General features: G+C 68.1%; 48 protein-coding genes, 4 tRNA genes and 2 pseudogenes (1 of these 54 running past the window's edge). 30 read left to right on the top strand and 24 right to left on the bottom strand.

Annotation, left to right across the window (positions count from 1 at the left end; all coding sequences use genetic code 11):
* Positions 1-1,061: the 3' end of a S9 family peptidase gene (locus tag A5780_RS05045; protein ID WP_064907850.1), read on the top strand. It extends 1,117 nt beyond the left edge of the window; the window shows 1,061 of its 2,178 coding nt (coding positions 1,118-2,178); the start codon falls outside the window, past its left edge; it ends in the stop codon at positions 1,059-1,061.
* Between the two features lie 98 nt (positions 1,062-1,159).
* Positions 1,160-1,879: a DUF2334 domain-containing protein gene (locus tag A5780_RS05040; RefSeq protein WP_063009935.1), complete on the top strand. Its 720-nt coding sequence runs from the start codon at positions 1,160-1,162 to the stop codon at positions 1,877-1,879.
* Between the two features lie 12 nt (positions 1,880-1,891).
* Here A5780_RS05040 and A5780_RS05035 read toward each other — a convergent pair whose 3' ends face one another.
* Positions 1,892-3,337 (bottom strand): glutamate decarboxylase, encoded by a 1,446-nt coding sequence (locus tag A5780_RS05035; protein ID WP_082976289.1) that lies wholly within the window; start codon positions 3,335-3,337, stop codon positions 1,892-1,894.
* Positions 3,338-3,499: 162 nt separating this feature from the next.
* On the opposite strand from A5780_RS05035, the gene A5780_RS05030 reads away from it, so the two are divergent.
* On the top strand, positions 3,500-4,870 hold the full coding sequence (locus A5780_RS05030) for a dipeptidase (protein ID WP_064907835.1): 1,371 nt from the start codon (positions 3,500-3,502) through the stop codon (positions 4,868-4,870).
* 45 nt (positions 4,871-4,915) lie between these two features.
* Here A5780_RS05030 and A5780_RS05025 read toward each other — a convergent pair whose 3' ends face one another.
* Entirely contained in the window at positions 4,916-5,560 is a 645-nt protein-coding gene (locus A5780_RS05025; RefSeq protein WP_063009931.1) for an MBL fold metallo-hydrolase, read from the bottom strand.
* 191 nt (positions 5,561-5,751) lie between these two features.
* Here A5780_RS05025 and purS point away from each other — a divergent pair, with 191 nt between their 5' ends.
* Positions 5,752-5,988 (top strand): phosphoribosylformylglycinamidine synthase subunit PurS, encoded by a 237-nt coding sequence (gene purS, locus A5780_RS05020; protein WP_030517414.1) that lies wholly within the window; start codon positions 5,752-5,754, stop codon positions 5,986-5,988.
* Positions 5,985-6,671, top strand: coding sequence for a phosphoribosylformylglycinamidine synthase subunit PurQ (gene purQ, locus A5780_RS05015; protein WP_062961978.1), 687 nt, complete (start codon positions 5,985-5,987; stop codon positions 6,669-6,671). The genes purS and purQ overlap by 4 nt, the downstream gene beginning before the upstream one ends.
* A 33-nt stretch (positions 6,672-6,704) precedes the next feature.
* On the opposite strand, the gene A5780_RS05010 is transcribed toward purQ, so the two are convergent.
* Positions 6,705-7,949 carry a Glu/Leu/Phe/Val dehydrogenase dimerization domain-containing protein gene (locus tag A5780_RS05010; RefSeq protein WP_369829507.1) on the bottom strand — a complete coding sequence of 415 codons (1,245 nt, stop codon included), beginning with the start codon at positions 7,947-7,949 and terminating at the stop codon, positions 6,705-6,707.
* A gap of 243 nt (positions 7,950-8,192) precedes the next feature.
* On the opposite strand from A5780_RS05010, the gene A5780_RS05005 reads away from it, so the two are divergent.
* Positions 8,193-9,191: a LysR family transcriptional regulator gene (locus A5780_RS05005; protein WP_063009929.1), complete on the top strand. Its 999-nt coding sequence runs from the start codon at positions 8,193-8,195 to the stop codon at positions 9,189-9,191.
* 27 nt (positions 9,192-9,218) lie between these two features.
* Here A5780_RS05005 and A5780_RS05000 read toward each other — a convergent pair whose 3' ends face one another.
* Complete coding sequence (locus tag A5780_RS05000; RefSeq protein WP_064907834.1) at positions 9,219-10,286, bottom strand: substrate-binding domain-containing protein; 1,068 nt, start codon at positions 10,284-10,286, stop codon at positions 9,219-9,221.
* A 45-nt stretch (positions 10,287-10,331) separates the two neighbouring features.
* Here A5780_RS05000 and A5780_RS04995 point away from each other — a divergent pair, with 45 nt between their 5' ends.
* Together A5780_RS04995 and A5780_RS04990 are read left to right on the top strand one after the other, a co-directional pair.
* A complete protein-coding gene (locus tag A5780_RS04995) occupies positions 10,332-10,766 on the top strand; it encodes a MarR family winged helix-turn-helix transcriptional regulator (protein WP_030517419.1) in 435 nt (144 codons plus the stop codon).
* 69 nt (positions 10,767-10,835) lie between these two features.
* On the top strand, positions 10,836-12,140 hold the full coding sequence (locus A5780_RS04990) for a M18 family aminopeptidase (protein WP_064902303.1): 1,305 nt from the start codon (positions 10,836-10,838) through the stop codon (positions 12,138-12,140).
* On the opposite strand, the gene A5780_RS04985 is transcribed toward A5780_RS04990, so the two are convergent.
* Complete coding sequence (locus tag A5780_RS04985; RefSeq protein WP_227463204.1) at positions 12,095-13,405, bottom strand: glycosyltransferase 87 family protein; 1,311 nt, start codon at positions 13,403-13,405, stop codon at positions 12,095-12,097. The two genes, A5780_RS04990 and A5780_RS04985, sit on opposite strands and share 46 nt — an antisense overlap.
* A 160-nt stretch (positions 13,406-13,565) precedes the next feature.
* On the opposite strand from A5780_RS04985, the gene purL reads away from it, so the two are divergent.
* A complete protein-coding gene (gene purL, locus A5780_RS04980; RefSeq protein ID WP_064907832.1) occupies positions 13,566-15,860 on the top strand; it encodes a phosphoribosylformylglycinamidine synthase subunit PurL in 2,295 nt (764 codons plus the stop codon).
* A 42-nt stretch (positions 15,861-15,902) separates the two neighbouring features.
* Here the strand turns inward: purL and A5780_RS04975 are convergent, their stop codons facing one another.
* Positions 15,903-16,184 carry a YiaA/YiaB family inner membrane protein gene (locus A5780_RS04975; protein WP_063009921.1) on the bottom strand — a complete coding sequence of 94 codons (282 nt, stop codon included), beginning with the start codon at positions 16,182-16,184 and terminating at the stop codon, positions 15,903-15,905.
* Positions 16,185-16,323: 139 nt separating this feature from the next.
* Between A5780_RS04975 and A5780_RS04970 the strand changes: the two genes are divergently transcribed.
* The 3 genes and pseudogenes from A5780_RS04970 (at position 16,324) to A5780_RS04965 (ending at position 19,210) form a co-directional block, all read left to right on the top strand.
* Entirely contained in the window at positions 16,324-18,081 is a 1,758-nt protein-coding gene (locus A5780_RS04970) for an alpha/beta-hydrolase family protein (protein ID WP_064907829.1), read from the top strand.
* 109 nt (positions 18,082-18,190) lie between these two features.
* Positions 18,191-18,709 (top strand): annotated as a pseudogene (locus A5780_RS42960) (CPBP family intramembrane glutamic endopeptidase); the annotation flags it as partial.
* Positions 18,710-18,823: 114 nt separating this feature from the next.
* Positions 18,824-19,210 carry a sterol carrier family protein gene (locus A5780_RS04965; protein ID WP_030517426.1) on the top strand — a complete coding sequence of 129 codons (387 nt, stop codon included), beginning with the start codon at positions 18,824-18,826 and terminating at the stop codon, positions 19,208-19,210.
* A 1-nt stretch (position 19,211) separates the two neighbouring features.
* Here the strand turns inward: A5780_RS04965 and A5780_RS04960 are convergent, their stop codons facing one another.
* The gene (locus A5780_RS04960; RefSeq protein WP_064902308.1) at positions 19,212-20,489 is read right to left on the bottom strand and encodes a YhgE/Pip domain-containing protein; all 1,278 of its coding nucleotides are present in this window, start codon (positions 20,487-20,489) and stop codon (positions 19,212-19,214) included.
* A gap of 175 nt (positions 20,490-20,664) precedes the next feature.
* Here A5780_RS04960 and purF point away from each other — a divergent pair, with 175 nt between their 5' ends.
* Entirely contained in the window at positions 20,665-22,269 is a 1,605-nt protein-coding gene (purF, locus tag A5780_RS04955; RefSeq protein WP_064902309.1) for an amidophosphoribosyltransferase, read from the top strand.
* Between the two features lie 114 nt (positions 22,270-22,383).
* On the opposite strand, the gene A5780_RS04950 is transcribed toward purF, so the two are convergent.
* Both A5780_RS04950 and A5780_RS04945 read right to left on the bottom strand, forming a co-directional pair.
* Complete coding sequence (locus A5780_RS04950) at positions 22,384-23,007, bottom strand: TetR/AcrR family transcriptional regulator (protein ID WP_030517429.1); 624 nt, start codon at positions 23,005-23,007, stop codon at positions 22,384-22,386.
* Positions 22,994-23,860 carry an alpha/beta fold hydrolase gene (locus A5780_RS04945; RefSeq protein ID WP_063018076.1) on the bottom strand — a complete coding sequence of 289 codons (867 nt, stop codon included), beginning with the start codon at positions 23,858-23,860 and terminating at the stop codon, positions 22,994-22,996. The genes A5780_RS04950 and A5780_RS04945 overlap by 14 nt, the downstream gene beginning before the upstream one ends.
* Positions 23,861-24,047: 187 nt before the next feature.
* On the opposite strand from A5780_RS04945, the gene purM reads away from it, so the two are divergent.
* Entirely contained in the window at positions 24,048-25,166 is a 1,119-nt protein-coding gene (gene purM, locus A5780_RS04940) for a phosphoribosylformylglycinamidine cyclo-ligase (protein ID WP_051756841.1), read from the top strand.
* A 333-nt stretch (positions 25,167-25,499) separates the two neighbouring features.
* Here the strand turns inward: purM and A5780_RS04935 are convergent, their stop codons facing one another.
* The 4 genes and pseudogenes from A5780_RS04935 to A5780_RS04920 all read right to left on the bottom strand — a co-directional run bounded on the left by A5780_RS04935 (position 25,500) and on the right by A5780_RS04920 (position 28,820).
* Positions 25,500-25,706 carry a DUF3073 domain-containing protein gene (locus A5780_RS04935; protein WP_063018105.1) on the bottom strand — a complete coding sequence of 69 codons (207 nt, stop codon included), beginning with the start codon at positions 25,704-25,706 and terminating at the stop codon, positions 25,500-25,502.
* A 185-nt stretch (positions 25,707-25,891) separates the two neighbouring features.
* Positions 25,892-26,851, bottom strand: a complete 960-nt coding sequence (locus tag A5780_RS04930; protein ID WP_063018077.1) for an asparaginase — start codon at positions 26,849-26,851, stop codon at positions 25,892-25,894.
* Between the two features lie 185 nt (positions 26,852-27,036).
* Positions 27,037-27,681 (bottom strand): annotated as a pseudogene (locus A5780_RS04925) (MOSC domain-containing protein); the annotation flags it as partial.
* A gap of 23 nt (positions 27,682-27,704) precedes the next feature.
* On the bottom strand, positions 27,705-28,820 hold the full coding sequence (locus tag A5780_RS04920; RefSeq protein ID WP_369817487.1) for a folate-binding protein YgfZ: 1,116 nt from the start codon (positions 28,818-28,820) through the stop codon (positions 27,705-27,707).
* A gap of 165 nt (positions 28,821-28,985) precedes the next feature.
* Here A5780_RS04920 and A5780_RS04915 point away from each other — a divergent pair, with 165 nt between their 5' ends.
* The 5 genes from A5780_RS04915 to cydC all read left to right on the top strand — a co-directional run bounded on the left by A5780_RS04915 (position 28,986) and on the right by cydC (position 36,317).
* Positions 28,986-29,900 carry an aminodeoxychorismate lyase gene (locus A5780_RS04915; RefSeq protein WP_064907828.1) on the top strand — a complete coding sequence of 305 codons (915 nt, stop codon included), beginning with the start codon at positions 28,986-28,988 and terminating at the stop codon, positions 29,898-29,900.
* 167 nt (positions 29,901-30,067) lie between these two features.
* The gene (locus tag A5780_RS04910) at positions 30,068-31,516 is read left to right on the top strand and encodes a cytochrome ubiquinol oxidase subunit I (protein ID WP_063018081.1); all 1,449 of its coding nucleotides are present in this window, start codon (positions 30,068-30,070) and stop codon (positions 31,514-31,516) included.
* A gap of 10 nt (positions 31,517-31,526) precedes the next feature.
* Entirely contained in the window at positions 31,527-32,588 is a 1,062-nt protein-coding gene (cydB, locus tag A5780_RS04905) for a cytochrome d ubiquinol oxidase subunit II (RefSeq protein WP_063018083.1), read from the top strand.
* 7 nt (positions 32,589-32,595) lie between these two features.
* Positions 32,596-34,602: a thiol reductant ABC exporter subunit CydD gene (gene cydD, locus A5780_RS38850; protein ID WP_082857389.1), complete on the top strand. Its 2,007-nt coding sequence runs from the start codon at positions 32,596-32,598 to the stop codon at positions 34,600-34,602.
* Positions 34,603-34,607: 5 nt separating this feature from the next.
* A complete protein-coding gene (cydC, locus tag A5780_RS04895; RefSeq protein ID WP_064907848.1) occupies positions 34,608-36,317 on the top strand; it encodes a thiol reductant ABC exporter subunit CydC in 1,710 nt (569 codons plus the stop codon).
* A gap of 356 nt (positions 36,318-36,673) precedes the next feature.
* Here the strand turns inward: cydC and A5780_RS04890 are convergent, their stop codons facing one another.
* The 6 genes from A5780_RS04890 to A5780_RS04865 form a co-directional block, all read right to left on the bottom strand.
* On the bottom strand, positions 36,674-37,441 hold the full coding sequence (locus tag A5780_RS04890) for an FABP family protein (RefSeq protein ID WP_064907827.1): 768 nt from the start codon (positions 37,439-37,441) through the stop codon (positions 36,674-36,676).
* A 214-nt stretch (positions 37,442-37,655) separates the two neighbouring features.
* A complete protein-coding gene (locus A5780_RS04885) occupies positions 37,656-37,961 on the bottom strand; it encodes a DUF1416 domain-containing protein (protein WP_063018085.1) in 306 nt (101 codons plus the stop codon).
* Between the two features lie 6 nt (positions 37,962-37,967).
* Positions 37,968-38,801 carry a sulfurtransferase gene (locus A5780_RS04880; RefSeq protein ID WP_063018087.1) on the bottom strand — a complete coding sequence of 278 codons (834 nt, stop codon included), beginning with the start codon at positions 38,799-38,801 and terminating at the stop codon, positions 37,968-37,970.
* A 64-nt stretch (positions 38,802-38,865) separates the two neighbouring features.
* On the bottom strand, positions 38,866-39,351 hold the full coding sequence (locus tag A5780_RS04875) for a DUF4395 domain-containing protein (RefSeq protein WP_063018089.1): 486 nt from the start codon (positions 39,349-39,351) through the stop codon (positions 38,866-38,868).
* Positions 39,352-39,710: 359 nt separating this feature from the next.
* Positions 39,711-40,157: a thioredoxin family protein gene (locus A5780_RS04870; protein ID WP_063018091.1), complete on the bottom strand. Its 447-nt coding sequence runs from the start codon at positions 40,155-40,157 to the stop codon at positions 39,711-39,713.
* Positions 40,154-40,960 carry an LmeA family phospholipid-binding protein gene (locus tag A5780_RS04865; RefSeq protein WP_030517446.1) on the bottom strand — a complete coding sequence of 269 codons (807 nt, stop codon included), beginning with the start codon at positions 40,958-40,960 and terminating at the stop codon, positions 40,154-40,156. The genes A5780_RS04870 and A5780_RS04865 overlap by 4 nt, the downstream gene beginning before the upstream one ends.
* Before the next feature lie 310 nt (positions 40,961-41,270).
* Here A5780_RS04865 and A5780_RS04860 point away from each other — a divergent pair, with 310 nt between their 5' ends.
* The 7 genes from A5780_RS04860 to A5780_RS04830 all read left to right on the top strand — a co-directional run bounded on the left by A5780_RS04860 (position 41,271) and on the right by A5780_RS04830 (position 49,234).
* Positions 41,271-42,044: a response regulator transcription factor gene (locus A5780_RS04860; protein ID WP_063018093.1), complete on the top strand. Its 774-nt coding sequence runs from the start codon at positions 41,271-41,273 to the stop codon at positions 42,042-42,044.
* Between the two features lie 236 nt (positions 42,045-42,280).
* Complete coding sequence (gene mshD / locus A5780_RS04855) at positions 42,281-43,258, top strand: mycothiol synthase (protein WP_369829508.1); 978 nt, start codon at positions 42,281-42,283, stop codon at positions 43,256-43,258.
* Between the two features lie 228 nt (positions 43,259-43,486).
* A complete protein-coding gene (gene pstS / locus A5780_RS04850) occupies positions 43,487-44,599 on the top strand; it encodes a phosphate ABC transporter substrate-binding protein PstS (protein WP_063018098.1) in 1,113 nt (370 codons plus the stop codon).
* A gap of 106 nt (positions 44,600-44,705) precedes the next feature.
* The gene (gene pstC, locus A5780_RS04845; protein ID WP_030517450.1) at positions 44,706-45,677 is read left to right on the top strand and encodes a phosphate ABC transporter permease subunit PstC; all 972 of its coding nucleotides are present in this window, start codon (positions 44,706-44,708) and stop codon (positions 45,675-45,677) included.
* A complete protein-coding gene (pstA, locus tag A5780_RS04840) occupies positions 45,677-46,576 on the top strand; it encodes a phosphate ABC transporter permease PstA (protein ID WP_063018100.1) in 900 nt (299 codons plus the stop codon). Before pstC ends, pstA begins: the two co-directional genes overlap by 1 nt.
* Positions 46,577-46,595: 19 nt before the next feature.
* Complete coding sequence (gene pstB, locus A5780_RS04835) at positions 46,596-47,372, top strand: phosphate ABC transporter ATP-binding protein PstB (protein ID WP_063018102.1); 777 nt, start codon at positions 46,596-46,598, stop codon at positions 47,370-47,372.
* Positions 47,373-47,650: 278 nt separating this feature from the next.
* Entirely contained in the window at positions 47,651-49,234 is a 1,584-nt protein-coding gene (locus tag A5780_RS04830) for an MFS transporter (RefSeq protein ID WP_231982855.1), read from the top strand.
* A gap of 53 nt (positions 49,235-49,287) precedes the next feature.
* Here A5780_RS04830 and phoU read toward each other — a convergent pair whose 3' ends face one another.
* The 5 genes from phoU to A5780_RS04805 all read right to left on the bottom strand — a co-directional run bounded on the left by phoU (position 49,288) and on the right by A5780_RS04805 (position 55,434).
* Positions 49,288-49,959: a phosphate signaling complex protein PhoU gene (phoU, locus tag A5780_RS04825; protein ID WP_063018103.1), complete on the bottom strand. Its 672-nt coding sequence runs from the start codon at positions 49,957-49,959 to the stop codon at positions 49,288-49,290.
* Positions 49,960-50,057: 98 nt separating this feature from the next.
* Entirely contained in the window at positions 50,058-52,619 is a 2,562-nt protein-coding gene (locus tag A5780_RS04820; protein WP_064907823.1) for an LCP family protein, read from the bottom strand.
* 176 nt (positions 52,620-52,795) lie between these two features.
* Complete coding sequence (gene dusB, locus A5780_RS04815; RefSeq protein ID WP_197516698.1) at positions 52,796-53,917, bottom strand: tRNA dihydrouridine synthase DusB; 1,122 nt, start codon at positions 53,915-53,917, stop codon at positions 52,796-52,798.
* A gap of 142 nt (positions 53,918-54,059) precedes the next feature.
* Positions 54,060-55,025, bottom strand: coding sequence for an acyl-ACP desaturase (locus A5780_RS04810; protein ID WP_063017025.1), 966 nt, complete (start codon positions 55,023-55,025; stop codon positions 54,060-54,062).
* 336 nt (positions 55,026-55,361) lie between these two features.
* Positions 55,362-55,434: transfer RNA gene (locus tag A5780_RS04805), tRNA-Lys, on the bottom strand.
* A 920-nt stretch (positions 55,435-56,354) separates the two neighbouring features.
* Between A5780_RS04805 and A5780_RS04800 the strand changes: the two genes are divergently transcribed.
* The 4 genes from A5780_RS04800 (at position 56,355) to A5780_RS04785 (ending at position 57,392) form a co-directional block, all read left to right on the top strand.
* Entirely contained in the window at positions 56,355-57,020 is a 666-nt protein-coding gene (locus A5780_RS04800) for a TetR/AcrR family transcriptional regulator (RefSeq protein WP_063017027.1), read from the top strand.
* A gap of 91 nt (positions 57,021-57,111) precedes the next feature.
* Positions 57,112-57,184 (top strand) — tRNA-Glu (locus A5780_RS04795).
* A gap of 28 nt (positions 57,185-57,212) precedes the next feature.
* Positions 57,213-57,286 (top strand) — tRNA-Asp (locus A5780_RS04790).
* A gap of 32 nt (positions 57,287-57,318) precedes the next feature.
* A tRNA-Phe gene (locus A5780_RS04785) sits at positions 57,319-57,392 on the top strand.
* The last annotated feature ends 279 nt before the right edge of the window (positions 57,393-57,671 follow it).

Raw genomic sequence — 57,671 nt, 5'->3', positions numbered from 1 at the left:
AGGCCCTGCCGCGAGTCGCGGTGTGGCCGTTGACTTCCGACGGCTACGGCGAGCTGCGCGAATTGGAATTCGGCCTGGAACTGTTCTCCGCCGGCGTGGGCTCCAACCCGGAATGGGCGCAGCCGACGCTGCGGCTGGGCGTGACCTCGTTCATCACCCCGATGCAGGTCTTCGACTACGTGCCCGTCACCGGGGAACTGATGCTGCGCAAACAGCAGCAGGTGCTCGGCGGCTATGACCCGGACGACTATGTGCAGCACCGGGATTGGGCGACCGCGGCCGACGGCACCCGGATTCCGATCTCGGTGGTGCGCCGCCGCGACAGCGAGGGTGCGGACCCGAAGCCGTTGCTGCTCTACGGGTACGGCTCCTACGAGGCCAGTATCGATCCGGGTTTCTCGGTGTCGCGGCTGTCGTTGCTCGACCGCGGCATGGTGTTCGCGGTCGCGCATGTGCGCGGCGGTGGCGAGATGGGGCGGCTGTGGTACGAGAACGGCAAGACGCTCACCAAGCAGAACACCTTCACCGACTTCGTCTCCTGCGCACGGCATCTCGTCGATACCGGCGTCACCACGCCGCAGGTGCTGGTGGCCGACGGTGGCAGTGCGGGCGGGCTGCTCATGGGTGCGGTGGCCAATCTGGCGCCCGACCTGTTCGCGGGCATCCTCGCCAATGTGCCGTTCGTGGATCCGCTCACCTCGATTCTGGACCCGTCGCTGCCGCTGACGGTCATCGAATGGGACGAGTGGGGTAATCCGCTGGAAGATCCGGAGGTCTACGCCTATATGAAGTCCTATTCGCCGTACGAGAACGTGGCGGCCGTGGACTATCCGGCGATCCTGGCGATCACCAGCCTCAACGACACCCGCGTGCTCTACGTCGAGCCCGCGAAGTGGGTCGCCGCGCTGCGGGCCACGAAGACCGGTGATTCCCAGCTCCTGCTGAAGACCGAGATGAGCGCCGGGCACGGTGGCGTCAGCGGCCGCTACGAGAAGTGGAAGGAAGTCGCCTTCGAATACGCCTGGGTGCTCGATCGGGTCGGGCTCGGCGAGGTCGGCTGACGGTTGCCGGATCGTGCGGCCGGGTGTCACTCCGGGAATTCGTCGGGGCGTCACTTCGGCTGCACGGGGCCGACACCTGCCGCGCGCACAGTGGAGGCATGAGCGGCAACGACCGGGGGTTCGGGCAGCTGATCGTCTCGGTGTCGGGTATTCGCGACACCACACTGGAACAGGCGCGCGCCTTCGCCGCGGAGATGGACGGCCGCGGGGTACGGCTGTCGCTGCTGGTGGCGCCGCGGTTGAAGGGGAAATACCGGCTCACCGAGGATCGGCGCACCCAGCAGTGGCTGCGGGACCGCCGCGCCGCGGGTGACGCGATCGTGCTGCACGGCTACGACCAGGCCGCGACCAAACGCCGCCGCGCAGAATTCGCCGCGCTGCCCAAGCACGAGGCGCGCCTGCGCCTCACCGCCGCCGACCGGGTGATGGAGCAGATCGGCCTGCGCACCCGGCTGTTCGCCGCCCCGCGCTGGACGGCCTCCGAGGGCGCCGTCGCCGCCCTGCCCGAGGTCGGCTTCCGCCTGGCGCTGGGATTGACCGCCATCCACGACCTGGAACGGGACACGGCACAGCGCTGCTGGGTGCACGGCGTCGGTGAGGGTTTCCGGGCCGAACCGTGGTGGTGCCACGCACTGATCATGAGCGCGGCCCGCATCGCGCGACGCGGGGGAACGCTGCGACTGGCCGTCTCGGCGGCGCAACTGTCCCGGCCCGGTCCCCATCAGGCCATGCTCGACGCGGTCGATCTGGCGCTTTTCCACGAGGCGGTTCCGGACGTCTACCGGTGGGAACCGTACGCCATGCCGCATGCGGCATGAGCGCGCTCGACATCAGCGAATCTGCGCCGGGTCCTCTCCGGCCGCGCGCAGCATGTCCCGCACCTCGGTGACGATAGTCCGGTCCGATACCGCGGCCGTGGCGTCGTGGGTGAAGCCGCCCGCCTCCTTGCGGGTCAGCGAGGTGGACAGCGGATGCTTCTTCAGCTGATCGACGCAGCGGTCGATATCGGCCAGCAGCAGATCGGCCATATCGTGGGTGAAGCCGTGCCGGACGACCGCCCGCATGATCGTCTCGTCCTGCCGGTCGGCCGGTAGCGGATAGGCGGCGATCAGCCAGCCGCGCGAGCGCAGGCGTTCGGACAGGTCGTACAGATTGAAGCCGGGATCTTCGCGCAGCCGCCACGACACCGCGCTGATTCCCCGCGTGGGCGTGCCGTCGTGGATCATCTCGAACAATCCGGTCTCGGTGAGGCCGTGGGCCAGATGTTCGGCGACCCGGTAGATGGCCGATTGCAGCCGGGTATAGCCGGTACGGCCGAGCCGGATGAAGTCGTAGTACTGGGTGATGGCCTGGCCGCCGGGGCGGGAGAAATTCAGGTTGAAGGTGGCCATACTGCCGCCGAGGTAGTCGACGTTGAACACCAGCTCGTCCGGGAGGTCGGCGGCCGTGTGCCAGAGCGCCCAGCCGGCGCCGAGCGGAGCCAGGCCGGTTTTGTGCCCGGAGGCGTTGATCGACTTCACCCGCTCGAGCCGGAAGTCCCAGACCAGGTCCGGCGCCGTGAACGGGGCGAGGAATCCGCCGCTGGCGGCGTCGACGTGCAGGGGGATGTCCAGGCCGGTGCCGGCCTGCAGGTCGTCGAGGGCCGCGCTCATCGCGGCGACGTCCTCGAACAGTCCGGTGAAGGTCTGACCCATCGTCGCGACGACCATGATCGTATTCGAATCGCAGTGTGCGGCAATATCGTCCGGCTCGAGCGTATAGCGGTCCCCCCGCAGCGGCACCTGCCGGATCTCGACGTCGAAATAGCGCGCGAACTTCTCCCAGCACACCTGCACCGGACCGCAGACGAAATTGGGGACGCCCTGCCCGCCGTTCTTGCGCCAGCGCGTCTTCGCGGCCAGCCCGCCGAGCATCGCCGCCTCACTGGACCCGATGGTGGAGGTGCCGCGCGTCGAGCCGGGATCGGGACAGTGCCACAGGTCCGCGACCATGCGTACGCACCGGCGCTCGAGCTCGGCGGTCTGCGGATACTCGTCCTTGTCGACGATGTTCTTGGCCAGGCTCTGCGCCATCAGCCGGCGAGCGTGATCGTCGATCCAGGTGGTGCAGAAGGTGGCCAGATTCATCCGCGACACACCGTCGAGCATCAGCTCGTCGTGCACGATCTGATAGGCCTCCGGGGCCGGCATCTCGCGATGTGGGAAGTGGGTCTTGGGTGCGCCGCGATCCAGATCGGGCATCGCGAACAGGTCGTCGGATTCCGATGATGCAGACATCTCGTCCTCTCCGGTGGTCGGATCGCGGTCGAGCTCTCCTTCATCATGCCCGCTGCGGTGGCGGGTCGGCCATGAACCGCAGGGAGAAATCGGGCGAATTCCGTCCCGCGCCGCGCCCGACGCCGATGCGGCCGGTCCCGGAAAGAGGGTTAGGTTGGGTGAATGACCGACGATTCTCGGACGGCGGCCCTGCGCGAACAGGTGCGAACGCTGATGCCGCAGGCGAAAGCCGATCTGGCCCAGTTGGTTTCGTATCGGTCCGTGGCCGATGCGCGGCAGTTTCCGCCGGAAGAATGTCATCGGGCGGCGCGATGGGTCGCCGACGCCTTCGCCGACCTCGGTCTCACCGAAGTCGGCCTGCACGAGACGCCCGACGGCAGCGAGGCGGTCGTGGCCCGGTACCCGGCTCCGGCCGGAGCCCCCACGGTGCTGCTGTACAGCCATTACGACGTGCAGCCGCCGGTGGACGAGGCGGCCTGGGAGACTCCGGTGTGGGAGCTCACCGAACGCGACGGCCGGTGGTACGGGCGCGGCGCGGCCGACTGCAAGGGCAATATCGTCGTCCACCTGACCGCTCTGCGGGCACTGCGGAACACGCTGGGAGACAAGGGTTATCCGGTCGGCATCACGCTGGTCTGCGAGGGCTCGGAGGAACAGGGCACCGGCGGTCTGGAGGAGTTCGTTCCGCAGCACGCGGACCTGCTGCGCGCCGACGCGCTGCTGATCGGTGACTGCGGCAACTTCGCGGCGGGCCTGCCGACCTTCACCCAGACCCTGCGCGGAAACGTGAATGTGCTCGTCACGGTCGAAACCCTGTCCGGCCCATTGCATTCCGGCATGTTCGGCGGGGCGGCCCCGGATGCCGTCGCCGCGCTGATCCGGCTGCTCGCGACGCTGCGGGACGAACACGGGAACACGACGGTCGCCAGGTTGCCGGCCGATCAGGTCTGGGACGGCGCGCAATATCCGGTCGAGCAGTTCCGGGTCGATGCCGGCATCCTCGACGGCGTGCAGGTGCTGGGCAGCGGCACCATCTCGGACATGCTCTGGGCTCGGCCGGCGTTGACCGTGCTGGGTATCGATGTCCCGCCGGTGGTGGGGTCGGCGGCGGCCGTCCAGCCCAGCGCGCGGGCCCGGTTGAATCTGCGGATCCCGCCCGGGGTCGATCCGGCTCCGGCCCTGAAAGCCCTTACCGCACATATCGAATCGCATACGCCGTGGGGTGCGCGCGTCCGGGTCGAGACGGAGGGCACCGGGGCGCCGTTCCGATCCGGTACCGGCGGCCCGGCGCGGTTGGCGATGGAGGACGCCTTCGCCGCCGCGTACGGACGCACCGCCACCATGCAGGGACAGGGCGGCTCGATTCCGCTGTGCAACGTCTTCGCCGAGACCTATCCCGACGCCGAGATCATGCTGCTCGGCGTCGAGGAGCCGAAATGCCTGATCCACGCCCCGAACGAAAGTGTCGACCCCAGCGAGATCGAGCACGTGGCGCTGGCGGAGGCGTTGTTCTTGTCCTCATATTCGCGGTGAGGGCGCGCTCCTCGGTGAGGGGCGTGGCTTCGCGGTGCGCGCCCGCTAGAAGGTCTTGTTGTCCTCCGGCTCGATGAGCGCGAATTCGGTATCGGCCGGGCGCATTTCGGACAGGCGGCCGAAGTAGATGCCCTGCGCCTCCGGCGCGATGATGCCGTAGTGGATCGGGACGGCGGTGCGCGGCGCCACGGCGCGCAGATAGTCCACCGCTTCGCTGATCTTCATCCACGGCGCGACCGCGGGCACCGCCAGCACCCCGACCGATACCGGCGGCACCCACAGCGAATCGCCCGGGTGGACGAACTGCGCCGGATCGTCGGCGCTGCCGAGCTGGAAGACGGTGTTGTCGACGACCGGCAGCTCCGGATGGATCACCGCGTGCTTGCCGCCGCCACCGGTGATCTGCAGATCGCCGATGGTGACGATATTGCCCGCGTGCACGGCCTGCCACGGTTCACCGCGCTGCTGTGCGGTCTGCGGATCGCTGAGCAGGCGGGCGCTCGGATTCGCGTCGACCAGGGCCTCGATCCGGTTCGGATCGATGTGGTCGGGGTGCTGATGGGTGATCGCGATCGCGTCGAGTCCCGTGATGCCTTCGAATCCGTGCGAGAAAGTGCCCGGATCGAACAGGATCTTCGCGCCGTTCAATTCGACGAGGACGCAGGAATGACCGAAGTGGGCGATGCGCATGAGATCACGCTATCGCCTCCGGCCGCAGCGGGGACCCGGACGCGGCAGCCTGCGTAACCACGGAGGGCCACGCGGAGGCCGGCCGACAGGCGCTGTGACGTCTCTCGCAGGTGCCGCGGCCCGGCGGGGCGCCCGCGAGCAGCCCCGATTAAGCTGTTGTGGTAATCCCCCACCAGCTTGAGGAGCAACGCGTGGCACGAGTTGTGGTCGAGGTGATGCCGAAGGCCGAGATCCTGGATCCGCAGGGTCAGGCCATCGCCGGCGCGCTCGGACGCCTGGGTTTCCCGGGTGTGTCGGATGTGCGGCAGGGCAAGCGGTTCGAACTCGACATCGACGACAGCGTCAGCGATGCGGAGCTCGAGAAGATCGCCGAGGCCCTGCTCGCCAACACGGTGATCGAGGACTGGAAAGTGGTGCGGCTGCCGTGACCAGCTCTGCGCGAATCGGTGTCATCACCTTCCCCGGCACGCTCGACGACGTCGACGCGGCGCGCGCGGTCCGGTTGGCCGGCGCCGAAGCGGTGAGCCTGTGGCACGCCGACGCGGACCTCAAGGGTGTCGACGCGGTGGTGGTGCCGGGTGGATTCTCCTACGGCGACTATCTGCGCGCCGGTGCCATCGCCCGGTTCGCGCCCGTGATGGGCAAGGTCGTCGAGGCCGCCGGTAAGGGTATGCCGGTGCTGGGCATCTGCAACGGCTTCCAGGTGCTGTGCGAGGCCGGACTGCTGCCGGGTGCGCTGACCCGCAACGAGGGCCTGCACTTCGTCTGCCGCGATCAGTGGCTGCGGGTGGAGTCCACCGCGACCGCGTGGTCCTCGCGCTACGAAGCGGGTGCGCAGATCCTGGTCCCGGTGAAGAACGCCGAGGGCCGCTACCAGGCCTCACAGGCCGTGCTCGACGAACTCGAGGGTGAGGGCCGGGTGGTCTTCCGCTACGTGGGCGGCAATCCCAACGGTTCGCAGCGCGATATCGCCGGCATCGCCTCACCGAACGGCCGCGTCGTCGGTCTCATGCCGCACCCCGAACACGCCACCGAACCGCTGACCGGGCCGAGTGACGACGGGCTGGGGATCTTCCTGTCGGTACTCGACAGCCTCGTCACCACCGCCTGATCGGCCGTCGTCACGGCCTGAGCGGCCTGTCGCTCAGGGGATCACGACCGCGGCGATGATCGGCGCCGGGGCGTCGGCCCAGCGTCGGCCGGTGTCACGCGGTGTGATGCCGTGGTCGGTCCAGGCGGACAGCAACCGCGCGACCTTGGTGTGCATGGTGGTGCGCAGGCGATCGAAGGAGTTGTCCGGCACGTCGTCGACCTCCCCGAGCAGCAGCCACCACGCCCAGGCGACCGCACCGGCATTGGCGACGAAGTCCGGCAGTACCGGAACACCGCGGGCGGCGAGCATGGCCTCCGCCTCCGGTGTGGTGGCGGCGTTGGCCGCCTCGACGACGACGCGGGCGCGCACGTCGAAGGAATTGTCCGGCGTGATCGCGTACGAAATGGCCGCCGGTACCAGGATGTCGACATCGGCGGACAGCACCGCGGTGCGCGGCAGCTGCTCCACATCCGCCGGCAACCGGGAGCGGTCGATCTCGCCGTAGTCGTCGCGCAATTCCAGCAAAGCCGGGATATCGAGTCCGCCCGCCCGGTACAGGGCGCCGGCGGCATCGGCCACCATGGTCACGCGCATGCCCGCCTCGTGCAGGTAGTAGGCCGCCGCGCCGCCCATCGTGCCGACTCCCTGAATCGCGACCGCGGTCTCGGCCGGCATCCGGCCCCACGAGACGGCCGTGGCGAGGCACGCGTGCGCGACGCCGTAACCGCCGATCACATCGCCCAGCAGGAAACCGCCCTCGACCGCCGCGTTCAGTCCGTCGCGGACCCGTTCCAGGGTGGCGGCCGGATCCGCGGCGCGGCGGATCGCGGCGTGATAACTCTGCCCCAGGCCCAGCTTCTCGAAGACCTCGTCGATCAGATGCTGCGGGACCCCCAGGTCCTCCGCGGTCACCCAGTGCGCGTCGATCCACGGGCGCATGGCCTCGCAGAATCGCTCCAGCACCTCGATGGCACGCGGATCCTTCGGATCGAAGTCGATGCCGCCCTTCGCGCCGCCGATCGGCAGGTCGAAGGTGGCGGTCTTGGCGGCCATTCCGCGCGCCAGATCCTCCACCTCGCTCAGCGTGCAGCCGGCCCGCATGCGGGTGCCGCCGGTGGCCAGGCCGCCGCGCAGCGTGTGGACGACGAGATAGCCGACGGCGCCGGTATCCGAATCGGTCCACTGCAGCCGCATATACGGCTCGGGGCGGCGGATCGCGGGGGTGACCGGAACGGTCGCGGGCACCGGCGGGACGGTCGGTGCGGTGTCTTCGGCCGGGTTGTGGATCGTCGTCACGGCGAACTCTCCTTCGCGTTCGGATGGCCGACCACCATCCGCGGGGGAACGACGAGTCGCACGACGATCGGCGTCCGGACCTCGTCGTCCCGGCTGGTGATTCGCTGTCACCAGCCTGCGTCCTGCCCGGTCACACGTCTATTTACGGTTCGTTCACGGCTGTGTTCAGTGTTTCTGCACAGCGGTCCGCACAGCGTTGCCGGCCGCGCGTACGGTTTCCGCGCAGCGCTTACGCTCGATGCCATGGACTTGTCGCTGCCTCGCCTGCGCATGCTGCGCGAGCTGCATCGGCGCGGCACGATCACCGCGGCCGCGGGTGCGCTGCACTACACCGCCTCGGCGGTGTCGCAACAGCTGGCTCAGTTGGAGCGCGACGTGGGGCTGCGGCTGTTCGAGCGGCGCGGGCGCCGGCTGCAACTCACCGATCGCGGAGTTCTGCTCGCCGAGCACGCCGAGGAGATCCTCGCCTCGGTGGAGCGGGCGACCCAGGCGCTCGAGGAGTCCGGTGAGTCGGTGTCGGCGACACTCACCGCCGGAGTGTGGGCCTCGGTCGCCTCGGGGCTGCTGCCCGACGCGCTCACCGCGCTCGCCCGCGCCCATCCGGGCATTCTGGTGCGGACCAGGGAACTCGCACCGGAGGCGACGGCTGCCGCGGTTCGCGACGGGACCCTCGACCTGTCGTTCGTCCTCGACTACTCGAATTACCCGATGACCTGGGACCGCGGTCTGGAACGTGCCGTGATCGCGGTCGAGCGGCTCTACGCGGCGGTGCCGGCCGGAGCGGTGCCTGCGCCGACGGTGACGCTGGCCGATCTGACGGAACATCCGTGGATCCTCGCGCCCGCTCGCTCCCATTTCGGTCACGCGGTCCGGCTGGCCTTCCAGTCCGGCGGGGTCGAACCACGCATCGACCACGAAGTGGAGGAGCAGTCGACCGCGATGGCGCTGGTCGCGGCCGGACTGGGTGTCACGCTGGTCTCGGATCTGGGGCTGGCGCTGCGGCCGCCGGGCGTGGATATCGTCGGGCTCGGCGAGGGGCTCACCCGGACCGTCTCGCTGGCTTATCGCACCAATACGGCACGCCGGGCGGCGCTGCTGTTCGTCGTGAATGCGGTCCGGGCCGCCGCCGTCGACAAGGGGCTCGGTCCGGAGCGACCGTTGCTCGCCGCGCCGGGACCGGAAACCGTTGCGCCACCGAATGATTCGGCCGAAGTCACGCACAAGGGGCTCGGGCTAGACTGAGCCGCGCGAGGTGCCGGTACCGCGGCGTCAGTACAAGGTGTCCAGTATCCGCAGGTCCACGCCCTCTGCCCGGGCGATCAGGCTGGGCGGGCGGACCACGTGATTGTCGCGGTACATCCGCGCTCCCGACGGCGTCTCCAGCACCACGCCGTCCTCGAGCGCGGCCCGCATCCGCGGCACCTCGAGGGAGCCGACCGCATGGGCCATCGCCCGCAGCGTATGCAGCGCCTCGTAGGCGGTGTTGCCGAAGTAGGTGAGCTTCGGCGCGAAGCGGCCGTGCATGCGGTGATAGCGCGCCTGCCGGTCGGGATCGGCGTTCACATCGGGGAACAGACTGGAGGCGACATAGAGATCGGTGTTGGCGCCGGGGCCGGCGGCGAGCAGGAGTTGTTCGTCGACGACCGGGCTGACCCGCAGTTGCCTCCCGGCCCGGCCCATCGCGGTGAACTGCTGGTTGAACCGGACCGCGTCCATCCCGACCAGCAACATCACGATGCCGTCGACCCGGTCCAGGCACGGATCGGTGAGGATCGAGCCGAAGTCCCGGGTCCCCAGCGGCACATAGCGCTCGTACTGGACGGCGTCGCGGTACGCGGCACGGACGTCGCGGCCGGTGGCCACCGGCCAGATGTAGTCGTTGCCGATGATCGCCCAGTGGCGGGTGCCGAATTCCCGGGACAACCACCGCATGGCCGGCAGGATGTGGCCGCTGGGCGCCTCGCCGATCATCACCACCTCGGCCGGTTCGTTCGGCAGCTCCTCGTAGACGTTGGCGAACAGGTACGGAACCCGCCCGCCCGTGACCCGGGCAACCGCCTGGCGGACCGCCGAGATGTGCCAGCCGGTGATGGCGTCGACCATTCCGGTGGCCAGCAGCGCCGAGACCTCGTCGGCCACTTCGGCCGGACTGCGGCCGCCGTCGATGGTCGTCACCCGTACCTGCCGGCCCAGAATTCCTGTGCCGCTGTTGATTTCTTTCGCAGCCAAGGAAATCGCCGCTTCACAGGACGGCGCGACAATTCCGACGGGGCCCTGCAGGGGGACGATATTCAGGACCTCGACCACTTCGTCCGGGCTCTCGCCGAAGGAGAACATTCGGTACCCTTCTTCGTATCCGAGCGAAATGATGGGGCGGAAAATATGTCGACCATTGTAAGTGGCGTCGCCACGCTGCACGGGGCGCTGCGAGCTGCGGAACGCGGTTGGCTCCGCCACCTCGACGCGGCACTGTGTGCCAGGCAGCTGACCGCCGACCAGTGGGCCATGCTGTCGAATCTGTCCGACCGCTCCGGCATCACCATGAGCGAGCTGGCGGTTCGTGCCCAGCTACCGCCCTCGTCGGCCACCCGCCACGCCGACGCCCTGGCCGAACGCGGCCTGATCTTTCGAATTGCGGCCGAGGACGACCGCCGCCGCATTCTCATCGGTTTGACCCATCGCGGCAAGGATCTCGTGGATTCGGTGCGCGAGCAGGAGTCGCTCGCCGAAGAGGAATTGCGTAAACGAATCGGCGCGCGAAATCACGCGGAATTGCTGCGGCTGCTCGAGTTGATGGTCGAGACCCAGTCGGATTGATCCGGTTCGGAACGCGGCCGCCGACTCGGCGATAATCCGGCAATTCCGGCAGCCGATAGGATCGCCGGTATGTCGGTCTCCACCACCGCGACGGCCTCCGGGCTGTGCGCCTTCGTCGATGCCTCGCCGTCCCCGTTTCACGTATGCCGCACGGTGGCAGCCGAATTGACGGCCCACGGATTCACCGAACTGCCCGAGGCCCGGCCGTGGGCCGAGGCGGCGGAGACGAACGGGGGCGTGGGCCGCTACTTCGTGATCCGCGGCGGATCGCTGGTCGCCTGGGCCGCGACGACCACCGATCCGGCGGGTGCGTTCCGGGTGGTCGGCGCGCACACCGACAGCCCGAATCTGCGTGTCAAACAGCATCCCGATCTGGCCGTCGCGGGCTGGCAGTTGATCGGCCTGGAACCCTACGGCGGCGCCTGGCTCAATTCCTGGCTGGACCGTGATCTCGGCATCTCGGGCCGGCTCACCGTGCGCGAGGGCGACGCACTGGGCCAGCGGCTGGTCCGCATCGACGATCCGCTGGTCCGGGTGCCGCAACTGGCCATCCACCTGTCCGAGGATCGGCGCGGGGTGACGCTGGATCCGCAACGCCACGTCAACGGCATCTGGGGATTGGGGGAGCGGCCGCGCTCGTTCATCGCCTACGTCGCCGCGCAGGCCGGCGTCCGCGCCGACGACGTGCTCGGGTGGGAACTGATGACCCACGACCTGGAACCGAGCCGGGTGGTCGGTCGCGACCAGGATCTGGTGAGTGCGCCGCGGCTGGACAACCAGGCCACCTGCTATGCCGGATTGCAGGCGTTCCTGACCGCCGCGGACCGGGCCGGCGGCATCACCCCGGTGCTGGCGATGTTCGATCACGAGGAGGTCGGCAGCCAATCCGACCGCGGCGCCCAATCGGATCTGCTGCCCGCGATCCTGGAGCGAATCGTGCTCGCCCGCGGCGGTGGCCGCGCGGATTACCTTGCGGCACTGGCAGGTTCGATCTGTGCCTCCGGTGATATGGCCCATGCCACCCACCCCAACTATCCGGACCGGCACGAGCCCTCGCATCGCATCGAGGTCGGCGGCGGCCCGGTGCTGAAGGTGAATCAGAATCTGCGCTACGCCACCGATGCGGTCGGTGCCGGAGCCTTCGCCTTGGCATGTTCGCAGGCCGGGGTGCCACTGCAGCGGTACGTGCATCGCGCGGATCTGCCGTGCGGTTCCACCATCGGCCCGATGACCGCGGCGCGCACCGGCATGCCGACCGTCGACGTGGGCGCACCACAGCTGGCGATGCATTCGGCGCGCGAACTGATGGGCGCCGCGGACGTGGCCTCCTATTCGGCGGCGCTCGCGGCGTTCCTCACACCGCTCGGGCGGTAGGCGATCGCCGCGATCACCAGAGCGGCGAAGGTCACCAGCACATAGCTGCTGCCGATGATCTGCTGCCACCACGCCCAGCGGAGTTCGCGGTCGGCGTTGTGTGGCAGCACCCACTGCGGCCCGACCATGAACAGCACGGTGATCGCGGCGGTGATCGCGATCCACATCCGCCGCCGCCGAGCCGCGCGTCCCGGCGTATCCGGTGCGTCCGCGGCCGGCATCCGGGCGATCAGGTCGCCCGCGACCAGCAGGGCGGGGGCGACCCACACCCAGTGGTGCGACCACGAGACCGGCGAGACCAGCAGGACCGCCGCCGAGTTCACCAGCAGCGCCGACACCTGGTGACCGGCGTCGAGCAGCCGTTTCATCCACAGGGCGGCGAGTCCGATCGCGATGAGCGACAGCCCGATCCAGACAGCCGTCGCGGCGCCGTCGGAGACGCCCAGGCGGAATGCGAACCCCTTGAGCGACTGGTTGCCCGCGTACTGCGGCGGCCCGATGCGACCGGTATCGATCAGCGTGTGGAACCAGTATTCGGTGGAATCGTGCGGGAACAGCAGGTATGCCAGCGCGATCGCGCCGATCGCCGAGCCGATGAGGGTGAGGCACGCGCGCCAGTCCCGGCGCAGCAGGAAGTAGAGCAGGTAGCCGGCCGGAATCAGCTTCACCGCCACCGTGATTCCGATCAGCATGCCGCGGGGCCAGAACGGCTTGCGGACCAGTGCGTCCAGCGCGACGGCCGCCATCAGGATCAGATTGATCTGGCCGAAGTTGTAGGTCTGGCGCACCGGCTCGGACAGGCCGAGCACGGCCAGCGCCCCGATCAGCAGGATCACCCGGGTGGACCGGTCCATCTCCGGCCGGATCCGGACCAGCACCAGCCACAACGTGACCGCGAGACTCGCCATCGAGGTGAGCAGCACCAGCCATTGGGCGACGGCGAGCGGCATCAGCGCGAGCGGCGCGAAGAACAGTGCGGCCAGCGGCGGATAGGTGAACGGCAGCCCGATGCCGTAGACCTTGGGCATCGGCCCGTACAGGTCGCCGCCGTCGAGCCACGTGCGGGCGCCGTTGCGGTAGACCTGGAGATCGATGTAGCCGGTCCAGATGTGGGCGGCCCAGGAGACGATCGCCGAGACGACGAACAGGGCGATCGCGATCAGGAGTAGCCGTCGCTGCCGAGTCGTCAGCCCCCCGGTGGACCGCGCGGACGACGTGGTCGCGGGCAGTTCGTCCGGATCTGCGACCCTGGATCGATCGTTCACCGGCTCAGCGTACCGGTGAACAGGTGCTGCCTGGTCGGGCTGGGTTTGCCCTCCATTAGACTGGCCTGGATTCCCCATCCGCGTGCATTCCGTCTCTCACTCCAGCGCCGGAGCTCGTAGCTGCACGTTTGCCCGGCCGAAAGGACCTAGGTAGCCCACCGTGACTGTCCACGTCGACACCGTCAGCGCCGCCGCAGCCACCCCGGATACCCCGCAGCCGTACAAGGAGCTGGGTCTCAAGGACGACGAATACGCGCGCATCCGCGACATTCTGGGCCGCCGCCCCACCGATGCCGAGCTGGCGATGTACTCGGTGATGTGGAGCGAACACTGCTCCTACAAATCCTCGAAGGTGCACCTGCGCTACTTCGGCCAGACCACCACCGACGAGATGCGCGCATCCATGCTGGCCGGTATCGGCGAGAACGCGGGCGTGGTGGACATCGGCGACGGCTGGGCGGTCACCTTCAAGGTGGAAAGCCACAACCATCCCTCCTACGTCGAGCCGTACCAGGGCGCGGCCACCGGCGTCGGCGGCATCGTGCGCGACATCATGGCGATGGGCGCGCGGCCGATCGCGGTGATGGACCAGTTGCGCTTCGGCGCGGCCGACCATCCCGACACCCGGCGAGTGGTCGACGGCGTGGTGCGCGGTGTCGGCGGCTACGGCAACTCCCTCGGCCTGCCCAACGTCGGCGGCGAAACCGTCTTCGACGCCTCCTATCAGGGCAATCCGCTGGTGAACGCGCTGTGCGCGGGTGTGATGCGGGTGGAGGACCTGCACCTGGCCTTCGCCTCCGGAACCGGCAACAAGATCGTGCTGTTCGGCGCGCGGACCGGGCTGGACGGTATCGGCGGCGTGTCGGTGCTGGCCTCGGACACCTTCTCGGGTGACGAATCCGGTTCCGGCCGTAAGAAACTGCCCAGCGTGCAGGTGGGCGACCCGTTCGCCGAGAAGGTGCTCATCGAGTGCTGTCTCGAGCTGTACCACGCCGGACTGGTGGTCGGCATCCAGGACCTCGGCGGTGCCGGACTGTCCTGTGCGACATCGGAATTGGCGGCGGCCGGCGACGGCGGAATGCGCATCGACCTGGACAAGGTGCCGCTGCGCGCGGCGAATATGACACCGGCGGAAGTGCTTTCGAGCGAATCGCAGGAACGCATGTGCGCGGTGGTGACGCCCGACAACGTCGAGGCGTTCATGGCCGTCTGCCACAAGTGGGACGTGCTCGCCACCGTGATCGGCGAGGTCACCGACGGCGACCGCCTGGTGGTGAAGTGGCACGGCGAAACCGTGGTGGACGTGCCGCCGCGCACCGTCGCGCACGAAGGCCCCGTCTACGAGCGGCCCGTGCGGCGTCCCGAGGAGCAGGACGCGCTGGTCGCCGACACCGCCGCCGGGCTGGCCCGGCCGAAGTCCGGTGACGAGCTGCGGGCCACGCTGCTGAAGATGATCTCCAGCCCACAGCTGTGCAGCCGCAAGTGGATCGTCGAGCAGTACGACCGCTACGTGCGCGGCAACACGGTGCTGGCCGAACATGCCGACGCGGGCGTGATCCGCATCGACGAGGAGTCCGGCCGCGGCATCGCCCTGGCCACCGACGCCTCGGGCCGCTACACCAAACTCGACCCCTACACCGGCGCGCAGCTGGCGCTGGCCGAGGCCTACCGCAACGTCGCCACCACCGGCGCGACGCCCAAGGCCGTCACCAACTGCCTCAACTTCGGTTCCCCCGAGGATCCGGGCGTGATGTGGCAGTTCCAGCAGGCCGTGCGCGGCCTCGCGGACGGCTGTGTGGCCCTGGGCATTCCGGTCACCGGCGGTAACGTCAGCTTCTACAACCAGACCGGGCAGACCGCGATCCTGCCGACCCCGGTGGTCGGCGTGCTCGGCGTCATCGACGATGTGCACCGGCGCATCCCGACCGGATTCGGTACCGAGCCCGGAGAGACGCTGATCCTGCTCGGCGAGACCCGTGACGAATTCGACGGATCCATCTGGTCGCAGGTCGAGCACGATCACCTGGGCGGTGTGCCGCCGCGGGTGGACTTCGCCCGCGAGCAGTTGCTCGCCGAGGTGCTGACCGCCGGCTCGCGCGACGGAATGATCAGCGCCGCACACGATCTCAGCGAGGGCGGCCTGGCCCAGGCGGTGGTCGAAGGAGCGCTGGCCGGTGAAACCGGTGTGCGCATCCTGCTGCCCGAGGGGGACGATCCGTTCGTCACGCTGTTCTCGGAATCGGCCGGGCGCGTCCTGGTCGCGGTCCCGCGGTCGGAGGAAACGCGTTTCACCAAGATGTGCACCGCGCGCGAACTGCCGTGGGTGCGCATCGGCGTGGTGGATCAGGGCTCGGACTCGGTCGAGGTGCAGGGCCAGTTCTCGATCACGATGGACGAACTGCGCACCGCCCACGAGGGCACGCTGCCCGCGCTGTTCGGCGCCACCGCGGAGTGAGCCGAGGCGGACCGCGGCCGCACCCGGAGCGCTGCGGTCCGCTCACACCCGGAACGGATCGTGTTCGGCCATCAGCTTTTCCACGCGGGCCTCGTCGATGCGCTGATGGACGCGCGCGGACTCGAACTGGTCGCGGATCACCTTGGCAAGGGTGAAGGCGCTCGAGACCATGAACAGCGTTGTCATCAACAGGAATCCGCGCTGCCAGATATCCAGCGGCAGATAGACGATGCCCACGGTGGCGGCGACGAAACTGACGCCGAAGGCGATCGCGGCCTGGGCCAGGAAGGCGGGGCTGCTCTTCGGCTGGGTGGGAGTGCTCATATCGTCGAGTCTGCGGTCCCGGGCCGCGGGGAACGTGCGTAGAACTACTCGAGTACCCCGGGTAATTCCCGCTGTAGGCGTTGTTTGCCTCACGTGGCGAGGTCCCCGATTTCGGCACGCCGACCGCCATACTTGACGGGTGCTCGATACCGCCGAGACTCTCACAACGCTGCGTACGCGCGGCGTTGTGGTCTATCGGCGAGGCCTGCGGCTGCTGCGCCGGCTCGAGGACGACATCATCGCCCTCAACTACGTCGGCCTGGTCACCGCGACAGTGTTTTTCGCCTGGTCGGTGACGCCGTCACTGCTGCCGCGCGACTGGTTGTTCCAAGGTCTGATCAGTGGTCTGAACGCCGCCATCGGTTACGGCGTGGGCTGTCTGCTGGAGTGGGGCTTTCGCAGACTGATCCGGCCGCGCTTGCGTTTTCGCGCACCGTCGCTGCGGATTCGCTATGCGGTGAAGGTGACGATCCTGACGATCTGCCTGCTGACCGCGATCTACATGCTCGTCCTCTCCGCCGACTGGCAACGGCAGATCTACGGCCTGATGGATATGGAAGGCACCACGCGCGCCGCCTATCTGCGTACCGGTGGGCTCAGCGTCGCGGTGGCCGCGCTGGTGGTGGCGATCTACCGGACGGTGCGGTGGATCGTGCGGTTCTTCGCCCGTCTGCTCAGCCGCTGGGTGCGGGTGCCGCCGCAACTGGCCCCGAGCGTCGGCGCGATCGTGCTGGCCGTGGTGGCGGTGCTGCTGTTCAACGGTGTGTTGTCGGAGGCCTTCTTCACCGTCGCCAACTCGGCGTTCAGCGTGCGCAACGACAAGATGACGCCGTACGCCGTGCAGCCGACCGAACCCGAGCGCTCCGGCAGCCCCGCGTCCCTGGCCAAATGGGACACGCTCGGGTCGGAGGGCCGGTGGTTCGTCTCGCACGGACCCGATGCCTTCCGCATCGCCGCGGTGATGGGAAAGCCCGCGCGCGAACCGGTTCGGGTCTACGTCGGTCTCGGATCGGCGGCCGAGGGACAGACCCAGGAACAGCTCGCGGTCGCCGAACTCGAACGCACGCACGCCTTCGACCGCAAGGTGCTGGTGATCGTCACCACCACCGGAACCGGATGGGTGAACTCGACGACCGCGGGCGCGCTCGAGTACATGTACGGCGGCGACACCGCGATCCTCGCCTCGCAGTACTCGTATCTGCCGAGTGTGCTGTCGTTCCTCGCGGACCGGCAGAAGGTCGCGGTGGCGGGGAAGAAGATGTTCGACGCGGTCTACGCCGCCTGGTCGGCGCGACCGGCGCAGTCGAGGCCGAAGCTGCTGGTGTACGGGGAAAGCCTGGGTTCGCAGGGCTCGGAGGCGGCCTTCGACGGCCTGGCCGATCTGCGCGCCGAGGTCGACGGCGCGCTCTGGGTGGGCCCGCCGAATTCCAATCGGCTGTGGAAACAGTTCGTCGAGCGTCGCGACCCCGGCACCCGCGAGGTGGAACCGATCTACGCCGACGGTCTCGTGGTCCGATTCGCTTCCACCGCAGCGGATCTGACGAAACCGTCACCGGAATGGCGGCGTCCGCGCATCGCTTACCTGCAGCATCCCTCCGACCCCATCGTCTGGTGGTCACCGGATCTGATCTTCTCCCAACCGGATTGGCTCTCCGAGCCGCGTGGCTCCGACGTGTCCACGCAGATGCGCTGGTGGCCGCTGGTCACCTTCTGGCAGGTCGCCGCCGATCTGACCAATGCCCAAGGGGTCAGCGACGGGCACGGCCACAACTACGGCACCCTCGTCCTCGACGGCTGGGCCGCGGTACTGCCGCCTCCGGACTGGAATCCGCAACTGCAGGAGAACATCCGGACGCAGCTGGAACTGTCGGAAGCGTTCGAACGCGCGGTGAAATGAGCACAGTGACGAAAACCTCGCGCTACGGCCGGAACGCGCACTCGCGAGGTGCGGGTCGGTGAACATCCGAAGCGTGGCGCGCACCCTATCGGCGTCGTGCATCGCCCTGATGTGGAGCAATCTCGTGCTGCCGAGGCTGGGGTCGGGCATACGGGGTCGCACGGTCGCCTACGCCGCGTTCGCGACCGGGTATGCCGCGGTATTCGACGGCCGGCCGGAGTGGCTTTCTCGACGCGGTTGGGCTTGGGGCGCAGCGGCATTCGGTGCGATCGGTACTGCTTACGGTGTCGGGCTCGCCGTACCGGGGATCCGGGATCGAATGGCGGAGTTCGCCGAGCGCGAGCCGGAGGTGAGTACGGCCGAATGGGTCGGCATCCACATTCCGGTGGGCACCGTCTACAGCGAGGAGCTGATCTTCCGGGGGACGCTGGACCGGCTCTTCGACGACGCGGGGTACGTGCGGACGTATGGCGGCGCAGTGGTTTTCGGCCTGTGGCACATTCATCCGGCACGGTCCGCGGGTGACAGCATCCCAGCCACTGTCGCCTTCACCGCCGCGGGCGGGCTGCTCTTCTCCTGGCTGCGTCGCCGCACGGGCAGTGCGACGGCACCGGCGCTCGTTCACCTCGCCCTGAATGCCGGTGGCGCGCTGGCGCCGCGAGTAGCGGTGGCGCTGCGTGACCGGCGCATCGCCGGGGTGTATCGCACCGCTGAGTCCGTTCGGCTCGCTACGCTCGGTGGAATGGCGCGACGTTCGGCTGTGGACCCTGCTCAGGTGCGTGATTCGGTGGCGGCGCTCGGCGCGTGGCTGCGCGACGAGTCGGCGGCCCAGCCGGCACGGTCCGAGCTCGCGGCGGCCGTGCGCGGGACCGCGCGGAGTCTGGCCGCCGCGGCGCCGGGCGCCTCGGTGGAGGTGCGGGTGCCGCCCTTCGTGGCGGTGCAATGTATCGAGGGGCCGCGGCACACCCGGGGGACGCCGCCGAATGTGGTGGAGACCGACCCGCGGACGTGGTTGCTGCTCGCGACCGGACTGCTGGATTTCGACGCCGCGGTGGATTCGGGGGCGTTGAGCGCCTCCGGAATCCGGGCGGGGGAGTTGGCCCGCTGGCTGCCGCTGGTCGCGCTGTGACCTAGGCCGGGGCGGGCTCGGTACGATTGATCGGCTTGCGCTCCAACCCTTTTCGGTCGTAGAAGCGCGTTACGACCACGCCGAGCACCACACCGATCGTGAGGCCGAGCACGGTCATCCAGAAGCCGCGGGTGAAACCGGCCGCGCCGTTGCCGTCGAAATACAGCAGCGAACGCACCGCCAGGAACACCTGGTGCATCGGTTCGAAGGTGGCCAGCCAGCCGAGGTACTTCGGTGTCGCCTCGATCGGAACCGTGCCGCCCGAGGACGGCAGGCCCAGCACGATGAACAGGATCATGTTCACCAGCAGTCCGGCCGAACCGATCGCGGCGAGGATGGAGATACCGGTGAAGCCGACCGCGATGATCGCGAGCACCCCGTAGAGGTACAGCCCCAGCGGATTGTCCAGCGGCATTCCCAATGCCGCGCCGATGCCGAGCAGGATCGCGGAGACCACGACCGCGGCCACCGCCATGACCGCCCATTTGATCAGGAGCGTGCGAAGTCTCGAGACGGGTGTGGCGGGATAGTGCACGTACCACGGCCCGTATTCGGTCGGTATGAAGCCGAGGGCCGAGTCGATCATGGTGTGCACGATCATCGCGCCGAGCATGCCCGCCATCAGCAACAGCAGTGCGTAGAAGAACGCCGTCAGCCCCTGGCCGGAACCGCCGGGCAGGGGATGGAACTCCTGCACCAGAATCTGCAGCGGTTGCGCGAGGGTGAGGCGGGTCGCACCGGACAATTCGGGGGCCGGTGGGCCGCCCGGCGCCGGGGTGAGCTGAGTCCGCACCTGCTCGGTGAGCTGCTGTCCCACCTTCTCGTTGATCTGGGGCAGCGCCTGATCCCCGAAACGCACCACGATCTGCGTGGCGTAGGTGCCCGACCGCGGATTGGTCAGCAAGGTGATGATCGGCCGCTCGATATCGCCCGGTATGACACTGCCCACACCCAGGATCCCGAGTCGCTTACTGAAATCGCTGGGGATGACTACGGTGCCGTAGACCTGGCCGTTCTGCATCTGCTGCTGGGCCTCCGGCAGCCCCAGTACGCGCAGATCGATCTGGTCGGCGGGCACAGCCGCACGCAGCCCGTCGGCGACCTGATCGCCGAAGTTCACGTGTTTCTGCTGGCCGGGCGCGCCGAGCGTCTCACCCACATCCTGGTTGACCAGGGCGATCGGGAAGTCGTGCAGATTCCGCTGGGGGTCGACGACATAGTCGAGATACAGCAGGCCCAACAACGCCGCCACCACTGAGACGACCGCCACAGGGAACATCCATCGAAACGGAATAAGCCGCCGTAGATTTCGACTTTGTACTGCGGTGTCGATACTCGCCACGGACGAACCGTAGCAGCAAACAGCTCGCCACCCGGAGGATCCGGACGTGGGTTTCGCGCGGATGACCCGTAGAATGATGAGTGCCCCCCGCCCGACTAACAGGGAGCAAACGGTGACCCACGCCGATCTGTCGATCCCGAAGACCGCCGCAGGCCTAAACTCCTCCGCAGTCGACGAGCCTGAGAACGAACCCCGCGAGGAGTGTGGCGTCTTCGGCGTCTGGGCTCCGGGCGAGGATGTGGCCAAGCTCACGTACTACGGCTTGTACGCACTGCAGCACCGCGGCCAGGAGGCCGCCGGTATCGCGGTCGCGGACGGCTCGCAGGTACTGGTGTTCAAGGATCTGGGCCTCGTCTCGCAGGTCTTCGACGAACAGACGCTGGCGGCGATGCCGGGGCATATCGCCATCGGGCACTGCCGGTACTCCACCACCGGTTCCACCATCTGGGAGAACGCTCAGCCGATCTTCCGCACCACGGCCGTCGGCACCGGACTTGCGTTGGGACACAACGGAAATCTGGTCAACACCGCCGAGCTGGCGACGCGGGCCCGGGAATTGGGCCTGATCAACGGCCGCCTGCCGGGCAGTGCGATCACCGCCACGTCGGATTCGGATGTGATGACCGCGCTGCTGGCCCATGCCGCGGCCGACAAGAGCATCGAGCAGGCGGCCATGGAGTTGCTGCCTACGCTGCGCGGCGCCTTCTGCCTGACCTTCATGGACGAGCACACCCTCTACGCGGCGCGGGATCCGCAGGGTGTGCGGCCGCTGTGCCTGGGCCGCCTCGACCGCGGCTGGGTGGTTGCCAGCGAGACCGCCGCGCTCGACATCGTGGGCGCCTCGTTCGTCCGGGAGATCGAGCCCGGCGAACTGCTGGCGATCGACGCCGACGGAGTTCGTTCGCTGCGGTTCGCCAACCCCGAACCCAAGGGTTGTGTCTTCGAATACGTCTATCTGGCTCGGCCGGATTCGACGATCGCCGGTCGCTCGGTGCACGCCACCCGGGTCGACATCGGCCGCCGGCTGGCCGCCGAACATCCCGTCGAGGCCGATCTGGTGATTCCGGTCCCGGAGTCCGGAACGCCGGCCGCGGTCGGTTACGCCCAGGGCTCCGGCGTGCCGTACGGCCAGGGCCTGATGAAGAACGCCTACGTGGGCCGCACCTTCATCCAGCCCAGCCAGACCATCCGCCAGCTCGGTATCCGGCTCAAGCTCAACCCACTGCGCGAGGTGATTCGCGGGAAGCGGTTGATCGTGGTCGACGACTCGATCGTGCGCGGCAACACCCAGCGCGCGCTGATCCGGATGCTGCGCGAGGCCGGGGCGCTGGAGATCCACGTGCGCATCGCCTCCCCGCCGGTGAAGTGGCCGTGCTTCTACGGCATCGACTTCGCCTCGCCGGCCGAGTTGATCGCCAACGGCGCGGGGCCGGAAATGGCCGAGGGGTCACAGGATTCGGAAGCGGCGATGGTCGAAAGCGTGCGACGTTCCATCGGCGCCGACAGCCTCGGCTATATCTCGCTCGAGGGCATGATCGCGGCCACCGAGCAGCCGCGCACCCGCCTGTGCTGTGCCTGCTTCGACGGCAAGTACCCGATCCCGCTGCCCGATGAAGCTGCCGTCGGCAAAAACGTCCTCGAAGGAATTCTCTCCGGTAAGCCGGAATCTGAACTCCTGGGCGAGAATGCCAACGCGAGCGCGCTGAGCCGCCCCTGAGCGTCACGCGTGACGTCGTGGCCGGGCCGCTCGTCGTGGCGGTCCGGCATGTGTCATCGAAGATCGAGTCGACTTGGGGCGCACGCACATTCGGTGCCGAACAGGTTCGAGAACCTACAGGCTCGGTGACGTGCTGGGCGGTGTGAGCAATCCGCCGAGCATCATCAGAATGCACTGCTCGGCCTCGGCGCCGGCCGCATCCGGATCGTCGGCGTGCGCGACGATCATGCCCGCCTCGGTGATCGCGGCCAGAATCAATTGGGCCAGGGTCCGGACCGGGACCGCGGGCGCGAGGCCGGACTCGACGGCCAATTCCAGCTGATTGGTGATCAGCCCGAGGCCGTGGCGCGCTTCCATCTCACGCCAGCCCTGCCAGCCGAGTACCGCAGGGCCGTCGGACATGGCGATCCGGACCGTTTCCGGGCGGCGGCTGATCATGAGGAAGGTGTGCAGGCCGGTCGCCATCGCGGCCAGCAGATCGGTCGGGTCGGGCAGGGTATCGATCGCATGCCGGACCTCCTCGGTGTTGTCCGCCTCGAGCTGTTCCAGTACCGCGATGAACAGGCCGCGCTTGTCGCCGTAGTGATGATGCAGCGCGCCGCGGGTGACACCGGCCGCGGCGACGATCTCCTCCGCCGACACCGCGGAATATCCGCGTTCGGCGAACAGCCGCCGCCCGACCGACTCGAGACTCGCCCGCGTCGCGCGTGATCTGTCCTCCTGGCTACGGCGTGGCATGCAGCCGAGTGAACTCCACGATCAACTGGCTGAGCAACTCGGGCTGGTCCTCCGAGATGAAGGTGAGTGAATCCTCGATCGTGTGCAACGTGGCATCAGGCAGATCGTGTGCCAGCCGCTGCGCGAAATCGAGCCGGAACACCTTGTCCTCGGGGGCCCAGGCCAGCAGCACCGGCAGATCCCACTCGCCGAAAGTGCGTGCGGCCGCGAGGGTATGGCGCTTGTGGATATCGCGCAGGAACCGGCGCAGATCGGCGCGGATGGCCGCGGAATTGCGGCTCGGCAGCAGGTAGGAATCCGCGATCTCGTGCGGCAGCGGCTCTTTGGTGACCAACCCGTAGGCGAGGGGCAGCCGCTGCGCCGGCCGGAAGCGCAGGCTCTGCAGAATCGCGGTGAGCAGGCCGGGTACGCGCGAGAGCCGCGGCAGCGGAGTGAACGGTTGCGGGAAGAACTTCTCGTAGGCGTCGCAGTTGGTGAACACCACGCGCCCGACCCGGCTGCGATCGCGCGACAGCATGATCTGCGTGATCGCACCGCCGGTGTCGTTGGCCACCAGGGTGACGTCGGTGAGGTCGAGTTCCCGCAGGAACGCGGCGATCAGATCGGCGGCGCCGGTCGGGGTGAGGTCGGCGGCCGGCATCGGCTCCGAATGCGAGCCGAACGGCCAATCGGGGGTGAGGCAGCGATGCCCGGCGGCGGCGACGTCCGGTACCACCTTGCGCCACAGATCGGCGTTGACGAGCAGGCCGTGGACGAAGACGACCGGCGAGCCGGAACCGGTGTCGTGATAGCGGATGCGGCCGCCCGGCACGGCGACGTGTCGAATCGGGCCGAGGCTGGTGCTGATTCCCATGACATGCCTTCCGGAGTGGGTGTGATGTGTTCCAGAGTTACCTACATACGGTATGTATGTCAATGGTGGATGTGACGGTAGCCTCGAATCCGTACGTGCAGCCCAATACCGGTGCAGTCTCGTTATCCGGCTCCGGTAGCGTGATCAGGCATCTGTCCGCCGATTCGGTTTGGAGCTTTCCCGAACAATGACTGAGCAGACCCCGAGTGGTGCCGGTGTGAACGACACCGGCGCCGACGAGGCCCAATCCGGAGGCGCGTCCTACGCCGCCGCCGGTGTCGACATCGAGGCCGGCGACCGCGCAGTCGAGTTGTTCGCGCCGCTGGCCAAGAAGGCCAGCCGGCCCGAGGTGCAGGGCGGTCTGGGCGGTTTCGCCGGATTGTTCGCGCTCAAGGGTGGCTACCGGGAACCGCTGCTGGCCGCCTCCACCGACGGTGTGGGCACCAAGATCGCGGTCGCGCAGGCGCTGGACAAGCACGACACGGTCGGCCTGGACCTGGTCGCCATGGTCGTCGACGATCTGGTCGTCTGTGGCGCGGAACCGCTGTTCCTGCAGGACTACATCGCGGTCGGCAAGGTGGTTCCGGAGCGGGTCGCGCAGATCGTCTCCGGTATCGCCGAGGGCTGCATCCAGGCCGGATGTGCGCTGCTGGGCGGAGAGACGGCCGAGCATCCGGGCATGATGGGCGCCGACGACTACGACATCTCCGCGACCGGCGTCGGCGTCGTGGAAGCGGACGAGGTGCTGGGCCCGGATCGGGTCCGGCCCGGCGACGTCGTCATCGCGATGGGCTCCTCGGGCCTGCATTCCAACGGCTACAGCCTGGCGCGCCGGGTGCTGCTCGACATCGATCGGATGGCGCTCACCGGGCACGTCGAGGAATTCGGCCGCACCCTGGGCGAAGAGTTGCTGGAACCTACCAAGATCTATGCCAAGGATTGTCTGGCGCTGATCGCGGAGACCGATGTGCGCACCTTCGCCCACGTCACCGGCGGCGGGCTGGCGAACAATCTGGCCCGCGTGCTGCCGGCCGGGCTGGTCGCCGAAATCGACCGTGGCACCTGGAATCCCGCGCCGATCTTCAAACTGATCGCGCAGCGCGGCCGGGTCGAGCGGGCGGAGATGGAGAAGACCTTCAACATGGGCGTCGGCATGGTCGCCGTCGTCGCCCCCGAGGATGCCGATCGTGCGCTCGCGGTGCTGACCGCGCGGCATATCGAATGCTGGACCTTGGGATCGGTCAAGAAGGCCAAGGATGCCGATGCCGCGCGCGTGGCGCTGGTCGGGGAACATCCGAGGTTCTGAGCGGACACATCGACGCCTCCTCGCACGGTTCGGGCGGGGAGGCGTTGTCGTCTCGGGAGGCGTCGTGTCGGGGGTCGCTAACGACGCGCTCACGGGTTGCCCACGGCACCACTCCGGGGCGCTCGGACGGTGAAGCGTCTACCGTGCGCGACGGTGGAAATCGGAGCAATCCGAACTCGGGTAATGCCGCCCTGGGTATCGGTGATACCTGCGGCGGCAACCCGTACTACGAGCCCTCATCGAGGTGGGGATCGGTCGATCTATCGGCCGAAACGCTGCCGACGTGCGAAGGGGGAGGCCCCTCAGGCCTCCCCCTGCATACGTCGATCCGAGTCAGCGGCGCCAGTCGTCGTAGTCCTCATCTTCCTCCCAGCGCTTGAGCGATTCGTCCGAATCGTGCTCTTCGGACAGCACACCGCTCCGCCGGGGGGAGTGCCCCGACAGCTCGCGCTGAAGGCTCGCGAAGTCGGTCGACGGCGAGCTGTACTTCAGCTCGCGTGCAACCTTGGTCTGCTTTGCCTTAGCCCGGCCACGGCCCATGGCTGACCCCCTCGCGTCACTGCGGGGCGGCCTGGGGTGGTTGGCGGCCCCGTTCGAATTAATAATCTTCCTGACAGACACTTTAGCGTGTGTCAGGCGGTCGCGCTTCCAGGAGTCGGTGAAGACTCCGGAACGTCCACCGTTCGCGGGGCCGTCGAGCGGGGGTTCGCCGAAATGGTGAGCTTCTACACCGCCCCCGGGATTGCCCGGATGATGCCGACCCGGGCCCCGCCGCCCAGGACCGGCGGCCCGGCGAGCGCGGCGTGGGCCTCGGTCCACTCGACCCCCATACGCTGGAGAATCGCCTGCGTCAGCGGCATCCGGGCCCGGTCGTGGCCGTCATCGATCTTATAGGCGAAGGCGCGGCCGTCCGGCAGCGCGCCCGCGTGCACACCGTCCGCTCCGATCTTGCAGACCAGTCCGGGGGTCGCCCGCATGGTCTCGAGATCGGGGGCGCCCGTGCCCGAAATCACTCGCGGGTGGTGGCGAATCGCATCCGCGACCCGGCGTTCCGGCGATCCGGGGGCCGCGGTGGCGAGGCCGGCGTAGGCACGGGCGAGATTGATCAGCGAGACCGGGACGATCGGCAGGCCGCAGCCGTCGATGCCGAGGTCGGTCTCGGGTTCGCCGGTGATCTCGGCGATCGTCGCCGTGACCGCCTGCTGCAGCGGATGGGAGGGGTCGAGATATCCGATGGTCGGCCAGCCGTTGATCACACAGGTCGCCAGCATCGCGGCATGTTTGCCCGAGCAGTTCATGTAGATCTTGCGAGGGGCCGAGTGCCGGTCGCGCGCCAGTGCCTCGGCGCGGGCCTGTTCGCCCATCGGCAGATCCGGCGGGCATTCCAGACCGTTCTCGTCGAAGCCGAAGCGGTCCAGCAGCCGCCGCACCAGCGCCAGATGGTCGGGTTCGCCGAAATGCGAGGCGGTGGCGATGGCGAGTTCGGCCTCGTCCACCGGCTCGAAACCGTTGCGCAGCAAGGTGATCGCTTGCATGGGCTTATTGGTCGACCGCGGGAAGATCGGCAGATGCACCTCGCCCCGGGCCAGCGACGGTTCCCCGTCGGGTTCGATGATCACCACCGACCCGCGGTGCACGCATTCGCGGAATCCGGAGCGGACCACTTCCACCAGCTCTACGCTCACGGCCGATCTCCTCGTCCGGCGGTTCCGCACGCCGTCGCGGCCGGTATCGGCTGCGCCCCGCCGGCCGGCGCGGGGTCCGGCAGCGCCCCGTTCGATGCAACGGTGGATGCTTCCGCGCCCGCCGCCCTGTCCGGCACTGCCGCGGCGCGAATCTCCTCGTGGAGTTCGGTGTTGCGCGTCCGGTTGGCGGCCCGCCGCGCATGCCGGGCGATCTGCATGCGCACGTCTTCGGAGATCGTCGGTTCGGCGGCCAGCAGATGTTCCAGCCGTGCCGGATCGTGTCCGGCGAACAGGTCGCGCACCGTGATGCCGTGCTCGGGGATGTGGTCCACGTGCACCCGGTCGCCCGCGCCGATCGTGCCCTCGGTCAGCACTCGCAGATAGGCGCCGGTATCGGCCTGCAGCGTGAAGCGCTTGACCCACTGCTTCTCGCCCGACCAGTGCCCGAAGGTCGCGCAGGGCACGCGCGGTGCGCTGACCTCGAGCAGCGTGTCGCCGACGCGCCAGCGTTCACCGATCACGGCATCGCTGACGGGCAGCCCGGACACCCGCAGATTCTCGCCGAACCAGCCGGGCGCAAGCGTGCGGTCCAGCTGCTCGCCCCACTGCCGCGCGTCCTCGTCGGCGTAGGCGTAGACGGCCTGGTGGACGCCGCCGTGATGTTTCGTATCGCAGACGCGGTCACCGGCCAGTCCCAGCGCCCGGACCGCCACCCTGTCGGCGACCGGGCGTTTGTCGATCGCGGTCCGGCCGACCCGGCTCACCTTCGCGGGCACCGCGAGTTCGGCATGGAGCACACAGACCGCGAGTACGTGGCCGATCGCGCCGATTTCCCGGGGCGCTGCGGGCGCGCTCACCGGCCGCGCAACTTGTCCACGGCGAGCCGGCCGGCCTGCGGCTCGTCATCGGACGGGATCGAATCCGGATCGATGGCGGCGGCCATCGGACCGGCCTCCAGCCGGGTGTCGGCGGGGATGGCGCGTTTGACCAGCGCGAGTGCGATCGGCCCGAGTTCGTAATGGTCGATCACCGTGCCGAGGCGGCCGACCGCGCGGCCCCCGGCGGTCACCGCGTCGCCGGCCGCGGGCCGGGCATCGGCGGAGCCGTCCAGATGCAACAGCACCAGATGCCGCGGCGGTTTACCGAGATTGTGGACGCGGGCGACGGTTTCCTGTCCGCGGTAGCAACCCTTGTTCAGATGGACCGCGCCGAATTCGTCCGGGCCGCCGATCCAGTGTGCCTCGTGCGGAATGGTCCGATCGTCGGTGTCGAGGCCGATGCGCGGCCGCAACGCCGCCACCCGCAGCGCCTCGAAGGCCCACAGCCCGGCCGGTTCGGCGCCGGCCGCGGTCAGCGCCGACCACAGTTCGCTCAGCCGGTCGCGCGGCACGACCAGGTCGTAGGAATCCTCGGTGGGCCACGGCATGCGACGCAGGAATCCGCCGCCGGGCAGGGCGACCGCGCCGTACACCTCCGGCAGCGCGGCGACGCCCAGCGTCTCGGTCAGCTCGCGCACCCGCGGCCCGAGCAGGCTCAGGACCGCGTGGTCCGGTGCGGCCTCGGGTTTCGCGGCGGCCCAGAAGACCATCTTCTGCAGGAAGTCGAGCAGTGCGGGGCCACGATCGCCTTCGGTGTCGATCCACACCGTGCCGTCGAGTTCGGTCAGCACGAAGTGGTGCTGGACGCGGCCGTTGAGGTCCAGATCCAGGTTCTCGGCGGACCGGCCGTCGCTCAACTCGGCGATGTGCTGGCTGGAAATCGTGTGCAGCCAGCTCAGCCGTTCGGCGCCGGTGATCCTCGCCACGAAACGGTGGGAACGGTCCACGAGGGCCACGCGCTGGGCCGCGGCACGCTGTTCCCCGAAGGGATCGCCGTAATGCCAGGCGACCGCGGCATCGGGACTTTCGGGCGGGCCGGGCACGGCCCCTGGGAGACCGAGCAGTGGACTGGGGGCGGCAACCACGGACACGTTTTCCACAATAGGCGGTCGCGCCGACCCGCGCCGCGCCACAGGTTGCCGCAGGTATGCGGTGAGTGTGCCGTGGATATGCCTGTGGGCGCGGGGCTCGCCCGGGCGTTGCCCGACGATTGCGTACCCACGCCTGGAGCGCTCGATTCGCCTAGGCTGCCACGCATGGTGGATCGAGTTCTGGTGACACTCGACGGTACCGTCCGGAATCCGGACGAGCCGTTGCTCTACGCGGACGATATCGGCACGTTGCGCGGCGACGGCGTCTTCGAGACGATGCTGGTGCGAGACGGTAAAGCGAGTGCACTGGAATTACATCTGGCTCGGCTACGCCGTTCGGCCCAGGCACTCGACCTGCCCGACCCGGATGTCGCCCAGTGGCGCAGCGCCGTGGAGTCGGCGGTCAAGGAATGGGGATCCGACCGCGAGGGCGTGCTGCGCATGATCGTGACGCGGGGCCGCGACGGCGCCGAGTCCCAGCGCGTCGGTTCGGGCGAACTGTCCGGCCCGGCACCGGATCTCACCGGCTACGTGCTCGTGAGCCCGGTCGCCGAGCGGGTGAGTAAGGCTCGCGCCGAAGGCATCTCGGTGATCACTCTCACTCGGGGCATCTCCACCGAACTCGCGACCACCGCCCCGTGGCTCCTGCTGGGTGCCAAGACGCTCTCCTATGCGACGAATATGGCGGCGCTGCGGTTCGCGGCCCGCCAGGACGCCGACGACGTGATCTTCACCAGCACCGAGCACCGCGTGCTGGAGGGGCCGCGCTCGACGGTCGTGATCCAGCGCGACAAGCAGTTGCTCACCCCGCCCGCGCGCGACGGCGTGCTGCCCGGCATCACCCAGCGCGCCTTGTTCGCCGAGGCGGGCAAGGCCGGCTGGGACTGCAGCTACAAGTCGCTGTTCACGGCGGATCTCGTTACCGCCGACAGTGTTTGGCTACTGTCGAGCATCACGCTGGCCGCGCGGGTGGCGACACTGGACGGGCTGCGGATGTCGGCACCGGACTGTGCCGAAGAAATCACGGATCTGGTGAATCGCGGGATCGAACGAGCCTGGAATATCGCCGACTGGACCTGATTCGACCGCGGTGTCGGAGCGTCGAAAGCGGAACCCGTTACCGCGCAGCAATAATTGTTGGAATGTCGTGACGTAGGACTCGTTGATCCACGGCTGTACCGGCGTAGGCTCTACTACGACATGTCGTAGTACGTGTGGATGTCCCGCATGACACAGGAGGCCGCCGGATGGATGTCGTCGACGTCTCACGTTGGCAGTTCGGGATCACGACCGTCTATCACTTCATCTTCGTACCGCTCACCATCGGCCTCGCGCCCATGGTCGCCGGGATGCAGACCGCATGGGTGATCACGGGTAAGGATCACTGGTACCGGCTGACGAAGTTTTTCGGCAAATTGTTCATGATCAACTTCGCGCTCGGTGTCGCCACCGGCATCGTGCAGGAGTTCCAGTTCGGCATGAACTGGAGCGAGTACTCCCGCTTCGTCGGCGACGTATTCGGCGCCCCGCTGGCCATGGAGGGCCTGGCCGCGTTCTTCCTGGAATCGACCTTCCTGGGTCTGTGGATCTTCGGCTGGTCGCGGCTGCCCAAACTGGTGCACCTGGCCACCATCTGGCTGGTCGCGATCGGCGTGAACGCCTCGGCCTTCTTCATCATCGCCGCCAACTCGTTCATGCAGCATCCGGTCGGCGCCCGCTACAACCCCGAATCCGGCCGCGCCGAATTGCAGAGCATCGGCGCACTGCTGACCAACAACACCGCGCTGGCGGCCTTCCCGCACGTCGTGGCGGGTGCGTTCCTCACCGCCGGCACCTTCGTAGCCGGTATCGGCGGCTGGTGGATGGTTCGCAACGCCCGCTCGGGCCATCCGGAGCTGCTGGAAGAGGCGCGCGGTATGTGGCGGCCCGCCGCCCGCGCCGGGATGTGGGTGATCGTGATCGCCGGCATCGCACTGGTATTCACCGGTGACATCCAGGGCAAGCTGATGTTCAAACAGCAGCCGATGAAGATGGCCTCGGCGGAATCGTTGTGCCACACCGAAACCGATCCCGACTTCTCGATACTCACCGTCGGCACCCACAACAACTGTGACAGCATCACCCGCGTCCTCGAGGTGCCCGGCGTGCTGCCTTACCTCGCCGAAGGCAGGTTCAGCGGCGTGACGCTGCAGGGCGTCAAGGACCTGCAGGCGAGCTACAACGAAAAATTCGGCCCGGGTGACTATCGGCCGAATCTGTTCGTCACCTACTGGACCTTCCGCGCCATGATCGGCTGGGCAGTGGGTTCGGCGGCCATCGCGCTGCTGGGCTTCTGGATGACCCGGCGCGGACGGATCCCGGATCAGCCGTGGTTCAAATGGCTGAGCCTGATCTGCATTCCGACGCCGTTCCTGGCCAACAGCGCGGGCTGGGTCTTCACCGAGATGGGCCGCCAGCCCTGGGTGGTCGCACCGAATCCGACCGGGAACCCGGCCATCCGGATGACCGTGCAGCAAGCCGTCTCCGGGCATACCGCAGGCACCGTGCTGGCCTCGCTGATCGTCTTCACGCTCGTGTACGGCGCACTTGCCGTCGTGTGGTTCTTCCTCATGCGGCGCTATGTCATCGAGGGGCCCGAACAGCCACCCGCGGAGACGGAAACGTCTGCGGTCGAGAAGCTTTCGTTCGCGTACTGAGGAGCCGAGGATGAGTCTGCCCGAATTCTGGTTCTTGCTGATCGGTGTCCTGTTCACCGGCTACTTCGTGCTCGAGGGCTTCGATTTCGGCGTCGGGATACTGATGCCGATCATCGGCCGCGGCGACGAAACGCGAAAGCGCGCCGTACTCAACACGATCGGACCGGTCTGGGACGGCAACGAAGTGTGGCTGATCACCGCGGGCGGCGCGATGTTCGCGGCCTTCCCGGAGTGGTATGCCAGCCTGTTCTCCGGGTTCTACGTGGCACTGCTGCTGATCCTGGTGGCGTTGATCGTGCGCGCGGTGGCGATCGAATGGCGCGGCAAGATCCACGATCCGCGCTGGTACAAATGGTGCGACGCCGCGATCGTCTTCGGTTCCTGGGTGCCCGCGCTGGCCTGGGGACTGGCCTTCGCGAATATCGTGCACGGAACGCAGCTCAACGCGCAGCGGCGGATCGAGGGCGGTCTGCTCGGCCTGATCAACCCCTACGGGCTGCTCGGCGCCCTGACGCTGCTGCTGTTGTTCATCCTGCACGGTGCGGTGTTCATCGCCTTGAAGACCGGCGGCGATATTCGCGACAGCGCCGAGCGGACCGCCCGGGTGATCTGGTTGCCGGCCACCGTGGTCGCCGCCGCGTTCGCGCTGTGGACCCAGCTCGCGCACGGCCAGGGCTGGACCTGGATCCCGTTGGGCGTGGCGGTATTCGGCCTGCTGCTCGCCGGTGGTGCGGTGCTGCGGCATCGCGACGGCTGGGCGTTCACCGGCACCGCCGTCACCGTGGTCGCCGCGATCGTGCTGCTGTTCGGTGCGCTGTTCCCGTACGTGCTGCCGTCCACCATCGACGCCGCCTACGGGCTGACCGTCGACGGCCGGATGGTCGACGGGCATCCCACCGTCAGCGCCTCCTCCACGCATTACACGCTGGTGGTGATGAGCTGGGTCGCGGTGGTGCTGACTCCGGTCGTGCTGATCTACCAGGGCTGGACGTACTGGGTCTTCCGCAAGCGCATCACCGTCGAGCAGATCCCGGCGCCGATCGGCCTGTCGATGCGCAGCGGCGCGCGGTAGGTCCACGATGGCCCGTCCCGTCGATCCCCGGCTGTGGCGCCATGCCCGCTCGGCCCGCCGATATCTGATCATCAGCGTGGGACTGTCGCTGGTGATCACGGCGGGCATCGTGGTCGCGGCGCTGATGCTGGCCCGGATCGCGGCGGGCGTGATCACCGATCCCGGGCAGCGCACGATCGGCGCGTGGACCACCGAGCTGGCGATTCTGGCGGCGGCGATCGCGGTGCGGACGGTGGCGAGCTGGTGGCAGTCGCGGCTGGCGCATCGAGCCGGCGCACAGGTCGTCGCGGAGTTGGAGAATTCCGTCCTGGCCGCCGGAGCCGCACTGCCGCCGCGGGAGCTGGATCGGCGGCGAACCGAACTGGCGGTGGTGGTCGGCGACGGGCTGGGCGGATTGCGCGCCTATCTCACCGGATATCTGCCCGCGTTGCTGCTCGCGGTCCTGGTGCCGCCCGTCGTGCTGGCCGTGATCGCGGTGCACGATCTCACCGCGGCGATCATCATCCTGGTGACGCTGCCGCTGATCCCGATCTTCATGATCCTGATCGGGCTGATGACCCAGGGCCGTGCCGCCGACGCCCTGGCCGCCACCACCCGGCTGTCGGATCAGATGCTCGACCTGTTCGCCGGCATGCCGACGCTGCGGGCGCTCGGCCGGGAAACCGGTGCGGCCGAGGACGGTGCGCCGACCATGCGGCATCGGGTGCGCGAGCTCGGCGAGGCGCTGCACAAGCGGACCATGGCGACGCTGCGGATGGCGTTCCTGTCGTCGATGGTGCTGGAGATGCTGGCGACCCTGTGCGTGGCACTGGTCGCGGTGTCGATCGGCATGCGGCTGGTCTTCGGGCATATGGGCCTGTACGCCGGTCTGCTGGGCCTGATCCTCGCCCCCGAGGTCTATCTGCCGCTGCGTGCGGTGGGGGAGAGATTCCACGCGGCGCAGGACGGAATGGCCGCTGCCGAACGGGCTTTCGCGATACTGGAGCCGGACCGGACCGAGCGGGACCTGTCCGCGGGCGTCACCGGTGCGCGGGAAGTCTCGGTGGAGGCCGACGCGCCCACCGAACCTCGGCGAGCAGATGCCCGCAGTGTCCGGCGATCCGGCGAGCCGCGCGCGGCGCGAGTCCCGGTGACGGTCGAACCGGGGACCGGAGACATCGAGCTGCGTGACGTGTGGGTGCGCGCGCGGGACGGGTACGCACCCGCCGGATTGTCGGGTGTGCTGCGACCGGGAGCGGTGACCGCCCTCATCGGTCCCAATGGAAGCGGGAAATCGACTGCGCTGCTAGTGATATTGGGCCTGATGGCGCCGGAGCGGGGTGCGGTTCTGGCGGGTGGGCGCCCGGCCGGCGAGCTCGATCCGGACGGGTGGTGGTCGCATATCGCCTGGTTGCCGCAGCGCCCGGTGCTGCTGCCCGGCACCTTGCGAGAGAACCTCGAACTCTTCGGCGCGCAAGCTGGTGACGGCGGGCGCGGCGGTACGACCGGCCGCGCCGAGGCCGTCGACAATGCTTGTGCGGCAACGGGTTTCGACACCGTACTCGACGAACTTCCGGACGGTTGGGACACCGTGGTGGGTCCCGGCGGCGTCGGTCTGTCCCTCGGCCAGCGCCAACGCCTGGCATTGGTTCGCGTGCTGGCCGCCGACCGCCCGATTCTGCTCTTCGACGAACCCACCGCCCATCTCGACGAACACAGTGAGGCGACGGTCCTCGCCGCCCTGACCGAACGGGCCCGCGCGGGCGCGACGGTCGTCGTGGTGGCGCACCGCCCCACCGTGCTCGCCATCGCGGACCACATCATCGAGGTACACGCGCGGGCGGACTCGGACCCGGCGGAAGATCATGCCGCGCAACGAGAGTCGGCCGGCCCCGAATCGGATGGGTCGGAGCACGCCGCTCCTGCGGAGGTGGAGGGTGCGAACGAGGTGCGGCGTGGCGATGCGCGGGCAGCGGGCACGTCCGTGGCGCCGATCGGAGTCGGCCGGGCGATGACCAGGGGGTGGACGCCGTGAAATCCCTGTGGGCCGAACTGCGGGAGCTGCGGCGGGTTTCGGAGATCTCGCCGTGGCGCGTGGTCGTATCGATCTGCTGGGGAACCGTCGCTCTCGGCAGTGGGCTGGGGTTGGCGGCGCTGGCGGCGTGGTTGATCGCACGGGCATGGCAGATGCCGCCGGTGCTGGACCTGAGCGTCGCGGTGGTCGCCGTCCGGGCACTGGGCATCTCGCGCGGACTGTTCCGCTATATCGAGCGGTTGGCGACCCACGACGTCGCGCTGCGCGCCATGACGACGGCCCGCACGGCGGTGTATACGGCGTTGGCGCGCACCGACATCCGGTCTCTGCGACGCTACGGCCGGTCCGAGGGCGACGTCACCGGTTCGACGGAACGCGGCGCCGGGCGGGAGACCGCGCTGCTGCGCCGGGGTGATCTGCTCACCCGGATCGGCGCGGATATCGATGACCTGGGCGCCGTGATCGTGCGCGCGGTCGTCCCCATCGCGGTCGCGATCCTGCTCTCGCTCGCCGCGGTAGCCCTGCTCGCCACCATTTCCGTGCCTGCCGGGGTGATTCTGGCCGTGGCTCTGCTGGTCTCCGGCGGGTTCGCGCCCTGGCTGTCCGCGCGCGCGGCGCGCGACGCCGAACTGGCGGTGCAATCCGATCGTGCCGAATTCCGGGCCGCGGCCGTGACGGTGCTCGATCACGCTCCCGAACTGCGGGTCGCCGGTCGGCTCGACACGGCGATGACGGCCGCCGCGACGGCCGCCGAGCGCGCGGTGCGTGCCGAGGACCGGGCGGCCTCGCGCAGCGCGTGGGCGGCCGCGGCGACTCCGCTGTCGATCGGGGCCAGCGTTCTGGGCGCCCTGCTGATCGGAATCGTGTTGTACGGCAACGGCTTCGGCGCGCCGGCCGAGCCGTTGCAGCCCGCGCCGGCCGGTGGGATCAGCCCGATGGCCTTCGCGATCCTGGTGCTGCTGCCGTTGTCGGCATTCGAGGCCGTGGGGGGGCTGCCCGCCGCGGCGCAGGCCCTCACCAAGGGCCGCGCCGCCCTGCGCCGCATCCGTGCCCTCGACCCGGTCGAGCCGCCGTCGCGGGCCGGCGATCCGGGCGACCGTGTCGTGCCGGCCGACAGCGGCGACCTGCGTGCCCGCCTGATCCACGCCTTGCCCGACCTTCCGCCGGGCCGCCGGATCGCCGTGGTGGGCCCGAGCGGGGCGGGCAAGACCACGCTGCTGATGAGCTGGGCCGGACTGTTCGACACCCCGCGCCCCGGGCGCACCTTCTTCGCCGAGGACGCCCACGTATTCGGCACCTCGGTCGTGGAGAACCTCCGGGTGGCCCGCGGCGACGTGACCGACGCGGTGGCCGAAAGCGCCCTGCGCGCGGTCGGTTCCGGGCCGTGGCTCGATACTCTGCCGGAGGGACTGGAAACGGATCTGGTCGGAGGCGCGGCCGCACTCTCGGGCGGGCAGCGCCGGCGTCTGCTGCTGGCGCGCGCTCTCGTCGCCCCCGCCGACACCCTGCTCCTGGACGAACCCACCGAACATATGGAGGCGGCGGCGGGCGCCGACCTGCTGCGCGCACTGCTCGACGAAACCAGCGGTCTCGTCGACCCGGATCGCACGGTGGTCGTCGTGACCCACCAGCTGCCCCCCGATCACCGCGCCGACACCGTGGTCGCGGTCGCACCCGGCGGCGAGATATCGATCACTCGCCGCGTCGCCGCCTGACCCGGCGAAAACCCAGGTCGGCACCGGAATTCGGCTCTGCGAAAAATCCGTTGCAGCTCCTCGGCCGCGGCCGGTATTTTCGTCTGTACACGGGAAAGGAGGTGGTTCGAAGAATGGATATTCAGAGGACGCGTGAGGTGGCTGCCGGTTGAGCGCCACAGCCGCGGTCCCCGTACCGCGGCCCGCTGCAGTGGATTCGGTCCCCGCGCGAGCGCTGAACTAATCCAAGGCAGTCACCCGGCCCCCGAGCCCCCGGTTTGTCCGACCGGGACCGCGAGAGATCAGATCTCCGCGGTACGGCTCGGGGGCCGTGCTCTTTCCGCCTGAGATCAGGGCCGACGTTGCCCGGGCTCGGCTCAGCCGATGTAGCGCTGAAGGCGAGCGGAGAGGCGGGGTTTCAGGGCGCCGTCGGCTTCCACTCGTTCCTCGACATAGCCGAGGTCGCCGCCTTCGACGATGCCGTAGAGGCGTTTGGCGCCGCCGACCACCGCGCCGGACTGGCTGCGGATCACGACGTCGGTGGCCAGTTCCCAGGACGACTGGGTGAGGGCCTGGCCGTAGAAGAGTTCGACGATGCCGGAGCTGTGGGTCAGCAGGAGTTCGATGACCTCGTCGTCGCCGTCGATGCCGACCCGCCAGAAGCCGCTCTCGCGCAGATCGGGGCCGGAGTAGTTGCCTTCGGCGTCGATGACCCAGGAACGAGAATCCCAGGACAGATAGTCGCCACCGTCGTGGGAGACGATGATCTGCTGGCCGAAGTGGTAGTCGCCGCCGCGCTCGGGATCGTTGCCCTCGCCCTCACCGCGCCAGACGCCCACCAGGGGCAGCAGCGCGAGCATGGAGGCACTCAGATCGGGACCCAGTCGCAGATTCGCGGTGTCCTCGGGCAGCGGCAGACCCGGCAGCTGCGGAATGTTGCGGCCGCCGGTGGATTTTGCGCGCTCGGCAGCCTCGGCTACCGCCTCGTCGCCACTGCGGCGAGCCGCGTCATTGTCACTGCGGCGAGCCGCGTCATCTGGACTGCGGCGAGCCGCGTCATCGCTCTCGCGCCCCTCGGCATGCGCCTGTGAGGCGTGTCCGTTGGTCGCTGCGTTTTCGACGTTCTCGCTCGCCGAATCGGTCACGACTCGGTGAAGAGCCGGTAGAGGACGTACAGCCCGAACCAGGCGATCAGCACGGAGCAGATGACCAGCAGAATCTCGAAGGTTAAGACCACATATCGGAGTTTAACGACCCGCTCGGCGAAGACGAAAACGGCCCCGGGAAAACGAATCCCGGGGCCGTTCGCGTGCGATGAGCGCAGTTTTCGGCGCGTGCCGTCGACGCTCGGCGTCGGTGTTACTTGGCGACGCTCACGTCGATGTTGTGGACGCCCGCCCCTTCGGGGCTGACCTTGGCCGATCCGTTGCCGGCCGACGACAGGGCCCGGATGGTCCAGGTGCCGGGCGCGGCGAAGAAGCGGAAATCACCGGTGCCGGAGGCCACGACCTCGGCGGTGAACTCGTCGCTCGAGTCCAGCAGGCGGACGAAGGCGCCGCCTACCGGGTTACCGTCCGCATCGAGGACGCGTCCGGTGAGGACGGTCTCCTTCTCGGTGTCGACGTTGGCCGGAAGGGCCTGACCCTGGGTAGGTGCTGCACACATATCTATTTACGCTCCCAACTCGATCGGTGCACCGACGAGGGAGCCGTATTCGGTCCAGCTCCCGTCGTAGTTCTTGACGTTCTTGTGGCCCAGCAGCTCCTGCAGCACGAACCAGGTGTGCGACGAGCGCTCACCGATGCGGCAGTAGGCGATGGTCTCCTTCTCGCCGTCGAGGCCCGCTTCCTTGTAGATGGAAGCCAGTTCCTCGTCGGACTTGAAGGTGCCGTCCTCGTTCGCGGCCTTGCTCCACGGCACGTTGATGGCGCCGGGGATGTGGCCGGGACGCTGGCTCTGCTCCTGCGGCAGGTGCGCGGGAGCGAGAATCTTGCCGGAGAACTCGTCGGGCGAACGCACGTCGACGAGGTTCTTGACGCCGATCGCCTGGATGGCGTCGTCGCGGAAGGCGCGGATCGACAGGTCCTGCTCGGAGGCCTTGTAGGTCGTCGCCGGACGGGTCACCGCATCGGTCGACAGCGGGCGGGCGTCGAGCTCCCACTTCTTGCGGCCGCCGTCGAGCAGCTTCACGTTCTGGTGGCCGTAGAGCTTGAAGTACCAGTACGCGTAGGCCGCGAACCAATTGTTGTTGCCACCGTAGAGAACGACGGTGTCGTCGTTGCCGATACCGCGGGCCGACAGCAGATCCGAGAACTGCTCCCGGTTGACGAAGTCACGCCGAACCGGATCCTGCAGATCCTTCTTCCAGTCGATCTTGACGGCACCCTCGATGTGGCCCGTGTCGTAGGCGGAGGTGTCCTCGTCGACCTCGACGATCACGACGCCGGGGGTGTTGAGGTTCTCTTCGACCCAGTCTGCGGAGACCAGGACATCGGAGCGAGCCATGTTGTTCCTTTCGATGTGACTTGCCGGGGTATGTGGAGAGATGAGTTGTGGTTCGTGGGGGCGGTCAGTTCGCCGAGTTGCTCGTCGTGACCGGGGTGCGCGCGCCGAGCCGCTGGGTGAGCGGATAGATCTTGCAGCCCAAGCAGATTCCGAACGCCGCGTTGAGGAACGCCGCGAACAGTGCGAAGGCGGTGAAGATCGCGCCCACCACGCCGGCCCCGGCCGCGAAGCCGATGAAACCGACGATCGCGAAGACGAAACCGACCAGCTGTGCGAACCGCAGCGGCGGCACCGGCTCGGTTTCGGTCGCCGGGCCGATGCGCGGCGCGGCGAAGGTGGCGAAGACCCAGCCGTAGGGGCTGCGCCGCGGACCGTACAGCGCGCCGAGGGCGAACACGATCGCTTGCAGGGCGATCAGCACCGCGGCGGCGGCGGTCGAGAAGGCGGAGACGATCAGGACCAGCACGAGGACACCGGTGGTGATCCACGCCGCGAACCGCGGTCCGCGGACGTCCACCTGACCGGTGGGTGAGTTGGTGTTCTGGGGCACGGGAACTCCTGCGCTGAAGAAGGCTTATCTGGCTTATCCGGTTGCGGGTTATCCGTCAGATAGGTCGGATCACCGGGGGATCGACGAGATCTCACACGCGGTGGAGAAACCGGTCGGCGGCAGGGGATACGAAAGGCCGACCGGCTACATGCACAGGCAGCAACAACCGCCGAGGCGGCACAGATCAACTGTGCGGCGTCGGGTGAGCATCAGCTCTCGGCGGGTTTGCACGCCAAGCAGTTTACCCGGTTTCGGGAGGGAATTGGACCCGGGGTACGAAACACGGGCGGGCGCCGGGCGCGTAGACGGCGTGGGGGACAGTTCGAGCAACGGCCGAAAAGCCCTTGTGAGCAGGAAGTTCAGGCCGCCTCGGGAACCGTCAGCGGAGCCAGTGCGCTACGCAGGTCGGTGGCCTTGGGCACACCCGAGATCCGGAACCGCTCGCGCCCGTGGGCGTCGAAGACGAACGTGGTGGGCAGCGACAGGACATTGAGCTCGCGCGCCAGGTCCGCCTCGGCGTCGATATCGACCTCGACGTCGCGGGGCGGCTGCACGGTATCGGCCAGATCGGCGACGACCCCGGCCACCACCCGCCGGACCGCTGCGCACGGACCGCACCATTCGGCGGAGAAGTGCAGGACGGTCGGCACCGCCTCGGTGACACCGACGGCGCTGAGCAGTTCGGTACGCGAACCCGCGATCTCGGTGGTCTTGGCCGTCCGGACGCGGCCCTCGCGGTAGCGCAGGGCAATACCCGCGGCCACCCCGGCCAGCAGGACGACGGCCAGAATCGTGAGTTCAATCATGGTCGGGCAAACCTGTCCATATCAATGCGAATATTCTCCCCTTCCCCCTCTACCACGATATTGCCGCCGATGGCCTGCACCTTCTTCGGGGGCACCCCGAACGGCAGATCCTTGGTGTCGATGGTGCGGGTGAAGCGGGCCAGTACCGCGGCCTTGTCCAGGTCGGGACCCAGTTCCGCGGCGGTGGTGGTGGGCGCGGTGGTATCGACGCCGCCGTGATAAAGGTCGGTGGCGACCAGTTTGATCTGATCTCCGTCGAGGAACAGATCGGCCTTCACGCTCACCCGGTCGGTACTGCGGGTCTCCGGGCCGAGCTGGATGGTGCCGGTGAGGACCAGGGCGCCCTGGGTGGTCATGCCCGACCCGCCGGAACCCCCGGTGCCGTCGGATTTGTCGGCCGGGCGGGTGACCACCTCGAGGTCCGGAATGTTGAACAGGCGCCCCAGCTCGACCGGTTCGATCCGCATCCGGCCTGCCACCTGGTCGACCATCACCGAGCGCATGTCGTTGTCCACCAGATCGTGCATCGACAGGTGGACACCGTTCAGGGTGGCTTCGACGAGGATCTCGCCGGGAATGTCGGGACGGTTGGCGCGCGCCCGGATCTCGAGGTTGCGGTAGTCGCCGCGCGCGGTCTGGGCCAGGAACGGGAAGCCGTGAATGGTCACTTCGGGATCGGCGCTGAGTTCACCGCCGGCCCGCAGCGACCGCGATACCCGGTACTCCGAGTAGGCCGCCGCAGTGAAATCGACCACTACGGCGATCGCGACCACCAGCAGCAGTCCGACGATCAGTTTTCTCATCCACATGCTCCGAGTTCAGGCCGTCCGTGCGCGCGGAACACTGCGGTCGCGCGCGGAGGGGTACGAGGCGTGGGCGTCTCGAGGAGAGGCTACCCGGTACGAAGATATCTGCCCGGACCACGCGGGCGCGCGGGCGTGGGCGCGGCGGCGGCCATCACCGCTGTTCTCCGCGCGGGTGCGGCGGAGTGCGCAATACATGATCGGCGCCGCGCACGCGCTAATGTAGGCACGAATTACCTGTGCCGACGCGCATGGATTCGCGATTGACGTCGAGGTTGCCCGCGGACATGCCAGATTGGGAGGAGAGCCGGTGGAGCTGCTCCTGCTGACCTCCGATCCGAACCCGGAAGCCGTGCTGCCGTCCTTGGCGCTGCTCCCGCACAATGTGCGGCCCGCGCCCACCGAGGTGGCATCACTGCTCGAGGCGGGTACCGCGGATGTGGCTCTGGTCGATGCCCGCACCGATCTGGCCGCCGCGCGCGGACTGTGCAGGCTGCTCGGCAGCACCGGCTCCTCGGTGCCGGTGGTGGCGGTGCTGACCGAGGGCGGTCTGGTCGCGGTCAATGCCGATTGGGGACTGGACGACATCCTGCTGCCGGGAACCGGTCCGGCCGAACTCGATGCCCGGCTGCGCCTGCTGGTCGCCCGCAACGGCGGCGCGGCCAGCCCGGAGAACACCGGCAAGATCACACTCGGCGAACTGGTCATCGACGAGGGCACCTACACCGCGCGGTTGCGCGGCCGCCCACTCGATCTGACCTACAAGGAATTCGAGCTGCTGAAATATCTCGCCCAGCACGCCGGCCGGGTCTTCACCCGCGCCCAGTTGCTGCAGGAGGTCTGGGGTTACGACTTCTTCGGCGGCACCCGCACGGTCGACGTGCACGTGCGGCGGCTGCGAGCCAAACTCGGCAGTGAGTACGAATCCCTGATCGGCACCGTCCGCAACGTCGGTTACAAGGCGGTTCGCCCGGCGCGCTCGGCCAACAACAAGGGCAGCGAGCAGCCGGCCGGCCTCCCGGACGAGGGCGACGACGGCGCCGACGACTCGCAGTTGACGCAGGTCAACGGCAGCTCGTCCTGAGATCGGTGACGGGCCTGAGCGGGCCGGGGTGCGATGGACGAGCGGGATGCCGCTGCGGTTGGCCGCGGCACGGACGATCGGCCCGCGAAAACGGTTGCGCCGAAACGAAACCGGCCGCTGGGGTAGCCGGCCGCCGCGGGCGGGAATCAGGGCGGTAGCCGAGCACGTTCTGGGAGGGGCCGATTGCCGCAAGTGCCGGTTGCCGGCGGACGTGAACGAATGAGCGAGGGATGGGTGTGAGCGTGCAGGTGCCGGACTGGACCACCGAATTGGCCCCAGCGACCGCGGCGCAGATCGTGGAGCTGGTGGAACGCGCGGGTGCCGCCGACGCGGTCGCGCCGATCTCCGAACAAGCGGTGCTCTCGGTGACGGCATCCGCGTCGCCCGCGCACGACGATGCCGACGCCGATGCGCCGACCGGCCGGACGCGGCATCTGGTCGTCGAGCGTGACGGCGAACTCGTCGCGTACGCGAATCTCGTTCCGGCACACGGTGATCACCCGGCGATGGCCGAGGCCGTGGTGGATCCGCGGGCGCGCGGGCGCGGTATCGGCGCGACGCTCGTCGCGGCGGCCCTGCAAGCGGGTGGTCCGGGTGCCCGGATCTGGGCGCACGGCAATCTGGCGCCGGCGCGGGCGGTCGCCGGCCGGCTCGGGCTGACGATCGCACGCGAGTTGTGGCAGATGCGGCGGCCCCTGACACAGGCTCCGGAGGGCGATCAGGCAACCGTCGAGCTACCCGAGCTGGAGGTGCCTGCCGACATCGTGCTGCGGACCTATGCCGGGCCCGCCGACGACGCGGAGATCCTGCGGGTCAACAGCGCCGCCTTCCACTGGCATCCCGAACAGGGCGGCTGGACCGAGGCCGAGATCGCGGTCCGGCGGGCGGCGGCCTGGTTCGACCCGAAGGGCCTGTTCATCGCCGCCGATCCCGCGGATCCCAGCCATATCCTGGGCTTTCACTGGACCAAGGTGCACGAGCCGGACGAGACCTCGGACGCGGTCGGCGAGGTCTACGTGGTGGCCATCGACCCGGCCGCGCAGGGCCGCGGACTGGGACGCGTGCTGACCCTCGCGGGCCTGCACTACCTGCGCGACCGGGGACTCGGCGCGGTGATCCTCTACACCGAGGCCGACAACACCGCGGCCGTGCACACCTATACTCGTCTCGGGTTCGAGACGGCCCATATCGACGTCGCCTACACCGCGCGTTGATACCCTCGCAGTAACACTGCGGCAAATCTCACAGGTCCGAACCGCAATCGCGCCGGGTTGTTCACCCTGCGTTCACTTGCCCAGGTCCCACTGTCAACCGGACGAATCTACTTTGATCGTGGGCGGCATTCGCTGCTCGGTGCGCAAGTTCTCTGCGAACGGCCACCCACAGGACCCGTCCGGTCGTTGAGGGATCGGGCGTGTACGAAGCGTTTCCCGGAGGAACAGGTGAATTTCAAGCGCAGCGGCGCTCTCCTCGGTGTGCTGGCGGCTGCCGGCACTCTGACACTGACTGCCTGTGGTAGCGACGACAACTCGGCCGCGACCGGTAACACCACCAAGGTCGATGTGGCCTGCGGTGGCAAGAAGGCTCTCAAGGCCAGCGGATCCTCCGCTCAGAAGAACGCGATGGACCGCTTCATCGCCGCCTACGAGCAGAACTGCGACGGCGCCAAGCTGGACTACACCTCCAGCGGCTCCGGCGCCGGCGTGAACGAGTTCGTCGGCGGCCAGACCGATTTCGGTGGTTCGGACTCCGCTCTGGACCCGAAGAAGGACGAGCCGAAGAAGGCCGCCGACCGTTGTGGCGCACCGGCTTGGAACCTGCCGACGGTCTTCGGTCCGATCGCCATCACCTACAACCTCGACGGTGTCACCAACCTGACCCTCGACGGCCCGACGGCGGCGAAGATCTTCAACGGCACCATCACCAAGTGGGACGACCCGGCGATCAAGGGCCTGAACCAGGGCGTGAACCTGCCGTCGGACGAGATCCACGTGATCTTCCGCAGTGACGAGTCGGGCACCACCGACAACTTCCAGCGCTACCTGGACGCCGCCTCCAACGGCGCGTGGGGCAAGGGCGCGGGCAAGGCGTTCGCCGGCGGTGTCGGCGAGGGTGCGAAGGGCAACGAGGGCACCTCGGCCGCCATCAAGAGCACCAAGGGCTCCATCACGTACAACGAGTGGTCCTTCGCGCGGTCGCAGAACCTGTCCACCGCGCAGATCATCACCGATGCCGCCGTGAAGCCGGTGGCGCTCAACACCGAGTCGGCCGGTAAGGCCATCGCCGCCGCGAAGATCGTCGGTCAGGGCAACGACCTGATCATCGACACCAACTCGTTCTACAAGCCGACCGATCCGGGCGCCTACCCGATCATGCTGGCCACCTACGAGATCGTGTGCTCGAAGTACGCCGACGCCGACACCGGCAAAGCCGTCAAGGCGTTCCTGACCTCGGCGATCACCAACGGTCAGAACGGACTCGAGGACTCCGGCTACGTGCCGATCCCGGATGCGTTCAAGACCAAGCTGACCACCGCGATCAACGCCATCTCCTGATTGCGAAACCCTGATGACCGTCCACGACGAAGTCACCGCCGCGGGCCAGTCGGATTCGACCGGCCCGCGGACGGGCAACGAAGTCCCGCCGGGAGATACTTCCTCCATGCCGAGTGAGTCGAGCAACAAGCCGGCCGGTCGCATCGCCGGCGGCCACAGCCGCCGGGGGGAGACCGTTTTCCGTTCCCTGGCCACGGCCGCCGGGGCGACGATCGTCGCGGCGATCGCGCTCATCGCGCTGTTTCTGCTGATTCGCGCGGTGCCGTCGGTAGCGGCGAACAAGGCGAACTTCTTCACCAGTGCCGAGTTCAACGTCACCAATGCCGACAACATGCACTTCGGCATCCGCGACCTGTTCATGGTCACGGTGCTGAGTTCGCTGCTGGCATTGCTGATCGCCGTGCCGCTCGGCGTCGGTATCGCGTTGTTCCTGACGCAGTACGCGCCGAAGGTCCTCTCGCGTCCGTTCGCGATGCTGGTCGATCTGCTCGCGGCGGTGCCTTCGATCGTGTTCGGTCTGTGGGGTTTCCTGGTGCTGGCCGAGAAGCTGGCGCCCTTCGAACAATTCCTCAACGACAAATTGGGCTGGTTCTTCCTGTTCAAGGAAGGCAACGTCTCCATCAGCGGCGGTGGCACGATCTTCACCGCCGGTGTCGTGCTCGCGGTGATGATCCTGCCGATCATCACCTCGGTCAGCCGCGAGGTCTTCCACCTGACTCCCCGCGCGCACATCGAGGCCGCACAGGCCCTGGGCGCCACCAAGTGGGAGGTCGTGCGGATGACCGTGCTGCCGTACGGCCGCAGCGGTGTCATCGCCGGTTCCATGCTGGGGCTCGGCCGCGCGCTGGGTGAAACCATCGCGGTGCTGATCGTGCTGCGCACCGCCGCCTCGGCCGGCCACTGGTCGCTGTTCGACGGTGGCTACACCTTCGCCTCCAAGATCGCCTCGGCCGCTTCGGAATTCAGCCAGGCGTTGCCGACCGGCGCCTATATCGCGGCGGGCTTCGTACTGTTCGCGTTGACCTTCGTCGTCAATGCCCTGGCTCGGATCGCCGCCGGCGGGAAGGTGAACGGGTGATGACCACCACATTGGACAAGCCGATCAAGGCGCCCACGTTCCGCCACGTGAGCATGGGCCGCAAGGTCCGCAACAACCTCGCCACCTCGGTCATGTGGCTGTGCTTCGGCATCGCGCTGGTCCCGCTGGGCTGGGTGCTGATCCTGGTGCTGAGCAAGGGTTTCCACGCGATCGTCAGCAGTGGCTGGTGGTCCAAGTCGCAGAAGGGCGTGCTGCCCGACCAGTTCGCGGGCGGTGTGTACCACGCGATCTACGGGACGATCGTGCAATCGGCGGTGGCCGCGGTGATCGCGGTGCCGCTGGGCATCATGGCCGCCGTGTATCTGGTCGAATACGGCCGCGGCTGGCTGGCGAAGACGACCACCTTCATGGTCGACATCCTCGCCGGTGTGCCCTCGATCGTGGCCGCGCTCTTCGTCTTCGCGCTGTGGATCGCCACCTTCGGTTTCCCGCAGTCGGCCTTCGCGGTGTCGCTGGCACTGGTGCTGCTGATGTTGCCGGTGGTGGTGCGCAGCACCGAGGAAATGCTCAAACTCGTGCCCGACGAATTACGCGAGGCCTCCTACGCGCTGGGCATCCCGAAATGGAAGACGATCCTGCGGATCGTCGTGCCGACCGCTCTGCCCGGCATGATCAGCGGTATGTTGCTGGCGGTCGCCCGCGTCATGGGTGAGACCGCGCCGGTGCTGGTCCTCGTCGGCTACTCGAAGTCGATCAACTCCAACATCTTCAACGGAAATATGGCGTCGCTGCCGCTGATGATCTACCAGGAACTGGCCAACCCGGAAGCGGCCGGCCGGATGCGAGTGTGGGGCGCGTCGCTGACGCTGATCCTGATCATCGCCCTGCTGTACATCGGCGCGGCCGTGGTCAACAAACTGCTCACGCGGAATCGATAGAAGCGAACGGAATACGACAATGGCCAAGCGGATCGACGTCAAAGATCTCAACATCTTCTACGGCAAATTCCACGCCGTATCCGATGTGTCGCTGACCGTGTTGCCGCGCAGCGTCACCGCTTTCATCGGCCCGTCCGGTTGCGGTAAGTCGACGGTGCTGCGTTCGCTCAACCGCATGCACGAGGTGACTCCGAACGCCCGCGTCGAGGGCGCGGTGCTGCTCGACGGTGAGGACATCTACGGCTCCGCGGTCGACCCGGTCGGCGTGCGGCGCACCATCGGCATGGTGTTCCAGCGGCCGAACCCGTTCCCCACCATGTCGATTCGCGACAATGTGGTGGCCGGGCTGAAGCTGCAGGGGGTGCGCAACCGCAAGGAGCTCGAAGAGGTCGCCGAGCGCTCGCTGCGTGGCGCCAACCTGTGGAACGAGGTGAAGGATCGCCTCGACAAGCCCGGTGGTGGCCTGTCCGGCGGTCAGCAGCAGCGTCTGTGCATCGCCCGCGCGATCGCGGTCTCGCCCGACGTGCTGCTGATGGACGAGCCGTGTTCGGCGCTGGACCCCATCTCCACACTCGCGATCGAGGACCTGATCTCCGAGCTGAAGAAGGAGTACACGATCGTCATCGTCACCCACAACATGCAGCAGGCCGCGCGCGTGAGTGATCAGACGGCGTTCTTCAACCTGGAAGCCCAGGGCAAGCCCGGCAAGCTCATCGAAATCGACGAGACCGAGCGGATCTTCTCCAACCCCACCCAGAAGGCGACCGAGGACTACATCTCCGGCCGCTTCGGATAAAGTTCTCCGAACGTTCTGATCGCGGGCTGAGTCCCTCCGCGTTTCGAAACCCCGTCCCTGGTGGACGGGGTTTTCTCATGCGCACAGGTGTGTGTGTCGCGTATCACATCGTCGGCCGAGTTGTGTGCTCGCTCATCTCATACCGTAGTCGGTTGTCTGGCACTCGTGGTAACAGTTACCTTCCTCCTGAACTAAACCGATCGTTATAGTCAGGAGGCGGGATGTCGGTGTCAACGGCGAGACCTGTAGCCCAGCAGGGGATTCCGATCGCGACGCGCATGCGGATTTTCGCGTTGGTCGCGATCTGTCTGGCCGAACTGCTGGTCGTACTGGACAACACGCTGGTCAATGTGGCCCTGCCGTCGATGGCGGTGCAGTTGCAGGCCCGGATGAGCGGGCTGCAGTGGATCGTGGACGCGTTCACCTTGGCTTTCGCCGGGCTGCTGTTGCCGCTCGGCCATCTCGGTGACCGCTACGGCCGCCGCAGGCTGATGATCATCGGCCTGGCGGGTGTGGCCGTCATGTCGGCCGCCGGTGCGATGTCCTCGGGCCTCGGCCAGGTGATCGCCGCGCGGGCCGGCATGGGCGTCTTCGCCGCCGCGGTGTTCCCGGCGACGCTGGCCCTGATCATCAACCTGTTCCCGGAGACACGCGCCCGGGCCGCGGCCATCGCGCTGTGGACCGCCATGGCCGGTATCGCGGTGGCGATCGGGCCGGTCACCGGCGGCTGGCTGCTCGAATACTTCAGCTGGCACGCCGTGTTCTGGATCAATGTGCCGATCGCCGCGATCACGATCGCGGCAGTGCTCGTCGTCGTCCCGGAATCGCGGGCCGATCACAGCGGGCGGCTCGACGTGCTCGGTATCGGCCTCTCGCTGGTGGCGGTCACGACGCTGGTGTGGACGATCATCGAGGCGCCGAAGCACGGCTGGCTGTCCGGACGCAGCGTCGGCGGCTACGCAGTTTCGCTGATTCTGCTTGCGCTGTATGTGATCTGGGAGTTGCGGGTGGACTCACCGGTGCTGAACATGCGGCTGTTCCGGATCCGGCGCTTCTCGATCCCGGCCTTGGCGATCACCGTCTCCTACTTCTGTGCCTTCGGATTCCTGTTCCTGATCACCCAGTACTTCCAGGGTGTGAAGGAATTGAGCGCGCTCGAATTCGGCATCCACTCATTGCCTTTCGCGGCCGCGGTCGGCTTCGGCGCGCCTGTGGCGACGCTGGCCGCGCAGCGCATCGGCACCACCGCCACCGTCGTGTGCGGCCTGCTCCTGCTGGCCGCCGGCATGTTCTTCGCGGGCCGGGTGACCGTCGAAACGCCCTATCTGGGAACGGTTCTGATCTCGATGGTCCTGATGGGTGTCGGCTTCGGCGTTGTGCAGGGACCGGCCACCGAATCCATCATGGGCGCGGTGCCGATCGAGGAGGCGGGCGCCGGATCGGCGGTCAACGACACCACCCGCGAGGTGGGCGGCACCCTCGGCGTCGCCGTCCTCGGCTCGATCATGACCTCGGTCTACACCGGTCGAGTCGGCGCCCGCATCGACGCGATCCCGGACGCGATCATGAATCCCACGCAGAAGAGCCTGGCCCGCGACACCCCCATCAGCGTGCTGGAAATCGTCAAGGCGCCGATCAGCCCGTTCTTCGCCGGTGCGAAAGCCGATCTGGTGCATGCCATGAAGGTGGCCGCGCTGGCCGGCTCGACGGCCGCATCCTGGGCGGCGGTCGGGGCCCTGCTGGTCTGCGCGGTGCTCGTCGCGGTGCTGTTGCCGTGGAAGCCCGAGCGCGGCGCGTCGCTACTGCTGGGCCGAACCTCGGAGGAGGAGCCGGCGAAAGCCGATGCCATCAGTCGGACATGAAAACTCGCTGCCCGTCCGTGCTCCGGACGGGCAGCAACCTCCGCGGAACCGGTTCAGATCTTCTCGGTTTCGGAGTCCGGGTCGGGCGGCAGCACACCTGTCACTAGGAAGACGACCCGGCGGCCGATCTCGACCGCGTGGTCGGCGAAGCGCTCGTAGTAGCGGCCCAGCAGCGTGACATCGACGGCGGCGGCCACGCCGTACTTCCATTCCCTGTCCATCAGCAGGGAGAACAGGTGGCGATGCAGATCGTCCATCGCCTCGTCGTCCTCGTTGAGCTGCGCGGCCCGCTCCGGATCGCGCGTCTCCAGGACCTCCTTGGCGGCGGCGCCCATATTCACCGCGATGCGGCCCATCTCGGCGAAGTAGCCGTTCACCGATTCCGGGAGCGCGTGGTTCGGGTGCCGGCGCCGGGCCACCTTGGCCACGTGCAGCGCCAGCACACCCATCCGATTCACATCGGAGACGATCTGGATGGCGCTCACCACCTGCCGCAGGTCACCGGCCACCGGCGCCTGCAGCGCCAGCAGTGCGAACGCCTTCTCCTCGGCCTGCGCGATCATCTCGGCGATCCGGTCGTACTCGGTGATCACCTGTTCGGCCAACACGATGTCGGCCTGCAGCAGCGACTGGGTCGCCCGCTCCATGGCCGAGCCGGCCAGTCCGGCCATCTCGCCCAGAAGATCGGCGAGTTCGGCCATTTGTTCGTTGTAGATGACACGCATGAAACCAAAGACTAGTTCCCGGCTCTGACCAAGTCACGAACGGTGGGTGAATCGTCGGTGCCGGTGCGATCGGCGATGTCGCCGCAGGTGAGCGCGGCTCACTTGCAGAGGTCGTCACCCGCGTTGACGTGTTCGAGGTCGGAGGGGAGTGTGACCGGCGTCGCGGCGGCATCGGTGGCTCCGGCCGGGGCGGGAACCGGCGATCCGAACGCGGTCGGTGTGCCGACGGTGCCGGCGAAGTCCGCGCCGAGCGCCACCTCCACGATGCTGCCCAGACCCGAGGCCACGGCCAGCTTCGCGCCGGGCAACGCCGAGGCGACCGTCGCTGCCTCGGCCTCGTGACCGGCCGAATAGCGGACGGTGGTGGTGTCGATCGTGCCGCCGGAATAGTTGCCGACGTTGTAGATCTGGAAGCCGTCGGCCGCGAATTTCGTCGCCGCCGTATTCGCCACGCCGGTCACTCCGGAACCGTTGGAGACCTGCACCGACACCGTGCTCGGATCCACGGCGGTCAGCTGCGGCGGGGCCGGGGCCTGAGCGGGTTTGGACGGCTCCGGCGCCTTCTTCTCACCCGGCAGCGGCTGGTCGTCGATGATCGCCTGGAAGATCGCCTTGATATCCGATTCGCGGGGGATCTCGTTGCCGTAGGAGGTGGTGCCCGCGGTCGGCACCGTCAGGAACGTGATCGCGCCCGCGCTCACCTTCTGCAGTGAGCGGCCCAGCATCAGCAGATCCTTGGTGTTGACGTTGTCCATGAAGGCATGGCTGCTGAACGCGCCGATGAAGCCGTTGAGTTTGCCGATGTCGAAGAGCACCTTCGACGACAGGGCACTGCGCAGCAGCGAGGACAGGAACAGCTGCTGGCGGTGGATGCGGTCGTAGTCGCTGCGTTCCTCGCCCTGCACGTGGCGAGCGCGGACGTAGTCCAGCGCGGTCGGGCCGTTGAGGATCTGGCGACCCGGATTCGGCAGCACCGTGCCGAGCTCCTCGTCGACCAGAGGCCGGTTGGTGCACACCTCGACACCGCCGATGGTGTCGACCATCGACTGGAAACCGCTGAAGTCGATGCCGACGAAGTGGCTGATCTTCAGACCGGACAGCTTCTGGATCACCTTGGTCAGGCATTTCGGACCACCCAGGGCATAGGTGGCGTTGAGCTTGTCGCCGATCGCGGAGGGGAATTTCGCGTCGGTGTATTTGGCCTTGTCGTTGTCCCAGCCCTCGCATTCCGGGCGACTGACGTCGAGGTCGCGCGGGAACGAGACGGCGACCACGCGGGAGCGGTCCGCCGGAATGTGTACCAGCATCACCGTGTCCGACCGAGAACCCTCGGCATCCTCGGTGGTGCCGGCGCCGAGCTGGCTGTCCACGCCGGCGCGGGTGTCGGTGCCGACGATGAGGAAGTTCTCGTCACCGGTCTGGCCGCCGGGATCGACGATGTCGGCGGAATTCTCGTCCAACGCCGACACCTGGGTGAAACCGTTGTCGGTGGCGCGCAGATAGTTCCAGCCGACACCGGTCATGACGAGGGCCAGTACCGCACACATCGAGGTGGTCACCCGGGCCGCGAGCCGAGCGCGCCGCCGCCGGCGCTGCCTGCTCGCCGCCAGTCGCGACAACGGCGGCTTGCCCACCGCCTCCGGTGCGGCGGAAGCCTCTGCCTCCGTGCCGGATTCGTCGTCGGGCATGGGCAGCTGGTCGGTCACCTGCTCGGCGACGGGCGCCTTACCGGCGACCGGCCGATCGACCGGACTGTCGGCGGCTGGGGCGCGGTGGACCGTGGTGGCCTGGACATCGGCGGAAACCGGTGCGCCACTTCGCGTTGCGGCGGCTTCCGGTCGCGATCCCGGTTTGGATGCCGCGCGCAGGTCGGTACCGCCGCCGACGCGACGCGGGTCGGCGGCGGTACCCGGCACGACCGGAGCGGCCGCGGCCGACGGGCGTGGGCCCGCCGCGGGTTCACGCCCGTCGGCCGGTCCGGGGTGCGGCGGCGCGGCCTTCGGATCGGGACCTCGCCGACCCGGTGCCGCAGGCGTGGCCGACTGCTCGGGGCGCGGCCGTCGGGTGCGCGGGTCGGGGCCGGGTTTGCCGCCCGGGGCGTTGCCATCGGCCGGTGTCCGCCCGCGTGCGTTCGGGATGGCGCCCGATGCGCCGGTCGGCGCCTGCCCGCGGGCCGTGGGCCCGGGTGCTGCGGGTCCGGGTGCTGCGGGACGTGGCGCGGCGCCGGGGGCGAGGTCGCGGGGATCGACCCGGCGTTCGCTGCCGCCCCGGCCGGGCGGGTTCGGAGGCTGGGCGGCTCGCGGGTTGCCGCGACCGGCCGTCCGGTTCGCACCGGTGGCGGGCCGGGCGGTGTTATCCGTTGTGCGCCCGCGGTTTCCGGCCTGACGGCCGGCGTCCTCCGGCTGCGGGTTACGACCGCGGCCGGAGCCGCTCTCGCCCGCTTTGCGGCGCTTGTCCGCGGCCTCGTCCTTGCGGCGACGCTCGATACGTTCACTGTCGACCCGCTGAACGAGGTCGTGGACGGTGATCGGCTTGGAGGTCTGCGGTTCGTCCGCACGCCGGTTGCGAGGGGCGTCGTCGGAATCCGGCGCAGGGTATCGCTCCCACGGGGCGCGACCTCCGGGCCGGGACGAACGCCCGCGCCGATCGTCGTCACCCACCAACGAACCTCACTTCACTCTTCGTCGCGACCGGAGCTGTCGATTCCATCACTCCGGTGGCGGCACGCGCAGTCACATCCGGCCGAATCGGCCCCAGCCATGATAACGATTACGCCACAGTTGGCCACTTCTAAACCAGCCATCACTGTCGGCGCAGGTCGGAGAGTATCTGCGCGTCAGCCTCCGCTGTGCATCACATCGGCGGCCGCGGGCACGGTGGGATCCTCGGGATCGTCGAGCCAGCCCTCCGGCAGCACCACCTTCGCCGCGGGTGAGCCCTGTCGCCCGCGCGGTCCCTGCGCATCCGTGGGGAACGGCACATCCGGCGGCAGCTGGTCGATCAGCTCGCGCAACTGGGTCAGGCTGCCCACGGTCGCGAAGCTGCGGCGCAGCTGCGAACCGAGCGGGAAGCCCATGAAGTACCAGGCCATATGTTTGCGGATATCGCGCATGGCCTTGTCCTCGCCGTCGTGGTCGACGAGCAGCGTCGCGTGCCGGTACAGGATCTCGCCGACCCGGCCCAGTCGCGGTCCCTCCGGAATCGGCTCCCCGCGCAGCGCGGCGCTCAGCTCGGCGAACAGCCACGGTCTGCCCAAGCAGCCGCGTCCGACGACCACACCGTCACAACCGGTTTCGGCGATCATCGCGAGTGCGTCTGCGGCGCTGAAGATATCGCCGTTGCCGAGTACCGGGATCGTGGTGACGGCTTCCTTGAGCCGCGCGATGGCCGACCAGTCGGCCGTGCCGGAATACAGCTGCGCGGCGGTACGGGCGTGCAGCGACACCGCGGCGGCGCCCTCGGCCTCGGCGATGCGTCCGGTGTCGAGATAGGTCTGATGGTCGTCGTCGATGCCGATGCGGAATTTGAATGTCACCGGGACACCGGCGGGTTCGGCCGCCGCGACCATCTCCCGCACGATCTCGGCGAACAGCCGCCGCTTGTAGGGCAGCGCCGCACCCCCGCCGAGCCGGGTGACCTTCTTCACGGGACAGCCGAGGTTCATATCGATGTGGTCGGCCCACCCCTCGCCGACGATGATGCGCACCGCCTCGCCGAGCGTCTTCGGGTCCACGCCGTAGAGCTGCATCGAGCGGGGATGTTCGTCCTCGTCGAAGGCCATCATGTGCAGCGTCTTCTCGTGCCGCTCGACCACCGCGCGGGCGGTGATCATCTCGCAGACGTAGATCGAGGTGCGGCTGCCGAATTCGCGGCACAGCTTGCGGAACGCGACATTGGTGATCCCGGCCATCGGGGCGAGCACCACCGGCGGATCGACGGGGTAGGGGCCGATTCGCAATCCGGTTCTGGTGTCGAGTGCCGCGGTCACGAGTTCCAGTGTCCCATCCGAATGACAGTGCGAGAGATCACAGGGGTGCCCTGTGCGTGCGACGGGACCGGTGCCGTGCGGCACCGGTCCCGGTCGTAGTCGTGGGGCGAGCTCAGCTCGCCGCGGTGAGGTCGCGTTCGCGCTTGGCGGCCTCGCGGGCCAGCATGCGGTCGCGCTGCTCCTCGAACTTCAGGACGTCCTTGCCCAGCTGGTCGAGGAACAGGCCGAGCCGCTCGCGGGTCGCCTCGCCGCGCGCGGTGAAGTCGTCGCGCTCGAAGATGCGCCACTTCTTCAGCACCGGCTGGACGACCTCTTCGAGGTGCTGGCGCAGGTCGTAGATGCCGTGCTTGGCCATCAGCACACCGTTGCGGCGGAAGTTCGGCATTCCGGCGCCGGGCATCTGGAAGTTCTCGAGGATCAGGGTGATCGCGTCGAGGGCCTGGTCGGGCGCCAGATCCAGCGCCGCACCGCACATGTTGCGGTAGAAGATCATGTGCAGGTTCTCGTCGGCGGCGACGCGCTGCAGCATGCGGTCGGCGATCGCGTCGTCGCACACCTTGCCGGTGTTGCGGTGGCTGACGCGGGTGGCCAGCTCCTGGAAGGTCACATAGGCGACCGAGTGCAGGAAGCCGGCGTCGGCCTCGGCAGGGGAGGCGAAGCCGTTGGTCATGTGGACCATGCGGGCCTGTTCCAGCGCCACCGGGTCCACGCCGCGCGTGACCACGAGGTAGTCGCGCATCACGATGCCGTGGCGGTTCTCCTCGGCGGTCCAGCGACCGACCCAGGTTCCCCAGGCGCCGTCCTGGGAGAAGTTCTCGGCGATTTCGCGGTGGTAGGAGGGCAGGTTGTCCTCGGTGAGGAGGTTGGTGATCATCGCGGCCTTCGCCACTTCACTGAGCTTCGACTGCTCCGGATCCCAGTCGACGCCGCCCAGCGCGGCGAAGTTGCGCCCCTCGTCCCACGGCACGTAGTCGTGCGGGTGCCATTCCTTGGCCATCGAAAGGTGCCGGTTGACGTTTTCTTCGGCAACCGGCTCCAACTCCGTCAGCAGCTCGAGTTGAGTCAGATCCCTTGCCATACATACGCCCTTCGGTGTTGTCCTGCGATATTGCTGGTCGCCCCCCTGCTGGCCGTGCCGCCGCCGCCCATACCTTACGGCACCGTAGGTGTGATGCGAAGCGCACCTGTATGAGTTCACAGCATCGGTGACGGAACTCATAAGGGTGTTCGGCACATGCCCCAACCGGTGCGAGTGTAGGTGGGAGACCTGTGCGCCAACGGTGTATCGCCTGGGAGTCGTGAACGTTAGCCGAGCATCGGATTTCTGGGTCCCGGGTGCCCGCGCCGCTGGTCGCGGCACGAAACAGAGCCCGAGACGACGATGGGCCGGAACTCTCGCTCCGGCCCATCGGTGTGCCCCCACCAGGGCTCGAACCTGGGACCTGCGGATTAAAAGTCCGTAGCTCTACCAACTGAGCTATAGGGGCGCGGTCCGCAAGTCTAATGTTTCGCGCGCGGAAGTGGTAACCGGTATCCGTGTGACGGTGTGGCGGTGGGCATCTGCCCTGGTGGCGCGGCCCTCCGGGGCGAAGTGGCGACTGCCGGGAGCGGGATCGCCGCCGGCGGGACCCGGGGCGCCTCCTGAACGCCGGGCGACGTCCGCCCGACCCGGCCCGGTGGACCTGTGCGCGGATCGGCCGGCCCGGCAGCGCCGGGGCGTTCCCGTATACCCGGCCGATTCTCGGGCAATCTCCTTGCTCAGCAATTTGTTTCAGCGCGGAAGTGTGGAAACATTGTCCAAACGTAGTGCGTGACAACATATTTGGTACGGGAGGTGATCGTGTCGGTGGATCCGCCCGGTGGCCGACCGCAGCGGCCGGGATGAGTCCCGGGTATCGACGGTGCCGGCCGTGGTGGTGAACATTGCTGGGGCGCGCCGGAATTCGCATACGCGGGCGCTAACCGGGCATTTGCCACGAGCGGTCCCGGTTTCCGGTGAAGTGACTCCTCGGTACGTGGCGCGTCGTCTCGGGATTCGGGGTACGGTGATCGCTTGGTGAATTCCGGCGAAACCGGGAGATCTTCCGGCGGTTGGGATTCGGCCGAAGGTTGTTGTGCCGGCACATGTCGCGATCGGCCGGGCCGGTCGCGAGGTCGGAGGAGACGACGTCGCAGGAGGCGGATCCGAGACGAGCAAAACGCCCGGGTGCGCACCCCCTGCGGCGCACCCGGACGTCGAAACTATACCAGCTGGTGTGTTTCAGGTATCCCTGCGAATTTTCGTACCAAAAGTCTGAAAGCCGGGCGGTAGCCCGGAATTAAGTATTTGAAAATCTAATAACTTCTCGTCGAGGACCGTCCCCTATCGGTTCCTCCGGCGGCAAGCAGCTTCGGAGGCGTTTCGAGCATGGCACGGCAGCAAGAGCGGGCCCGCCGGACACGGGCGGCGATCATCAGGTCCGCCGCCGTTGAATTCGGGAAGAGCGGCTACGCCGCGGCATCGCTGAATCGCATATTGGAGGGATCGCGCGCGACCAAGGGCGCGATGTACTTCCATTTCGATTCCAAGGAGGATCTGGCCCGGGCGGTGCTGGACGCTGCCGTCGAACGATATCGGGCGACCACCGAAAGGTGGCTGGCCAGAACGGATCTCGAGCCGCTGGACATCATGCACGGGATGATCGACGAGGTCGCGCTGCGCCTGGAGAACGACATCATCGCCCAGGCGGAGTTCCGGCTCGTGATCGAACCCGAGTTCTATCAGGACGCGCGGTCGGGCGGCAGCCGGATCGTCAGCCGGTCGGCGCGACTGCTCGCGGTGCGTGCCGTCGACCGCAAGCAACTGCGCCTGGACACCGACCCGGACCGGTTCACCCGCACCCTGGCGGCCGCGCTGGCCGGACAGCGCTACATCATCGATCTGCTGGGCGGCGGGGTCGATCTGCGCACCCGGTTCACCGAGGCGCTGGAGGTGATCATCGAGGCGATGGCGACTCAGGATTGGCTCGAGGAGTTCCGCCGGCACGGCTGGAAGGCCTCGGCACGCCTGGAAGATCTGAATCTGGGCCTCTGACCAGCCGATTTGGGAATAGCGCAAAGCCTGTCATAAGCTATGCGAGCTCCCAACGGAAGCCGTTGAGGTACGGACCGGAGAGATCCGGCGGGCCCCCTTCGTCTAGCGGCCTAGGACGCCGCCCTTTCAAGGCGGTAGCGCGGGTTCGAATCCCGTAGGGGGTACGGTGGCAACACCGTTGAGAGCATGCAAGGCCCTGTGGCGCAGTTGGTTAGCGCGCCGCCCTGTCACGGCGGAGGTCGCGGGTTCGAGTCCCGTCAGGGTCGCTTTGTTGTACGGCATTCGGTTCGGGTGCCCCGGCCAGGTAGCTCAGTTGGTACGAGCGTCCGCCTGAAAAGCGGAAGGTCGCCGGTTCGATCCCGGCCTTGGCCACTTTGAAATCCCCTCGACCTGTGGTCGGGGGGATTTTTGTCTTCGACGGCCATGACTGGTCCCGGATGAACGGGGCGCCCCGCGTAACCCTTCGCGCGCCGCTGCTCTCAACAGCTACCCGAACCGCTCGAACCAGCCGAGCCGCTCCACGTGGCACACCCCGATCGCCCGCCTCGAAGAGCTCATCCACGGTACGCGCGCCCGCCCCTACCTCGTCGACCCCGTCTAACCGTGGATGAGTGGAGACCCCTACATAGAGTCCGCTTCGCCCAGGGCGGG

Origin of the sequence: Nocardia sp. 852002-20019_SCH5090214 (genome assembly GCF_001665865.1) — a bacterium.
GTDB lineage: Bacteria > Actinomycetota > Actinomycetes > Mycobacteriales > Mycobacteriaceae > Nocardia > Nocardia nova.
Note: the sequence above shows the minus strand (reverse complement) of the source record. Positions and strands in the feature narration are given on the sequence as shown.

Bases quoted from the DNA above. Each gene is read 5' to 3' on its own strand.
- A5780_RS05040 (WP_063009935.1), top strand. From the start codon at position 1,160: ATGAGCGGCAACGACCGGGGGTTCGGGCAGCTGATCGTCTCGGTGTCG.
- A5780_RS05035 (WP_082976289.1), bottom strand. From the start codon at position 3,337: ATGTCTGCATCATCGGAATCCGACGACCTGTTCGCGATGCCCGATCTG.
- A5780_RS05030 (WP_064907835.1), top strand. From the start codon at position 3,500: ATGACCGACGATTCTCGGACGGCGGCCCTGCGCGAACAGGTGCGAACG.
- A5780_RS05025 (WP_063009931.1), bottom strand. From the start codon at position 5,560: ATGCGCATCGCCCACTTCGGTCATTCCTGCGTCCTCGTCGAATTGAAC.
- A5780_RS05005 (WP_063009929.1), top strand. From the start codon at position 8,193: ATGGACTTGTCGCTGCCTCGCCTGCGCATGCTGCGCGAGCTGCATCGG.
- A5780_RS05000 (WP_064907834.1), bottom strand. From the start codon at position 10,286: ATGTTCTCCTTCGGCGAGAGCCCGGACGAAGTGGTCGAGGTCCTGAAT.
- A5780_RS04995 (WP_030517419.1), top strand. From the start codon at position 10,332: ATGTCGACCATTGTAAGTGGCGTCGCCACGCTGCACGGGGCGCTGCGA.
- A5780_RS04990 (WP_064902303.1), top strand. From the start codon at position 10,836: ATGTCGGTCTCCACCACCGCGACGGCCTCCGGGCTGTGCGCCTTCGTC.
- A5780_RS04975 (WP_063009921.1), bottom strand. From the start codon at position 16,184: ATGAGCACTCCCACCCAGCCGAAGAGCAGCCCCGCCTTCCTGGCCCAG.
- A5780_RS04965 (WP_030517426.1), top strand. From the start codon at position 18,824: ATGGCGCGACGTTCGGCTGTGGACCCTGCTCAGGTGCGTGATTCGGTG.
- A5780_RS04960 (WP_064902308.1), bottom strand. From the start codon at position 20,489: ATGTTCCCTGTGGCGGTCGTCTCAGTGGTGGCGGCGTTGTTGGGCCTG.
- A5780_RS04950 (WP_030517429.1), bottom strand. From the start codon at position 23,007: ATGCCACGCCGTAGCCAGGAGGACAGATCACGCGCGACGCGGGCGAGT.
- A5780_RS04945 (WP_063018076.1), bottom strand. From the start codon at position 23,860: ATGGGAATCAGCACCAGCCTCGGCCCGATTCGACACGTCGCCGTGCCG.
- purM (WP_051756841.1), top strand. From the start codon at position 24,048: ATGACTGAGCAGACCCCGAGTGGTGCCGGTGTGAACGACACCGGCGCC.
- A5780_RS04935 (WP_063018105.1), bottom strand. From the start codon at position 25,706: ATGGGCCGTGGCCGGGCTAAGGCAAAGCAGACCAAGGTTGCACGCGAG.
- A5780_RS04915 (WP_064907828.1), top strand. From the start codon at position 28,986: ATGGTGGATCGAGTTCTGGTGACACTCGACGGTACCGTCCGGAATCCG.
- A5780_RS04910 (WP_063018081.1), top strand. From the start codon at position 30,068: ATGGATGTCGTCGACGTCTCACGTTGGCAGTTCGGGATCACGACCGTC.
- cydB (WP_063018083.1), top strand. From the start codon at position 31,527: ATGAGTCTGCCCGAATTCTGGTTCTTGCTGATCGGTGTCCTGTTCACC.
- cydD (WP_082857389.1), top strand. From the start codon at position 32,596: ATGGCCCGTCCCGTCGATCCCCGGCTGTGGCGCCATGCCCGCTCGGCC.
- A5780_RS04885 (WP_063018085.1), bottom strand. From the start codon at position 37,961: ATGTGTGCAGCACCTACCCAGGGTCAGGCCCTTCCGGCCAACGTCGAC.
- A5780_RS04880 (WP_063018087.1), bottom strand. From the start codon at position 38,801: ATGGCTCGCTCCGATGTCCTGGTCTCCGCAGACTGGGTCGAAGAGAAC.
- A5780_RS04870 (WP_063018091.1), bottom strand. From the start codon at position 40,157: ATGATTGAACTCACGATTCTGGCCGTCGTCCTGCTGGCCGGGGTGGCC.
- A5780_RS04865 (WP_030517446.1), bottom strand. From the start codon at position 40,960: ATGAGAAAACTGATCGTCGGACTGCTGCTGGTGGTCGCGATCGCCGTA.
- pstC (WP_030517450.1), top strand. From the start codon at position 44,706: ATGCCGAGTGAGTCGAGCAACAAGCCGGCCGGTCGCATCGCCGGCGGC.
- pstA (WP_063018100.1), top strand. From the start codon at position 45,677: ATGACCACCACATTGGACAAGCCGATCAAGGCGCCCACGTTCCGCCAC.
- pstB (WP_063018102.1), top strand. From the start codon at position 46,596: ATGGCCAAGCGGATCGACGTCAAAGATCTCAACATCTTCTACGGCAAA.
- A5780_RS04830 (WP_231982855.1), top strand. From the start codon at position 47,651: ATGCGGATTTTCGCGTTGGTCGCGATCTGTCTGGCCGAACTGCTGGTC.
- phoU (WP_063018103.1), bottom strand. From the start codon at position 49,959: ATGCGTGTCATCTACAACGAACAAATGGCCGAACTCGCCGATCTTCTG.
- A5780_RS04810 (WP_063017025.1), bottom strand. From the start codon at position 55,025: ATGGCAAGGGATCTGACTCAACTCGAGCTGCTGACGGAGTTGGAGCCG.
- A5780_RS04800 (WP_063017027.1), top strand. From the start codon at position 56,355: ATGGCACGGCAGCAAGAGCGGGCCCGCCGGACACGGGCGGCGATCATC.